Here is a 55,334-nt window from a genome sequence, read left to right as displayed (position 1 = left end):
TGAGGTCACATGGACTGATGAGCTCGATCGAGACCCAGGCCCCTAGACCCCACCACCGCACCCTGGCGGAGCGGGCTTCGGTGGGCCGTGGGGCGCGATCGGAGGTCCCACGGTCGGTCCACGGCGAGTGGCATCCGGCGCCCGACCGGGCCGACCCTGTCGGCCTCCTCGAGGAGCAGGGAAGCAGTCGGATGCAAGAGCTCGTACCGCTCCGCTACGGCCGGATGCTGGTGGACCCGTTCACGTTCTACCGTGGTTCCGCCTACCTGATGGCGGCAGATCTGGCGAGTGCGCCGCGCACGGACCTGACGGTCCAGCTGTGCGGCGACGCGCACCTGTCGAACTTCGGGTCGTTCGCAGCACCGGACCGGCGCCTGGTCTTCGACCTCAACGACTTCGACGAGACCTTGCCCGGCCCCTTCGAGTGGGACGTCAAGCGAATGGTGGCGAGCTTCGCGGTGGCAGGGCGTGATCGAGAGTTCGACGATGCGGAGCGAAGGGCCGTCAACCTGGCCGCCGCATCGTCCTACCGAGAGGCGATGCAGGAACTGGCGCAGATGCGCAAGCTCGACGTGTGGTACGCCCGCTTGGACGTGGACGAGCTGGACGCCCTGCTGAGCTCGCAGTTCACGGCCAAGCAGGTCAAGCGCTTCCGCAAGAACATGGCCAAGGCCCGGTCGACGAACAGCTTGAAGGCCTTCTCCAAGCTCGTGGAGATCGTGGACGGACGTCCGCGCCTGATCAACGATCCTCCGATGATCGCCAGGATCCAGGAGCTGATGCCCGACAAGGAGTTTCATGAGGTCGAGGACATGCTCCATGCCATCCTGCACATCTACCGCCGGACCCTGCAGGGGGACCACCGGCACCTGCTCGAGGGGTTCCGCTTCACCGACGCCGCACGCAAGGTGGTCGGGGTGGGCAGCGTAGGCACCCGCTCCTGGATCGTGCTGCTGGTCGGCAACGACGACCATGATCCGCTGTTCCTCCAGGCCAAGGAGGCCCAGGCATCCGTCTTGGAGCCCTTCCTCGGCAAGAGCGCGTACACCAGCCACGGTCAGCGGGTCGTCGAGGGGCAGCGACTGATGCAGTCCGCGAGCGACGTGATGCTCGGCTGGGTGACGGCGAGCGGGTTCGACGGCGTCGAGCGAGACTTCTTCGTCCGGCAGCTGTGGGACGGCAAGGGTTCGGCGATCGTGGAGGCGATGAATCCCGCTGCCATGACCGGGTACGCCCGGATGTGTGGGTGGACGCTGGCAAGGGCCCACGCACGCTCCGGTGACCCGGTCGCCATCGCGAGCTACCTCGGCGCCGGTGATCGGTTCGATCGGGCCATCTCGACGTTCGCCGAGGCCTACGCCGACCAGAATGAGCGGGACTACGCAGCGCTCCGTCGTGCGGTCGACGAGGGCCGGATCGTGGCTCGGAGTGGCTGAGCCCATCGGGCGAGCTCGGCGGGCAGGACCATCACCCCGCGGCGCGCCCGGATGTCTGGTCCGGTTCGGGCGAGGTATCCGTCGGGCGGCCCGCCGAGGCGAACCGGTTCGCTGCGGGGACCGCGGCGAGGCCGTGGGCCAGGACACTGAGCAGGACCGTGAGGGAGATGACCGCGACGACGTCGGTGCCGACAGCGTGCAGGTCTTCGAGCACGATCAGGGCGAAGATGACCGAGGCCAGGCCGCGAGGACCGAACCAGCCGATGAAGACGACGCTGAAGCGGTCGAACCCGGCGCCGAGCAGCGCTATCGCGACCGGCAGCATGCGGACGACGGTCAGGCTGAGGACCGCGTAGAGCAGCACGGTCCAGCTCCACTGGTCCTGGATGACCGGCACGGCCAGCGCACCGAAGACGAGCCAGCTGATCATCGAGGCGACGTCGCTGGACTGGTCGACGAAGTACACCTCCTTCTCGCCGCTGCTCCCGGCGGTGTTCCCGAAGACCAAGCCGGCCACGAAGGCAGCGACGAACCCGTTCCCATCCACCAAGAGAGACGCGGTGTACGCGAGGAGGGCGAGAGCCAGTACGGCCGGGCCGGCGAGCTCCTCGGAAAGCCAGCCGCGTCTGCTGGCGAGCCTGCTGACGGTGCCGCCCACGCCGCCGATGACGATGCCCGCGACCAGCCCGACCAGCAGCGAGAGAACCGCTCCGCCCGGGCTCTCGACGCCGAGGACTCCCTCCGCCGTCGCGACACCGGCAATGGCCACCAGAACGATCGGCGTCGCGATCCCGTCGTTCAGCCCGCTCTCGACGTTCAGTGCGCGTCGCACCCTCGCCGGCACGTGCGGGTTCGACATGACGGGTGCCCCGAGCGCGGCGTCGGTGGGCGCCAGTGCCGCGCCGACCAGGAGGGCCGCCCACGGGTCGAAGCCGATCACTATCATCGCGGCACCCGCGCCCAGCGCGATCGTCAGCGGCAAGCCGACGCCGAGCAGTCGCACATAGGTGCCCAGATCACGTCGGAACTGGCCGAGCCGGACCCGAGACGCGTCCGCGAAGAGGATCCAGACGAGGGTGACTTCGGCGATGAGCTTGACCAGCTCGGGTTCGACCTCGAGGTCGAACAAGCCGAACACGTCGGCAAATACCCAGCCGCACGCCACGAACACGATGGGGGCGGTGAGCCCGGCGGGCTGAAGCCGGCCGGCGAGAACACACCAGGTGACGATGGCCGCGAGAACGGCGGTGAGTGCCAGGGAATCCATGCGGCGGACCTCCGGGTCGACGCGACGGCTTGGTCAGGCGGTCATTCGTGACGAACGTACGGGCGTGGCCGCCGGGTCTCATCGCACTGTCTGTGTGAACTGGCGGGTGCCCTCGACGACGTGTCGTCAGCCGTCGGCTCTCCCGGGCATACGGCGGTGCTCGCCCCGGATGCGTCGACCGAGCATCCCAGGAGCGGTCGCCAACACCTGGCCCACGAGCGCGGTCGCGAGAAAGCAGAAGGCGGCGACGTAGAGCCAGGTCAGATAGGTGAAGGCGACACCGATGGATCCGTACCGGTCGGCGCTTGCCTCGAGCGCCCCGGGGAGCCATGCCTGGGTGGCGGGGCGGACGGTGATCATCAGGAGAGCGAACAGCAGTGCACCCGGAACCAGCATCCGAGCGCGAACGGCGCCGGCGAGCAGCGCCCAGGGGACGAACGCTGCGACCGCGACGTCCCAGGAGAACGAGACCACCCGTGGCCACAGCTCCCGTGGGGGGATGGAGTCGAGGGGCTCGCCCGCAGCGCGGACGAGGACCAGGGAGAGCGCGAAGACGAGGACGACAGCCAACCACCGCCAGGCTGAGCTCAGCCTGGTCTGCGGTCGCGGCAGTCCCCAGATCGCGGCGAAGGCACGAGCCAGCGCCCGAGACAGGCTGGTGGCCGAGACGAGCACGAAGATGGCCCCGACGATGCCGAACGCTGCACCGCCGCTGTCGACAGCGCCCTCGAGGATCTGCCGGGACTGCTCCGGCAAGTCGATCGCGTCGGCGAACCCGTCGCTGTTCGAGCCCAGGGTGGCGATCAGGATGAGAACCGGGAGTACGGAGGTGAAGAACTGGGCCGCGATGGTCATCGACCGGTCGAACACCTCGACTCGGCCGAGCCCCGCGGCTGCCTGCAGCACGATCCGTCCCGGCCGCCTGTCGAGCAGCCGTCGCAGCCGCCGCTGCAGCCCAGCGGGCAGACGTCCCAAGGAGGCATCGACGCGTGCCCTGGCCAGATCGTCGGCCGGCTTGGCGTCTGGGCCTGGCTGGCTCTCCGCAGACGGAGTCCCGTCGTTCGAGTCCATCTCGGTCTCATTCTGGCGTTCCCTCAGGCTGAAGCTCGGCCGGGACCGCCGGCTCCGGCTCTGTGTCCGGCTTCCCTGAGATCAGTGGCAGAGCCCACCTTCGGCCAGGATCGGCCTCGACCAAGAGGGCTTTGGTGAGCAGGGTGAACGGGACGGCGAGCAGCGCGCCGACCGGTCCGACGACCCAGGTCCAGAACACCAGCGAGAGGAACGTCAACGTGGGCGAGAGACCGACCGAGTCGCCGACCACGCGCGGCTGGATGATGGACTGGATCACGAAGTTGATGACGCTGTAGACGACGATGACGGTGATCATCAGGCCGAGCCCGCTGTCGAGCAGGGCGATGAGGGCCGGCGGGATGACGCCGATGACGAAGCCGACGTTCGGGATGAAGTTGGTGACGAATGCGAGCACCGCCCACACGAAGGCTCCGGGGACGTCCAAGAGGTACAGGGCGACCCCGTCGATGACGGCGACGACCAGCCCGAAGCTGGCCGAGACACCCATGTAGCTGCGGGTGCCACGGGCGAAGTTGTCCAGCGCGGCGACCGGGTCGGGGAAGCGGTCACCCAACGTCTTCAGGCTGCGGCGCGTGGAGTTGGTGTCGAAGGCGATGAAGAGCAGCACCGTGATCAGGAAGAGCAGATCGGTGACCAGGCCGAGCGTGCCGGAGAGCACCGACATGGCGACGTCGATGAGCTGGCCCGGGTCGAACGCCTTCACCACCGCATCGATCTGCTCCTGCTTGACTCCCGCGTCCCGCAAGGTGTTCCCCACGTTCGCGACACCGTCCGCGATCTGGTCGGCGTACTGGGGCACCAGGGCGGCCAACTGGGCGATCGACACCATCAGGGCCATCGCGAAGAGGGAGAGCAACAGGACTGCCGCGACCAGCATGATCAATGAGGTCGCCCACCCGGGAAGCCGTCTCCGTTCCAGCCACAGGCGGATCGGGTGCAACGTGATCGTGATGACCAGCGCCGTGAAGACCGGCCCGACGATGTCGGCGATGGATCTCACCCCGGCCAACGCAATGGTCAGCGCGGCGACACCCAGCAGCAGAGTCCAGGCGAACGATCGGGGCCGAAGCCCGCTCGGGACAGTGGTGGAGGCGGGCTTCATGGGATCTGGTCACCCCTCCCGGGTCGCGCTGAGCCGCACCGGATGCGCCGGCTGGAACGGGTTCATTCCAGTGCTGGTTCCCGGAGTGCGAATCACCTTCATCATGTGAAAAAAATCTGCAGGCCCCGGCGGCTGGAGTCGTGCGACGTGTCACCCGGAGCGGATGAGGCGCCGCGGTCCTCGCTGTTCGTACGCTCGGTCGTGTGACGGAGAGTCGTTCCGCGCGTGCGCGGCCGGCCGCCGGGCTTGATGACGTGCTCCTCGATGTCAAGCTTTCGGCGCCGCAGATGCGTCCCGGCATGGTCAGTCGGGCGCCGATCATCGAGGTGGCCAGGGCCAGTCCGGTGAGAGCGGCTGGGATCACGGCGCCGGCAGGCTACGGAAAGTCGACACTGCTCTGCGAGTGGGCCGCGGCGGAGGACCGTGTCGTCGGGTGGGTCTCGCTCGACCCTCTCGACGACGATCCGGGCATATTGCTCGCGGTCCTGGCCTCGGCGTACGTCAGGATGTTCCCGGCCTGGGCCGGGCTTGTCGCCGATGTCCGCGGTGTGGGTGTCTCTGCTCTGGGCCGTGCCGCGCCGGTCATCGCGTCCGCGTTCCGGAGGAGTCCGGCCCCGTTCGTCCTGATGCTCGACGATCTGCACGATCTGCAGGCCCCCGCGTGTCACGACGTCCTGAGCGTGGTGATCTCCGGCATGCCCGCCGGCTCGCAGCTGGTGACCGCGAGCCGCGCAGAGCAGCCGCATCTGTCCCGCATGCGGGCCTCGGGGGACGCGCTGGAGCTGCTGGCCGCCGACCTCGCCCTGGAACCCGGCGGCGCCGAGCAGATCTTCTCCAGGTCCGAGGTCCCGCTGACCGAGACCCAGGCCGCGCTCGTCATCGAACGGACCGAAGGCTGGCCGGCCGGCGTTCAGCTGGCGGCGATGATCGCCCGCGACGCCCAGCAGGACGACTGGACGGTGTCGGGCAACGACCGGTACGTGGCCGACTACCTGTACCGCGAGTCGTTGAGCCAGCAGGACCAGTCGACCCAGCGCTTCCTGCGCCGGACCGCGGTGCTGGACCGACTGCACGCACCGCTCTGCGACGCGCTGCTCGCGGAGTCGGGCGGCCAGGACCGGTTGCAGGCGCTCGAGGCGTCGAACTCGTTCCTGATCCCGCTGGATCGCAGGCGGGAGTGGTATCGGTACCACTCACTTTTCCGGGAGTTCCTGCTCGGGGAGCTGCGCCGTGTCGAACCCGATGCAGTCATGGGGCTGCACCTGCGCGCCGCCGACTGGTACGAGGCGAACGGGGCGCCGGCGATGGCGCTGGAGCACCTGTTGAACACCAGCGAGCGCGACCGTTGCGTGCAGCTGATCACACAGCTCGTGCAGGTCACCTACAGCGCCGGTCAGCTCTCGACCGTACGAAGATGGCTGGCAGCGCTCGGTGGCGACACCATCTCGGCTCATCCCCCTCTGGCGGTGTTGGCCGGCTGGATCGGGGTGTTGGGCGGTGAGCCCGTGGAAGCCCAGCGCTGGGCCGCTCTGGCGGATGAAGCCGTCTACGATCAGGTGCCTGTGGACGGCACGGCGTCGTTCGAGTCTTTGCGCGCCATGTTGAGAACCTTGATGTGTCCGGCCGGCCCGGAACGGATGATGCGCGACGCCGATGTGGCGATGGCGCAGGAGCCGGCGTGGAGCGCGTGGCGGGACATGGCGCTCACCGGGTCCGCGGAGGCGCATCTCCTTGTTGGAGATGTGGACCGGGCAGCTGCTCTGTTCAGCGAGACGGCCGCCGTCGGGGGCGAGATCGGCAACATCGACACTGTCGTGAACGCGGAGTCGGTGCTGGCACTGTTGGCGATGGAGCGCGGCCAGTGGGGCGAGGCCAGGGATCGCGTCGCCCGGGCAGTCGGCGTCGTCGACGAGTATCGGATGTACGACTACGCGGCCAGCGTGCTGGCGTTCGCGGCGGCTGCACGGCTTGCCCTGCACGACGGCGCGTCGGAGCAGGTGGATCTGCAGCTGACGCGGGGGATGCGGGCACGCCCGTCCTGCACGTACGTCCTGCCCTCCCTCGCCACGCGCAGCCGGCTACAGATGGCCAGGGTCTTCTGGGCTCGTGGCGACCACACGACGGCGCGCCACCTGCTCCGCGAGATCGATGACATCCTCGTTCATGTCCCGGATCTCGGCGTCCTGGTCGACCAGGTCAACGACTTCCGGAAGGTCATCGCTGCGGATGCGAGGGGTGTGACCGGCCGAGGGCCGCCTCTGACACCCGCGGAGCTACGGCTCCTGCCGTACCTGCAGACCCACCTGACCATCGGCGAGATCGGGGAGCGGCTGTACGTCTCACGCAACACCGTGAGCTCGGAGGTCGCCTCGATCTACCGCAAGCTGGGGGTCTCCTCACGCAACGAGGCAGTGAAGCAGGCAACCGTCGTCGGGCTCCTCGGCGGCTAGTGACAACGATCAGCCGGGGTGCTCCTGCTCGAGCGCGTCGGCGTCATATCCGAGCGCCATCGCCAGCCTGGGAGCGGCCGCCACCACGCGCGCCGTACCGATGACCGGAAGGACACCGATCAGCACGTCGACGACCTCAGCAGCGCTCGCGCCGGCATCGACGGCCGCATCCGCGGCGGCCCCGTAGGAGGGGACCTCACCACCGACCGCAACCAGCGCGGCCAGCCGGACCAGGGCCAGGGTCCGGGCATCCAGCATGGGTTCGAGCCACGCGACGTCGGCCGCGTGGGCGGGTGCCTCTGCCCAGTCGGTCTGGTTGATGACCAGGCGGTGGAGTCGATCGACGTAGTGCACTCCGGACCGTCCTTCCGGCTCGATCTGAGTCTGACCGCGACCACCCATGTCCCCACGCCGACGAAGAATGTGAGGCCGCCGGGCCGGGAAAGAGAATCGCGCTGCAGGAGCCCATTCATCCCCACCCGGCCCGGGGCCGCATCACGCAGATCTGGTGAACCCGGCCGGCGGGCTCTGACGTTCACGTCTTCTGTGTGACGACCCCGGTCCGCTCGCCGCGAATGATGGGACCGGTTGCCCGACGCCACGCCGACCCATCGAAGGAGTCACCATGAAGCTCATCCCTGCCATCGTCGCCGCTCTGGCGCTCAGCGCGCCGCTGGCAGCATGTGGTGAAGACGAGCCCGCCGTGTGCAGCTCGGTCAACGAGCTGCAGTCGTCGGTCGACGACGTCAAAGGCATCGACGTCGGCTCCTCCGAGGCTCTCAGTGACCTGCAGAGTGGGCTGAGTGCGGTCGAGGACGACCTGGGCGAGGTCAAGTCGGACGCCTCCGACGAGTTCTCGACGCAGATCGAGGCCGTCGAGGCGAGCTTCGCCGCTCTGACCAGCAGCGTCGAGTCGGCCATGGCGGACGCCTCCGTGGACACGCTGGCCGCGGCTCGCGCTGCACTGTCCACCTTCGGCACCGACATTCAGACCCTCGTGACCGACGTCCAGGAAACCTGCTGACCCGGACCGCGCGGCGTCAACTGGGCGCGGCGCCGGTCACCACTTCAGCTCGATCTCGAGCTCGCGCTCGTCGTCCCCGATCTCGACCTCCAGCTTGAAGTCGACCTCGTCGGGTACGTGCACCTTGAAGCGCAGCCCGCCTCTTTCGAACTCGACCTCGTTGTTGCTGGCGAGCGCGTCGGCCAGGGCATGCAGGCGAGCCGCGGCGTCCTCACGACGGAGCCTCGCCCGTTCGGTGACTTCCATCAGGTCCATCTCGATCTCCTTGCTTCGACGTTGAGGATTGCTGATCTCGGCCGAGCGCGATTCGTGCCAGCCCTACAGATGGCACCATCGCAACCTACCCATCGACGTGGAGACCGGCGTCATACGGAACGCGTGAATCCTGCTCGAGTCCAGCGCGAGCATCAAGCGGAGAAATCACATGGAACGGAGCATGGGAGCCGCGCGCAGGTGCCGACCGTCCTCTACGGCGTCGAGCAGCGCCTCGGCGAGATCGCCGGTCGTCACGTGGCTTCGTGGACCCATCTTGAGGGTTCCGAGCTCGGTGCGACCGGTCCTGTCCCCGGCGCGGACGATCGGGGTTCGCACCATCGTCCAGTCGAGGTCGTCGCATGCCTGCAGCATGAGCCCCAGACGCCGCTGACTTCGCACGTGGCTCGGGCTGCGCAGGCGTACGACCGTGTCGATGAGGATCGCGCCGGCGTTGCGTGGGTCTCCGGGGAAGGGGATGTTGAAGCCTTCCATGAAGACGATCCGGGTGGTTCCCTCGTCGCGCATGGCGGCGAGCACGTTGCGGGCGCCGAGGTCGATCGAATCGCTGTCACCCCACCCGCCGAGGGTCGACACGACGGCTTCACAGCCGGCCACCGTCCGGGCCACGGCTTCCGGGTCCAGTACGTCGCCCACCACGGCATCGACACCTGGAGGAACGTCTCGGTTCGAAGACCTCATCAGGGCCCGGACGTCGTGTCCGCGCTCGGCAGCCAGCGCGAGCGCCGGTGCGCCGACGAATCCGCTGCCACCGAACATCGCGAGCTTCATGACGCCACCCCCGGGGCGAAGGTCGCGAGGAGCTCCTCGAGAGCCCGCTGATCGGGCATGGCGAAGGACGGTGCGTGAGGCGCCTGGCTGATCGTGTCGAACATGGTGTCCGTGTGCGCGAGCACGGGAGGCAGGTGAGTGCTGAAGATGGCCGTCGGCTCAGCTGATCGAAGCGGCTCGATCGTCTCGCGATAGCGAGCCTCGTCGACGTTGGCGACCCACGGACTGTCCATGGTCGCCCAGAGCAGCTGCCCCTCGCGTACGTCCCCGACGTCGCGGGCGTCAGCGCAGGTGGCCAGCTCGGCGGTCGGCACCGGTGAGCCGAAGCAGTCGGAGGTGAAGATCGCGCCTGTGCTCTCGTCGACGAATCCGGTCGTGACCGGGCTGTCGAACAGAGGAGGGCGGAAGGCTCGGATGGTCCGGTCGCCCACCTCGAGCGCCTGGCCCGGGTTGAGCAGGTAGACCCGGTCGAGCGGGACCTCCCACTCGCAGCCGAGGATCCCGACGCCGCCGAAGGTGGTGATCAGGCGCGCGTTCGGAGCCGCGTCGAGCAACGCCCGTACGCCGCCGGTGTGGTCGCGGTCGGGGTGGGTGATCCAGATCCACCGCACATCGGCAGGGTCGATGACCATGGCGAGGTCGTCCAGGAAGTGCTTGTCGGGAGTGCTGAGTCCGGTGTCGACCACGACCGGTTCCTGCGCATGCAGCACGAACGCGTTCACGGGCAGGAATCCCAGCCCTGGAACCATGGCGCAGTCGGCCAGCTGGCTCACGTCGTGTGAGCTCTTGTGAATGTCCATGCTGTTGACGCTAGGCACCGCTCTGACCACGCGATATACCAGCAATCTGGCATTCAGCTGACCCCTCGCGGGGAGTAGTTTCGATCAGGTGAACCAGCGCACCCGTGAGCGGTCGCAGGACAAGATCGAGCGCCTGAGCAGACAGGGGCTCGATCTGGTGGCGCTGTGGCGGGAGTGCCGCGAGCCGATCGCCGACGCGATCCCGCACTACTGGGCGCCGTGCTTCTACACGCTGGATCCCGCTTCGCTGTTGATCACCAGCCACTTCGACGAGCTGCTGCCGGTGCTGCCGGCCGACTTCCTCGACAACGAGTACCGAGCCGACGGCGTCCACAAGCTCAGCGATGTCGCGAAGTCGGACCAAGGCGTCTCGACGCTCTACGAGATCACCGATGGCGACCCGTCGTCGACGGCGCGGTGGAAGGCGAACATGGAGCTCGGCGGCGATCAGGAGATCATCGTCTCGTTGCGGACCCGCGCCGGCGTCGTCTGGGGTTCGCTGGCGCTGTACCGCGAACCTGACCGGCCGATGTTCGGTGCCGACGACAAGGCCTTCCTACGGGCGATAGCTCCCAGCCTCGCGGAGGCGGCGCGCAACGCGCTCCTGCTGGGCGAGGCCTCCGACCCGGACTCGTCCGGCGCTCCGGGCCTGGTCGTGCTGAACTCGTCGCTCGGTATCGACTCGGCCACCGAAGGTGTCGAGCGATGGCTCGCGGATCTTCCTCGCCCCGCCCCGGGGGCCGTGCCGGTTGCGGTCGCCGCGGTCGCGGCGCGAGCGCTGCGCTCGGTCGACTCACCGGGAGAGGCGGGCGAGGTGGCGACCTCGCGCGTCCTCAGCGAGTCGGGCACCTGGATCGTGCTGCACGGCGCTGTGCTCGCGACGCGACCGGATCCACAGGTGGCCGTCATCGTCGAGCCCGCTCATCCCGCGCGCATCGCGACGCTCCTGATGTCGGCGTACGGGATGACGGACCGCGAGAAGGAGCTCACCCAGCTCGTGCTGAAGGGCCTCTCGACGGTCGAGATCGCCCAAGCGCTGTTCATCTCGCCGCACACCGTTCAGCAGCACCTCAAGCACGTGTTCGAGAAGACAGGCGTACGCAGCCGCCGCGACCTGGTCGCCAAGGTGTTCTTCAGCCACTACGAGGGCCGGCTGCGCGACAACGAGCAGCGCGCCGCCACCCAGCTCCCGCTGCGCGGCGGTCCGATGCCGGGACCGAACGCTTGATCCGAGTCGCTCAGCGGGGCAGCGCGGCGAGGTCGCTCAGTTCGCGCTGGTAGGCGCTGTAGGTATCGCGCAGGTCCGCAGCCGGCCAGTCCGTCGGGCGGAGCTCGACGGGGAGGAGCGGGTCTTCGCTGAGGTGGCGCACGATCGCGGCGGCCGTCGCTAGACGGAGCGCGGGCTGGGGTGTGGACGACAGGAGCTCGAGCAGACGCTCACCTTCGCGCGCCCAGCCGGCGAGATCCCACAACGAGGCGGCGAGCTCGCGCGGATCCTGCTCGGGGGTTGCCGTGAAGTCCTGAAGGACCGGATCCGAGAAGCGCGGACGCTGGAGGTTGGCCGGTCGGGTCCAGACCCCTTCGCGAAGCTCGGCGAGTCGGTGCGCCTTCAGTGCATCGCGCAGCACGGCGCGTTCGGGGCCGGGACGGCCGGCGGTCACGACGACGGCCATCTCCCAAGAGCTGTCCCACGGCTTGTCCGCCGTGTGCACCGCTTCGTCCTGATGAGCCTGCCGCTGGACGAGCCGCTCGCCGAGTCGGTAGCCGGCCTCGGTCCTGCGCAGGTCGCCGTCGCTGACGGCGCGGGTGGCCGCGACCCGCACGGTCGCCGGTGCGATGCCGAAGAACTGGCCGGCGCGGGCGAGGTCGGCGGGGGTCAACGGGTTCGGGTGCGCGCCGAGCATCAGGCTCAGGATGGTGGAGCGGGCGGAGAGCGGAGCCAGTTCATCGCGCGCGGTAGCCACACGGACATCCTCTCATGCAACATTTCTCGACACGGTTGTTGCTGATTATGTAACATCATGATTGATGGCCTCCACCAGCAAGGGGTAGACGCATGACCAGCACGCATGAGGTGTTCAACCAGGTCCCGCCGTTGGTGGGTCACAACACGGCTGGTGATCCGGTCCTGCGGGAGGGTCTCGAGCGTGAGGGCGCCGCGTGGGCGCTTCCGGAGATCGACGAGCTGGGCCGCCTCGCCGGCACTGCCGAGGCGCAGGAGTGGGGCCGGCTTGCCGAGCGGGTGCCCCCGCGTCTGCACACCCATGACCGCTACGGTCACCGCGTCGACGAGGTCGAGTACGTCCCGGCGTACCACCAGCTGATGGGCGTGGCGGTGGAGAACGGTCTGCACGCTGCCCCCTGGGCCGATGACCGGCCTGGCGCCCACGTCGCCCGGGCCGCGAAGTTCTACGCCTGGAACGTCGATGCCGGCCACGGCTGCCCGATCTCGATGACCTACGCCGTGGTGCCGGCGCTGCGCGCAAACCCCGAGCTCGCCGCCCGGTTCGAGCCGCTGCTGACGAGCCGGGAGTTCGACTTCGGCCTGCGTGATCCCGAGTCCAAGCGCGGTCTGATCGCCGGGATGTCGATGACGGAGAAGCAGGGTGGCTCCGACGTACGCGCGAACACGACGACCGCGACTCCGCAGACCGACGGCACCTACGTCCTGCGCGGGCACAAGTGGTTCACCAGCGCCCCGATGAGCGACCTGTTCCTCACCCTCGCCCAGACGCCCGCCGGCGTCTCCTGCTTCCTCGTCCCGCGCGTACTGCCCGGCGGCGAGCGCAACGCCATGCGTTTCATGCGGCTCAAGGACAAGCTCGGCAACAGGTCGAACGCCTCCTCCGAGATCGAGCACGACGCAGCGACCGGCTGGCTCGTCGGCGAGGAGGGCCGCGGGGTCCGCACGATCGTCGAGATGGTCAACATGACCCGCCTCGACTGCGTGATCGGCTCCTCGGCCGGCATGCGCACCGCGCTGACCATGGCAGCGCACCACGCCCGGCATCGCTCGGCGTTCGGCAAGCCGCTGATCGAGCAGCCGGCGATGCGCAACGTACTCGCTGATCTGCAGGTCGAGTCCGAGGCCGCGACGACGGCGATGCTGCGGCTGGCGGGTGCCAACGACCGGGCGATCCGCGGGGACGAGGGCGAGGCCGCCTTGCGCCGGATCGCGCTGGCGGTCACGAAGTACTACGTCTGCAAGCGGGCGCCGTTCATGGTCAACGAAGCCCTGGAGTGCCTGGGCGGGAACGGCTACATCGAAGACTTCGACGTCGCCCGCATCTATCGCGAGATGCCGCTCCTCTCGATCTGGGAGGGATCGGGCAACGTGGCGGCGCTCGACGCCCTGCGAGCGCTGGCGAACGAGCCGCACACCCTGGACGCCTTCGTGGCGGAGGCGGAGCTCGCTTCCGGTGCCGACGCCCGCTACGACGCTGCGCTGGACCGCTTGAAGAAGGAGTTCACCTCCTTCGACGACCTCGAGCTCCGGGCCCGGCGGATCGTCGAGCAGATGGCACTGGTCTTCCAGGGGTCGCAGCTTGTCCGGCACGCACCGGCTCCCGTCGCCGACGCGTTCTGCTCCTCGCGCCTCGGCCGCGACTGGGGAGGCGCGTTCGGCACCCTGTCGCCGCGCGGCGACCTGTCCGCGATCATCGAGCGCGCGCTCCCGGCATGACGGTCGAGGTCACCAAGGAAGGTCCGGTCACCACGGTCCGGATCAACCGCCCAGAGGTACGCAACGCCGTCGACCGGGCGACGGCGGAGGCCCTCGTGGCCGCCTTCGAGGAGTTCGACGCCGATCCCGATGCTGCCGTCGCGGTGCTGCACGGTGAAGGCGGCAACTTCTGCGCCGGCGCCGACCTGAAGGCGGTCGCCGGTGGCGATCCCAACCGGTTCGAGCCCGACGGGGACGGCCCGATGGGGCCTACGCGGATGCGGCTGGGCAAGCCCGTCATCGCCGCCGTCGCCGGCCATGCCGTCGCCGGAGGCCTGGAGCTGGCGATCTGGGCCGACCTGCGGGTCATGGAGGAGGACGCGGTCTTCGGCGTCTTCTGCCGGCGCTGGGGCGTACCGCTGATCGACGGCGGCACGGTTCGGCTGCCTCGGCTGATCGGCGCCAGCAACGCCATGGACCTGATCCTCACCGGCCGTCCCGTCGGTGCCGAGGAGGCTCTGCGGATGGGGTTGGCCAACCGTGTCGTCCCGCCCGGTCAGGCCCTCGCGGCGGCGCAGGACCTGGCGCGACAGCTCGCCGCCTTCCCGCAGACCTGCATGCGCCACGACCGGCTCTCCATGCTGGAGCAGGAGGGTCTCAGCGAGCAGGACGCGCTGGCCGTGGAGTACGCCCATGGTGTCGTGTCGGTGACCACGGACACTGTCGCGGGCGCGACCCGGTTCGCTGACGGAGCCGGACGTCACGGCTCCTTCGGGACCGACTGACAGACGTACTGGCCCATCAGCACCTGGATCAGCCTGCGACCGACGGACATGGCGTGGGTGCGGTCGGAGCCGGCGAGGCCGAGGAGCGGGTCCAGGCCGCGTACGTGAGGGCCGAGGGCGATGTGCGGAAGCAGCATGATGATGGCGGCGACGAGGGCATCGCGGTCGGTGTCCTCGCGGAGTGCGCCGATGGCGATGCCGAGATCGATCATGCCGCCGATGACCTCGAGGTAGTCGACATAGACGGCCTCACGGACGGCGGCGAGCGCCTTGGGGTTGTGCTCGAGGTTGGCCGAGACCAGCATCTGCCGGTGGCGTGGGTGGTCGTAGAAGTAGTCGATCCACGCATCCATGAGCATGTTGACCGAGCCGATGTAGTCGGTCATCCACGGGAAGTCGGCGCTGGCCGCCTCCATCGCCGCTCGGATGTCGTGGCTGGCCCGGGCGATCAGGTGGACGAAGAGGTCGGCCTTGTCGGTGAAGTACTGGAACAGGCTGCCCTTGGAGATCCCGGCCTCACGGCAGATGGTGTTGAGGCTGGCGGCGTTGTAGCCCCGGACCCCGAACTCTTCCTCCGCAGCCCGGCGCACGGCATCGCGTTTGGCCTCCGGGAGACGCTCCCAGGTCGGCGTAGGCAATGGCGCCACCAGTCCTCTCTCATGGCTGGACGCTCGCATCGTAGCGTGCCGCCGACATGGTCCTTGACCGTCCGGCGGCGGCGCCCCTAACCTATGACCGGTGGTCACATGACCACTGGTCACGTTCGGGCGGAGGCGCAGTGTCCACCATTGGCAACGACATCCTGAAGCGCCGATCCCAGGCGGTTGCCGAGTCGGTCGCGGCTCGCTTCGTGCCGACCTCCTACTCGCAGGTGGACCGGATGGGCGGCGCCGTGGTCCGGCTGGTCTTGCCGCCCTACCTCGTCGAGTTCGACCTGGACTGGATGGACAACGTGGTCGAGGTCTTCGTCCAGCCCCTGCAGCCGGACCGGCCCGTGTCGAACAGGGCCCGGCGACGGCTGGTGGCGATGCTCCCCGCGTATGACCGGGCGTTGTTCGAGAGCGAGACCAGGCGAGCGGTCGGGCGCGGTGGACTGCGTGGCATGGCGGCCCAGATCGACGCCGCCGCCCGTGCCTTCGACAGATTCTGCGACGACACCCCGGCCCGCCGAGAAGTCGGTTTCTGACGCCGAGGGGTCAGCCGAGGGGGAGCGGGGAGCTCTCTTTCGTGTTGCCGAAGGCGAAGGTGGTCTCGATCGAGGCGAGCGCCGGCATGGTGCGCAGGTTGTCGCGCAGAAACCTCTCGTACGTCTCGAAGGACGAGGTGACGACCTTCAGCAGGTAGTCGTGGTCGCCGGCCAGGACGTACGCCTCGGTGACCTCGGGGATGGCGCGGAGGTGCTCCTCGACGGTCTCGACCGCGTCGGTCGTGTGGGTGGCCATCTTGATGCGTACGAACGCGGTGATGTTCATGCCGACCGCGTGCGGGTCGACGACGGCACGGTAGCCGCTGATCACGCCGGCCTCCTCCAGGGCTCGTACGCGGCGCAGGCACGGCGAGGGGGAGAGGCCGACGCGGTCGGCGAGCTCCTGGTTGGTCAGGCGGCCGTTCTGCTGCAGCTCCCAGAGGATGTGCTTGTCGGTCTCGTCGATCGTACGCATGTTGGCAGATTCTGCCACCGAGCCGTCTGAACGTGGCAGATCAGGCAATCATGTGCGCCTTCATTTTTCCTATCGTGGCGCACCATGGGGACGCAGCAGAGTGGTGGGAATCGGGCGCTGGCGGGATGGTCGGCGCTGGGGATGACGGTGGTGCTGTGGTCGTCGTTCGCGCTGAGCACGCGCGGCATCGGCGGGTCGAGCCTGACCGTCGCCGACGCCGCGTTCCTCCGGTTCGCAACGCCGGTGGTCCTGCTGGCCCCGCTGCTGCCGAGCACGATCAGGGCCGTACGCCGCGAGCGGCCGTACGTCCTCGCGCTGCTGCTCGTGGGTGGGCTCCCGCACTTCCTCGTCTTCGCGTTCGGCGCCCAGCTGACCAGCGCCGCGCTCACCGGGATGCTGGTCCCGGGCACGGTGCCGCTCTTCGTCACGCTGCTCGCGCTGGCGCGTGGCCGGGCCTCGCTGTCACCGCGGCGGGTGGCAGCGCTGGGGCTCATCACGGCCGGCGTCGCGGTGAGCGGGTTCCTGGTCGGCGGCGGCGCGTCCCTGGGCGGGGTCGGGCTTCTGCTCGTCGGAGGCTTCGCCTGGGCGGTGTTCACGTCGGGCCTGCAGCGTACGAGCCTGACGCTCTTGCAGATGGTGCTGACCATCTGCACCGTCTCGAGCCTGGCCGCGCTCGTGCTGGCTTCGTTCGGCGCGATGCCGTCGCACCTGCTCGCGGGCACCGCCGCGCTCGACGACGTGCTGATCCTCATCGCGCTCCAGGGCATCGGGACCGGACTGATGTCGACGCTCTGCTACGCCTTCTCCGTCAAGGCGCTCGGCAGCGGCCCGGCCTCGGTCGGTGGCGCGGTGAGCCCGGTGCTGACCGCTGTCGTCGCCGTCCCGATCTTCGGTGAGCGCATCGGGGTCGGCCTCGCCGTCGCGCTGGCCCTCATCGTGGCCGGCGTGGCCACGTTCAACAGGTTCGGGTCCGCGCCGACCTCAGGCGACGATCCGGCCGGCCTCGAGCCGGATGACGTGGTCGGCGGCGGCGATGCTCTCCTCGTCATGGGTGACGCACGCGATCGTGGCGCCGCGGGCGGCCTCCTCGGTGAGGAGCTCGCGGGTGCGCTGCCGGCTGGCGGCGTCGAGCCCCGCAGCGGGTTCGTCCAGGAGCAGGATCTCCGCACGCTGGACGATGCCCTGAGCCAGTAGCGCGCGCTGGCGCTGTCCGCCGGAGAGCTCGCCGAACGTACGGTGCTCGAGGCCGGTCAGGCCGACTCGGTCGATCGCCTCCGCGACGTCGCCCCGCCGTCGCCCGCCCCGCCGTCCCCAGGTTCCGATCGCGACGACGTCGTGGACGGTCACCGGAAGGGCGTCCGGGGTCGAGGGGCGCTGCACGACCAGGGCGAGCCGTCCATGGCGAGTGACCGAGCCGCGCCGCGGGTTTCGCACCCCGGCGAGCAGCTCGACGAAGGTCGACTTCCCCGACCCGTTCGGCCCCGCGACGGCGGTGACCGTCCCGGCCCGAAATGCGGCGCTGACCTCGTGGATCACGTCGTGGCTGTCGTAGCCGAAGCAGAGGTCGTGGGCGGACAGGTGTGGGGAGTCGGTCTGGTCATGGGGAAGCACGTGCCTCACTATAGCAATTGGTAACCATTCTCATTAAGCGCTAGAGTCCCGCCCCGTGCCATCGATCATCGAGCCCTTCCGGACCGACTTCATACTGCAGGCGCTGGCCGGCGGCGTGCTGGTCGCGGCGATCTGCGGGGTCGTCGGCACCTGGGTCGTGATCCGGGGGATGGCGTTCCTCGGCGAGGCGATCGGGCACGGGATGCTGCCCGGTGTCGCCCTCGCGACGGTCCTCGGCGCACCCGTCATGCTCGGCGGCGCGGTGAGCGCGATCGTCATGAGCGCGACGATCGGAGCGCTCCAGCGCCGCGGCCGGCTGACGTACGACACCAGCATCGGGCTGCTGTTCGTGGCGATGCTCTCGCTCGGCGTCATCATCATCTCCCACTCCCGCAGCTTCGCCACGGACGCGACGGCGATGCTGTTCGGCGACGTACTCGCCATCGGGCCCGACGACATCACCGTCCTCGCGATCGCCCTCGCCGTCACCCTGGCCATCGCGGTCGGCTTCCACCGGGCGTTCGTCGCCTCGGCCTTCGATCCCCGGATCGCCCGTACGTTGGGCCTGCACCCGCAGCTGGCGCAGGTGATGCTCGTCGGTCTGGTGACCCTCGCCGTGGTCGCGTCCTATCAGGCGGTCGGCTCGCTGCTCGTGATCGCGCTGCTTCTCGCGCCCGCCGTGGCCGCGGGGCAGTGGACCACGCGGATCCCCACCACCATGGCCTGCGCTGCCGGGATCGGCGCCGTCGCGGTCTTTCTCGGCCTGACCGCTTCCTGGTACGCGGGAACCGCCGCTGGGGCGTCGATCGCCTGCGCGGCCATCCTCACCGCGGTCACCTCGGGGCTGCTCCGCAGCGCCCTCGGTCTTCTTCGACGTCCGTCCCCCACCTCCGAAAGGACCTCATGCACCGCAGGACACTCGCCGGCATCGTCACAGGGTTGACCCTGGTCGCCGCCACCGGATGCGGCACCTCTTCGGCCGATGACCCGAGCGCCGGGTCCACCTCCGGGAAGGACCATGGCGCCGTCGACGGCGCGCAGGAGGTCGCCGAGCCCCAGCTGCACCTGACCACGATCGACGCCGACGGCGCGGTCGCCCAGCTCGACCTCCTCGAGGGGAGCTCGGCGGAGGTCGGGACCATCGGCGCACCGAGCGCGGTCGACTCCGACGGCCGCTACCTGTTCGCGACCACCGCGGACGGCGTGGAGGTCGTCGACAGCGGGATGTGGACCTGGGACCACGGCGACCACTTCCACTACTACCGGGGCGAGCCGAGGGTGCTCGGCACGGTCGAGGGCGAAGGCAGGGCGACGGTCGCGACCGGTCCGCTGTCGACGGCCGGCTCGACGGGAGTCTTCTTCCACGAGAGCGGCGAGGCGGTCCTGCTGGACAACGAGGCCCTCGCTGACGGCGAGGTGCGCGAGCTGTTCCGGCTCGAGGCTGAGCCGCACGCGGGGATGGTCGCTCCGTTCGGCGACGGAGCCCTGGTGACGGTCGCCGACGGCGGTGAGGTCACCGGGCTGAGCTATCACGACGCTGGCGGCAAGGCCGACGAGACCCAGATCGCCTGCGCCGAGGCGAGCGGCACGATCACCACCAGGGTCGGCGTGGTCGTCGGCTGCGCCGACGGCGCGGTGCTGGCCACCGAGACCGACGGCGAGCCCAGCTTCGAGCGGATCGAATATCCGAAGGGCACCTCGGCGCCACGAGCCACGAGCTTCGACGGCCGCAAGAGCCGACCGACGGTCGCGGCCGTCTCCGGGAAGACCGAGATCTGGCTCCTCGACACCCGCGAGCGGACCTGGAGCCACCTCGACGCGGGCGTACCGCTGCGGCAGGTGGTCGCCGCCGACGACGAGGAGGGCCACGTGCTCGCCCTCGACACCACCGGCCGTGTCCGCGTCTTCGCCGCCGAGGACGGCAGGCAGATCGCCGCGACGGAGCCTCTCGTGGACCCGAGTGACAAGGGGATCGACCTGGTTGTCGACCAGGAGCGCGCCTACCTCAACGTGCCGGCCAAGGGCGTCGTCCACGAGATCGACTACGCCGACAAGGCGCGGATCGCGAGGACGCTCGAGACGCCCACCGCCCCGGTGTTCTTCACGGAGACGGGCCGATGAGGCGCCTGCTCGGGACCACCGTCGCGATCACGATCGCGATGACGCTGACCGCCTGCGCCGGAGGCGACGACGGCGACGATCGCCCCCACATCGTGGTGACCACCAACATCCTCGGCGACGTCGTCGCCAGCACGGTCGGCGACGCCGCTCAGGTCACCACCCTGATGCGGCCCAACGCGGACCCACACTCGTTCGAGATCTCCGCCCGGGAGGCCGCGATGATGCGCGATGCCGACCTGGTCGTCTCCAACGGGCTCGGCCTCGAGGAGGGCCTCCAGCGCCATCTCGACCAGGCGGCCGAGGCCGGCGTCGAGACGTACGTCGCAGGCGAGCAGATCGACGTCCTCGACTATGCCGACGGGGAGTCCGCCGGCACGCCGGACCCGCACTTCTGGACCGACCCGGCACGGATGCGTGACGTCGTCGACGGCCTCGAAGCCGCGACGAAGGACATCGAGGGCATCGACGACCGGACCGTGGAGCAGGCGGCTGCGGCGTACCGGACCGAGCTCGAGAAGCTCGACCAGGAGATGACCGGCTCCTTCGCGAGCATCCCGGAGCAGAACCGCAGCCTGGTCACCAACCACCACGTGTTCGGCTACCTGGCCGAGCGGTTCGGGTTCCGCGTCGTCGGCGCGGTCATCCCGGGTGGGACGACCCTGGCCGCGCCCAGCGCCGCGGACCTGCGCGACCTGACCGAGGCGATCGAGCAGGCCGGCGTACCGACGATCTTCGCCGAGTCCTCCCAGCCGGACCGGCTCATCCAGGTGCTCGCCGACGAGGCGGGCGTCGATGTCGCGGTCAGCGAGCTGTTCACCGAGTCCCTCACCGAGAAGGGCGAGGGCGCCGACACCTATCTCTCCATGATGCGCGCCAACACCGAGCGCATCACCAGCGGGCTCTCACCAGGGCCCACCGAGTGAAAGGCACCCCCATGAAAACCCCACAGAACCGTGCCCTCCGAGCCATCACGGCGGTGGCCGGCGTATCGCTGGCGCTGTCGGCGTGCGGATCCACCGCCGAAGGCGACGAGTCGTCGACCCCGAAGGCGGACAACGGAAGCCGCCTCGCGGTGTCCTACACCAACGGGATCGCCGTCCTCGACGGTGAGTCCCTCGAGGTCGTCGAGGAGTTCGAGACCGAGGAGTTCGTACGTCTCAACTCGATCGGCGACGGCCGCAACCTCACGGTCACCACCAGCAAGGGCTTCCAGGTGCTCGACACTCAAACCCCCGAGCTGACCGACCTCGTCTTCCCGGCCGACACCGGCGGGCACGTCGTCCACCACGGCGACAAGACGGTCCTCTTCGCCGACGGCAGCGGCGAGACCACCATCTTCGAGACCGGTGCGCTCGGTGACGCCGGCAAGCTCCCGGAGACGACGACCTGGACGGCTCCCGAGGCCCACCACGGCGTCTCGATCGTGCTCGAGGACGGCACCCTGCTGACCACGGTCGGCACCGAGGAGAGCCGCTCGGGCGCGATCGCGCTCGAGCCTGACGGTGCCGAGTTCAAGGAGGTCGCCGTCAACGACACGTGCCCCGGCATCCACGGCGAGGGCACGGCCGCCGACGAGGCGGTGGTCTTCGGCTGCGAGGACGGCGCCCTGCTCTACCGCGACGGGAAGTTCGAGAAGCTGCAGGCGCCCGACGAGTTCGGCCGGATGGGCAATGCGTACGTCTCGGAGACCAGCCCGATCATCGTCGGCGACTACAACACCGACCCCGACGCCGAGGGCTACCTGCTCGACACGGTCACCCTCGTCGACACCGAGAAGAGCACCTTCAAGCCGGTCGTGCTCCCCGAGGGTGTCGAGTACACCTTCCGCGACGTGGCGCGCGGCCCGGAGGACCTGGCCTACATCCTCGCCACCGACGGCTCGATCCACGTCCTGGACCCGGCGACCGGCAAGATCACCGACGAGTTCCCGGTCGTGAAGCCCTGGGAGGGGCCGGTGGAGTGGCAGGACCCGCACCCGGCGATCAAGGTGAACGGCGACATCGCGTACGTCACCGAGCCGGCCAGCAACACCGTGCACGCCGTCGACCTCACCTCCGGTGAGGTGACCGCATCGGTCGAGCTCTCCGAGCAGCCGAACGAGATCGCGGTCGGCTGATTCTCGTGGCTCGTCGTGCTCGGCTCAGTCGCCCGCCGGAACCACCATCGGCGTACCGGCGACCGGGTCGGGCACGACGACGCACGGCAGCCCGAACGCCTTCTCGACGGCCTCAGCGGTGACCACCTCGGCCGGCGGCCCCTCGGCGAGGATCCGGCCGTCCGCCATGACCACGAGGTGGTCGCTGTAGCGGCAGGCCAGGTTGAGGTCGTGCAGCACCGTGACGATGGTCCGTCCGGTCTCCCGGTTGAGCGTACGCAGCAGCCGGAGCAGGTCGACCTGATGACTGATGTCGAGGTACGTCGTCGGCTCGTCGAGCAGCAGCAGATCGGTCTGCTGGGCGAGCGCCATCGCGATCCAGACCCGCTGGCGCTGGCCCCCGGAGAGCGCGCGCAGCGGGCGGTCGACGAGCTCGCCGGTGTCGGTGGCGGCCAGCGCCTCGGCGACCGCCTCCTCGTCCCGCGCGCTCCAGTGGCGGAACCAGCCCTGGTGCGGGTGGCGTCCGCGCGAGACCAGATCACCGACGGTGATGCCGTCCGGGGCGACCGGGGTCTGGGGGAGCAACCCGAGGACGCGGGCGACCTCGCGGGAGCCGCGGTCCAGGATCGGTGTCCCGTCGAGCAGCACCTCGCCGGCGGACGGACGCAGCAGCCGGGCGAGGCCCCTCATCAGCGTCGACTTGCCGCAGGCGTTGGCGCCGACGATCGCCGTCACCCGCCCGTCGAGGACGTCGAGATCGAGCCGGTCGACGACGACGCGGTCGTCGTAGCCCAGCGTCAGCTCGCGCGCCGCGAGCCGCGGCGCCAGGGTCGTTTCCGGCTGGGTTGTTTCCGGCTGGGTCATCCGCCCATCCCTCTCCGGTTGGTGGTGGCGATGAGCCACAGCAGGTACGGCGCGCCGACGGCGCCGGTGACGACTCCGGTCGGGACCTCGACCGGCAGCAGGTTCATGGCGACGTAGTCCGCGACCAGGCACACGATCGCCCCGACCGCACCGGCGGCGACGATGCCGCCGCGGGCGCTGCCGAGCATCCGATCGGCGATCGGTCCGGCCACGAGGGCGACGAACGCGATCGGCCCGGCGACCGCCGTGGCCAACGAGGTCAGCAGGACCCCGGTCGCGATCAGGGCGAGCCGGGTCGCCTCGATGCGTACGCCCAGACGGCGGGCGGTGTCGTCGCCCAGCTCGACGGCGCGGAGCAGCCGCTGGAGCAGCGGCACCAGCGGAACGAGCACGACGATGGCGACCAGCAGCGCGTTGTTCTCCGCGTCGCCGGCCTGCCCGATCGATCCGGTCAGCCAGTGCAGCGCGGCCCTGGCCTCGGTGAGCGAGGTGCGGGTGAGGAGGTAGCCGGTGATCCCGGTGCAGAACGCCGCGGTGCCGATGCCGATCAGCACGAAGCGATAGCCGGTGATGCCGTCGCGCCAGGCCAGGACGTACATCACCGCGGCCGTGATCAGGCCGCCGCCGAAGGCCAGCAGTGGGATGCTCATCCCGCCGAGGGCGGGCACCGCGATGCCCGCGACGGCCGCCACGCTCGCGCCCGCGGAGATGCCGACGAAGTCGGGCGAGGCCAACGGGTTGCGCAGCAGCTGTTGGAAGATCGTGCCGGCGGCGCCGAGCGCCAGCCCGACGCACACGGCCGCCTTGACCTGCGGCCCGGTCAGGTCGCGCACGATGAAGTCGACGGCGGCATGGTCGCGCAGATGCAGCAGCGAGGCGAGCACCTGGTCAAGGCTGAGCTGGACCGAGCCGAAGCAGAGCGTGAGCAGGGCCAGGACGGCGGCGACGACGAGCAGGATGACAGGTACGACGCTCGCGCGGACCCGGCGGCTGCGCCGCGTGCGCCGCAGGGCCGTCACGGTCTGGGGCATGACGCTCATAGGTCCGCCAGCCGGGCGTAGCGGACGAGGAGCACGAAGAACGGGGCGCCGATGATGCCGAGGACCACGCCGACCTGGAGCTCCCCGGTGCCGCCCAGGACGCGCCCGAGGATGTCCGCGCCGAGCAGCAGCAGGGCACCCAGCACCATCGAGTAGGGCAGCACCCAGCGATAGTCGGGACCGCACAGGAACCGCGCCACATGCGGCACCACCAGACCGACGAAGACGATGGGACCGCACGCGGCGGTCGCGGCACCGCAGAGCAGCCCGACCACGAGGAACGACAGGATCCGCGTACGCGTCAGGGAGACGCCCAGCCCGCGAGCGGCGTCGTCGCCCAGGGCCAGCGCGTTGAGCCAGCGTCCACACAGCAGCGCCAGGACGATGCCGACCAGCAGGAACGGAGCCACACCGGTCACGATCGGGGCGTAGCGGCCGGCCAGCGAGCCGACCTGCCAGAAGCGGTACTGCTGCTGGGCGTCGAGGTCGGTGAGCAGCAGCCCGGTCGTCACCGCGGTCAGCCCGGCGGTGATCGCGGCCCCGGCGAGGGCCATCTTCACCGGCGTCGCGCCGTCGCGTCCGAGCGAGCCCACCGAGTAGACGAGCACGGTCGCCGCGAGCGCCCCGGCGAACGCCGCGACGACGTGGAACCCGAGCGAGCCGATGCCGAGCAGCGTGATCGAGCTGACCACGGCGAAGGCGGCCCCGGCGTTGACGCCCATGATCCCCGGGTCGGCGATGGCGTTGCGGGTCAAGCCCTGCAGCAGAGTGCCGGCGAGCCCGAGAGCCGCGCCCGCGAGGAGTCCGAGCACGGTGCGGGGGACCCGCAGGCGCACGGTCACGGTGTCCTCGATCGAGGAGGAGCTGGTGAAGGTCCGGAAGGCGTCGAGGACCTGGCTCAGCGCGATGTCGCGCGACCCGAGGGTCACGCTGAGGAAGGCGAGGACGGGCACGAGGGCGACGAGCAGCAGCAGGCCGACGGCGAGCCCGGAGGCTCGCCGTCGTACCGGTGCGGGGGTCGCGGTGGCGACAGAACTGATCACCGGATGGTCTCCGCCGGAGTCAGTCGCCGATGGTGTCGTCGACGTCGGCCAGGTCGGCGGTCAGCTTGGTCAGGGCGTCGGCGTAGTCGGCGTAGGTGTGCAGCCAGAAGGCGGGCCACTCGATGACCTGGCCGGCCTTGGCCGCGCGGATCGACGTCCAGGTCGGCTGGCCCTCGGCCGTCTTCTTGGCGTCGATGAAGGTGCGGCTGTCGATCAGCAGGACGTCGGGCTGGTACTTGTCGGCGTTCTCCCAGCTCAGGTTCTCCCAGTAGGGGAAGTCCGGGTCCGGGGAGTCGGGCGCGACCACCTGCAGGCCCCACTCGGTGAAGTCCAGCAGCTCCGGGGCGTACTCCGGATTGGCGGCGTAGAGCAGGTCGTCGGCGGGGGAGACCGCCAGGGCGGTCAGGTCCTTCTCCTTCATCTCGGCGATGAAGCCGTCGCGAGCCTTCTCGAAGGCCGCCTTGTCCTTGGCGCCCTGGGAGTTCTCGACGTCGGCGCCGAGGCTCTCCGCGAGATCCTCGTAGCCCTCGGCCAGGTTGAGGATCGAGCCACCCTGGGACGGGCCGACGACCGGGGCCAGCTCGGTGAGCTTCTTGCTCTTCGCCTTCGTGCCGTTCTCCAGCCCCGAGTGGGCCTTCTCCGCCGGCCACCAGTCGGCGACGATCAGGTCCGGGCTCAGCGTGGACGCCTTGGCGACGTCGATCGAGCCCCACTCCTCACCGAGCACCTCGATGTCCGTCAGGTCGACGCCGTCCAGGTTCGGGTCGGTGTCGACCGGCTCGTCGGCGTAGATGCCGACCGGGCGGATGCCGTAGGAGATCAGCGCGGCGGCCGCCGGAGCGTGCGCGATGATCCGGGTCGGTGCCTCGTCGAGCTTCACGACCTCACCCGAGCCGTCGGTGAAGCTCCACGGGCCGTCGGGAACCGAGGACGCACCCGACGCCGGTTTCGCACCGTCGTCGTCGGCGATGTCGGAGGAGCAGGCGGACAGCGCCAGGGCCAGGGCGGCGGCCGTGGCGACGGCGAGGTGGGGTCTCATGAGGCGAGGCTAACCTAATTTTGCCTCGGGCGGGACGGTGATCGTTGACTAGGAAAGTGCCCGGCGAGCGGTGTCGAGGAACGTACGGAACGACTCTCGGTCCTCGGGCCCGAGCTCGGCCAGCATCTGCTCCTCGAGCTCTTCGACGCGAGGGTCGTAGGCGTCGAGGAAGGCGCGACCCTCGGTGGTGAGGCTGATCAGCATGCGGCGCCGGTTGTCGGGGTCGATGCTGCGCTCGATGAGGCCGCGGCGCTCGAGGGCGCCGATGAGGTCGGCGGCCGACTGGGCGCGTACGAACGAGGCGCGGGCCAGGTCGGCGGCGCTCATCGTGGGGCGGCGCTCGAGCACCGAGAGGGCGGTGTACTGCAGGGCGGTGACCCCTGATTCCTTCAGGACGGCGTCGAGGCGGGCTCGGGTGGCGAGCTCGAGCTGCTTGACGACGTAGAGCAGCAGGGGTGCGTCGGTCATGCGGTCATTCAAGCATCGCTTCGCTTGCGAGAGGCGCCTACTTCTGCGATTATCAGGATTCCTGTCAATCATGAGGAGTTCATCATGCTCGGAACCCCCCTTCCCGATGCCCTGCGGGCAGAGCGCGTCGACGACATCGCGGTGCTGACCCTCGCCCGCCCCGCGAAGCGGAACGCGCTCAGCGACGAGGCGGTGCTCGGGATCGAGCGGTTCTTCGATGGTCTGGAGCCGGACGTACGCGCCGTCGTCATCGACGCGGACGGCGACCACTTCTGCGCCGGGCTCGACCTGTCCGAGATGACCGAGCGCGACACCCTCGCAGGGGTCAGCCACTCGCGGATGTGGCACCGGGTCTTCGAGAAGATCGAGTTCGGGCCGGTCCCGGTCGTGGCGGCGCTGAAGGGCGCCGTGGTCGGGGGCGGGCTGGAGCTCGCCGCCGCCGCGCACATCCGGGTCGCGGAGGAGTCCACCTTCTATGCCCTGCCCGAGGGGCAGCGCGGGCTCTTCGTCGGCGGCGGTGCCTCGGTGCGCGTACCGCGGCTCATCGGGGTCTCCCGGATGGCCGACATGATGCTGACCGGCCGTCGCTATGACGCGCAGGAGGGCCTGGGGCTGGGCCTGAGCCAGTACGCGGTGGCCGACGGCACCGGCCGCAAGACCGCCCTCGAGCTGGCCGGCCGGATCGCCCGGAACGCTCCGCAGACCAACTTCGCCGTCGTGCAGGCGCTGCCGCGTATCGCCGAGGCCAACCCTCGCGACGGCTACCTGATGGAGTCGCTGATGGCCGCGATCGCGCAGGGGACCAACGACGCCAAGGGGCGGATGCAGGACTTCCTCGACGGCAATGCCAAGAAGGTGACGGACCAGTGAGTGCGACCCAGCAGCAGATCCAGCAGGGCGACATCGTCTGGACGCCGCCGACGGACGTGCTCTCCACCTCCCGCGTCGGTGAGCTCCTGGCCTGGCTCGCCCGTGAGCGCGACCTGACGATGACCACCCACGAGGAGCTGTGGCGCTGGTCGGTGACCGACCTCGACGGCTTCTGGTCGGCGGTGTGGGAGTTCTTCGGGGTCCGGAGCCACGCTGCGTACGAGGCCGTGCTGGCTTCTCGGGAGATGCCCGGGGCGCGCTGGTTCCCAGGGGCGCTGCTCAACTACGCCGAGCACGCGCTCGGCACCGACGAGGATCTCGACCGGGTCGCGGTGCTCGGCCGTTCGCAGACCCGTGACGACGTCGAGCTGACTTTCGGCGACCTGCGCGACCAGGTGGCCCGGGCGCGAGCGGCGCTCGAGAAGCTGGGCGTACGCCGCGGCGACCGCGTCGCCGGCTACCTGCCCAACATCCCCGAGGCCCTGGTCGCCTACCTCGCCACCGTCAGCCTGGGCGCGACCTGGGCGAGCTGCGCCAGCGAGTTCGGGCCGCGCAGCGTGATCGACCGCTTCGCCCAGATCGAGCCGGTCGTGCTCCTGGTCGCCGGTGGCTACCGCTACGGCGCCAAGGACATCGACCGGGGCTCCCAGGTGGCTGAGATCCGCGCCGAACTGCCGTCGGTGCGCCATGTGGTCGATGTCGAGTACGGCCCGCACCGTGTCGGGGACGCGCTCTCCTGGACCTCCCTGCTCAGCGCGGAGGAGGCGGCTGAGCTCGCCTTCGAGCCGGTGCCCTTCGACCACCCGCTGGTGGTGCTCTTCTCCTCCGGCACGACCGGCCGGCCGAAGGCGATCGTCCACGGCCACGGCGGGATCCTGCTCGAGCACCTCAAGAACCACGCGCTCTCGTGGGACATGGGGGCCGAGGACCGGATGCTCTGGTTCTCGACCACCGCCTGGATGATGTGGAACGCGCTGGTCTCCTCGCTCCTGGTCCGCTCCTCGATCGTCATGGTCGACGGCAATCCGATGCACCCCGACCTGACCTGGCAGTGGCGGCTCGCCGCCTCGACCGGGGCGACGGTGATGGGTGCCAGTCCGGGGTTCGTGATGGCCTGCCGCAAGGATGGCGTCGAGCTCAAGGACCTCGGTGACCTGCGGGTTCGCGTCCTCGGCTCGGCCGGAGCGCCGCTCCCGCCGGAGGGCTACGCGTGGCTTCGGGACCAGCTCCCGGGGGCGCAGATCAATGTCGGCAGCGGTGGCACCGACGTCTGCTCCGGCATCGTGCAGAACAACCCGCTGCTCCCGGTCTACGCCGGTGAGATCTCCGGCCGTTGCCTCGGCGTCGACGCTCACGCCTACGACGAGTCCGGCCGCCCTGTCATCGGCGAGCTCGGCGAGCTCGTCATCACCTCGCCGATGCCCTCTATGCCGGTCGGCTTCTGGGGTGACGACGACGGGTCGCGCTACCGGAGCGCGTACTTCGACCACTATCTCGGCGTGTGGCGCCACGGCGACTGGATCCTCTTCCACGACAACGGCAGCTGCCACGTCGCCGGCCGCTCCGACGCGACCCTCAACCGTGGCGGCGTACGCCTCGGCACCGCCGAGTTCTACCGAGTCGCCGAGGAGGTGGACGGTGTCGCCGACTCGCTCGTCGTGCACCTCGAGGACCCCGACGGAGGCAACGGCGAGCTGCTGCTCTTCGTGGTCACCGACGAGGGCGTACGCCTGGACGACCCGCTCCGGGCCCGGCTGGTCCGCGCACTGCGGTCGGCGCTATCTCCGCGACACATTCCCGACCAGGTGATCGAGGTGCCCGCGGTGCCGCGCAACCTCACCGGCAAGAAGCTCGAGCTGCCGGCCAAACGCATCCTGCAGGGCGTACGTCCTGAGGACGTGGCCAGCCGGGACGCGCTCGCCGACCCGGCGTCCCTGGACCCGTTCGTCGCGCTGGCGACCTCGGGCGCGCTGAGCAGGAGGACCGCATGAGGAGCGGTGAGAACGTTCGTACGCTCGGGGTCGTCGGCACCGGCGCGATCGGGGTCAGCTGGGTGCTGCTCGGGCTCGAGCACGGGCTCGACGTGATCGCCTGGGACCCGGCCGAGGGTGCCGAGGAGAGGCTGCGTGCGCAGATCCCTGCCCCGTCGGTCGAGCCGCGAGCGCCAGCGAGCGTGTCGAGACCAACACGGTCCGCTGGCGCGCTGCGGTTCGCGGACAGCCTCGAGGAGGTCGGCGCGGTCGCCGATCTGGTGCTGGAGAGCGGACCCGAGCGGCTGGAGGTCAAGCGCGAGATCTTCGCCGCGCTCGACGCGGCCGCCGCGGGTGACGTACTGCTGACCAGCAGCTCCTCGGGCCTGATGCCGAGCACCTTCCAGGACGCCTGCACGCACCACCCGGAGCGGGTGCTCGTGGCGCACCCGTTCAACCCGCCGCACCTGGTGCCGCTGGTCGAGGTCGTGGGCGGATCGACGACGTCGGCGGAGGCCGTCGAGGCAGCCCTGGAGACCCTGCGCCACCTGGGCAAACGTCCCATCCACATCCGCCGCGAGGTGCCCGGGCACGTGGCCAACCGGCTCCAGGCGGCGCTGTGGCGGGAGGCGTACCACCTCGTCGACCAGGGCATCGTCTCGGTCGCCGACATCGACACCGCGATCGCCGACGGGCCCGGGCTGCGCTGGTCCCTGCTCGGTCCCTTCGCGACCCAGCACCTCTCCGGCGGCCCGGGCGGGCTCGGTCACGTGCTCGAGCATCTCGGCCCGCCGATGGTCGAATGGTGGGACGACCTCGGTCACCCGAAGCTCACCGCAGGGCTGGTCGAGAAGCTGGTCGACGGGGTCGACGAGGAGCTCGACGGCACCTCTGCCGAGGATCTCGTCGCGCGTCGTGACCAGGCGCTGCGGCGACTGCTGGAGATCAAGACCGACCTCGGGCTCGGTTGAGCCCACGAGACGAACGAGGATCGACATGTTGGACAGCGGCATCGGATCGTGGCCCGCCCGCCGGGCCCGGATGACCCCTGGCGCCCGGGCGTTCGTGCAGGACGACGCGGTGGTGACGTACGCCGACGTCGACCGCCTCGTCGAGGCGGTCGCCCACGGGCTGCGCGCCCGCGGCGTCGCGGCCGGCGACCGGGTCGCCTTCCTCGGCCTGAACTCCATCGAGCTCGCGGTCACGCTCTTCGCCACCGCCCGGCTGGGGGCGGTCTTCCTGCCGCTCAACACCCGGCTGGCGCCGCCCGAGCTGGCCTGGATCCTCACCGACGCCGAGCCGGCGCTGCTGATCCACGCCGACGACTTCGACGAGGCGGTCACCTCCGAGGCCGTCGCGGCTCTCGGGCTGCCGAGCCATCGGTTCACCGCGGCCGGCGGTCGCGGCCTCGACGGCCTCGCTGCCCCGGCCGGCGAGCGGATCGACGTCGAGGTAGGGCTGGACGACGTCTTCATGATCCAGTACACCTCCGGCACCAGCGGCCGTCCCAAGGGCGTGATGTTGACGCACGGAAACATCGCCTGGAACGCCTTCAACCTGCTCGTCGACGTCGACGTACGCTCCGACGAGATCGCCCTGGTCACCGCCCCGCTGTTCCACACCGCCGCGCTCAATCAGGTGCTGCTCCCGACTTTCCTCAAGGGCGGTACGTCCCTCATCGCGGCCCGCTTCGACCCGGCCGCCGCGATCGCCACCATCGAGCGGGAGCGGGTCACCCTGCTCTTCGGCGTCACCTCGATGTACCAGGCCCTCGCCCAGGAGCCGACCTGGGCGACCGCCGACCTCGACAGCCTCCGCTCGGCTTTGAGCGGCGGAGCCCCGATCCCACGCACGCTCCTCGACACCTGGCAGAGCCGCGGGCTGCACATCATCCAGGGCTACGGCCTGACCGAGGCCTCTCCGGGGACGACCATGCTGCGCGCCGGCGACGGCCTCGACAAGCTCGGCTCGGCCGGCACCCCCTGCTTCTTCACCGACGTACGTGTCGTCGCGCCCGGCAACGAGGAGGCGGCTCCCGGCCAGGCCGGTGAGGTGCACGTCAGTGGTCCCAACGTGACTCCCGGCTACTGGCACAACGGAGCGGCGACGGAGGCTGCCTTCGACGGGCCCTGGCTGCGTACGGGTGATGTCGCGATGCTCGATGACGACGGCTTCCTCTATGTGGTCGACCGGGTGAAGGACATGTACATCAGTGGCGGCGAGAACGTCTATCCGGCCGAGGTCGAGCAGGCGCTCTACACCCATCCCGGCGTCGCCGAGGCCGCCGTCATCGGCGTCCCCGACGAGCGCTGGGGCGAGGTCGGCCGCGCCGTCGTCGTACGCCGCCCCGACTCCGCCCTCACCGAGTCCGACCTGCTCGAACACCTCGACGGACGGCTCGCCCGCTACAAGATCCCCAAGGCCGTCGTCTTCGTCGACGAGATCCCGCACAACGCCTCCGGGAAGCTGCTGAAGTCCCGGGTCCGCGAGCTGTACGGCACCCCGGAAGGAACCACCCGATGACCCGCTACCAGCCCCGCATCGACACCGCCTCGATCCGAGCCCTCGACATGCACACCCACGTCGAGGCCGACCATCACGGTCACTTCTCGCTCGACCAGGAGCTGATGGACGCCTCGGCGGCCTACTTCCGCGGCGACCACCCGCGCACCCCGACCGTCGACGACCTCGCCGCCTACTACCGCGAGCGCGACATGGCCGCGGTGATCTTCACCGTCGACGCCTCGACCGGCCTCGACCACCCGCCGCTGTCGAGCGAGGAGATCGCCGAGCGCGCGACCGAGCACGCCGACGTGCTGATCCCGTTCGGCTCCGTCGACCCCCGCAAGGGCGAGGCCGCCGTGAAGCAGGCCCGCCGCCTGGTCGAGGACTACGGCGTACGCGGCTTCAAGTTCCATCCCGGCCTGCAGGCCTTCTCGCCCGCCGACCCCGAGCTCCGCCCGCTGTGGGCGACGCTGGAGGAGCTCGGCGTGGTCGCGCTCTTCCACACCGGCCAGACCGGGATCGGTGCCGGCCTCCCAGGTGGGCGCGGGATCAGGCTGCGCTACTCCGACCCGCTGCTCATCGACGACGTCGCCGCCGACTTTCCGGACCTGCAGATCGTGATGGCACACCCAGCCGTCCCCTGGGTCGACGTTCAGATCTCGATCGCGACCCACAAGGCCAACGTCCACATCGACCTCTCCGGCTGGTCGCCGAAGTACTTCCCGCCGCAGCTGGTCAAGCAGCTCAACGGCCCGCTCCGCCGCAAGGTGCTCTTCGGCTCCGACTTCCCGGTGATCACCCCCGACCGCTGGTTCAGCGACCTCGAGAAGCTCGAGATCAAGGACGAGGTCCGGCCGCTGCTGCTGAAGGAGAACGCGATCCGCCTTCTCGGGCTGGCCTGACCAGCGTTTTGACCATCGCACCTATTGACGGGGTGACGGGCACCACCCAGTATTGACAGGAATCCTGATAAACAGGAATCCTGAACGGAGCCCGCAATGACCCTCATCCCCGACGGCAGATGCCCGGCCGGCCCACGGACACACATTGGCCGGATCCTCGCCAGCACGCCCACCGGCCGTCCCAGACCCGTCCACGACCCGCGGCCGACGGTCGGGACGCACGTCCGCAAGGGGCTCTGACATGCCCGCCACGTACGAGGACCAGCAGCTCTTCATCGGCGGCCGGCCGACCGACTCGCTGAGCGGCCGCCGGATGGACGTCACCGATCCCAGCACGGGCAAGGTGCTGACGAGCGTGCCGGCGGGCGACGCCGCCGACGTCGCCGCCGCCGTGACGGCCGCCCGGGAGGCCTTCGACACCGGGCCGTGGCCACGGATGAGCGGCCGCGACCGCGCCCGCATCCTGCACCGTGTCGCGGACCTGATCCGCGAGCGGGCCGACGAGCTGGTCGAGCTCGAGAGCCGAGACGTCGGCAAGCCCGTGACCCTGGCCCGACACGTCGACGTCGAGACCGCCGCCCAGCAGTACGAGTACTGCTCCGCGCTGGCGCAGACCCTCGACGGGTCGGTGCGGGACACGCCCATCGCTGCCCTCGCCTACACCCGCCGCGAGCCCCTGGGCGTGGTCGGGGCGATCACCCCGTTCAACTTCCCGCTGGTCCTGTCCAGCAGCAAGATCGCGGCCGCCCTGGCCGCCGGCAACACCGTCGTGCACAAGCCGGCCGACGACACCCCGCTCAGTGCGCTGTTCATGGCCCGGCTCCTTGCCGATGCCGGGGTGCCCGACGGCGTACTCAACGTCGTGACCGGAACCGGCCCGGAGGCCGGCGACGCACTGCTGCGTCACCCCGGGGTCGACAAGATCGCGTTCACCGGGTCGACGGCCGTGGGCCGCCGAGCCGCGAGTGTCGCGGGCGAGCACCTGAAGCCCGTCACCATGGAGCTCGGCGGCAACGGCGCGCACCTGGTCTTCGCCGACGCCGACATCGAGATCGCCGTGGGCGCCGTCATCAAGGCCTTCGTCTTCAACACCGGCCAGTTCTGCATGGCCGGACCGCGACTGCTCGTCGCCGCGGAGGTCCACGACACGGTGGTGGACATCCTCCGGCACGCGGTCCCGGGCGTACCCCTCGGCGATCCGCGAGACCCGGCGACGATCATCGGTCCGATGGCCGGCGACCAGCACCGAAAGAAGGTCGAGGAGTACGTCGCCCTCGCCCGCCAAGAGGGCGGCGAGATCGTCACCGGCGGGGAGCGTCCGGAGCTCGGGGGTGACCTCGCCGACGGCTTCTACTACGCACCGACGGTGATCACCGGGCTGCCCGCGGACTCACGCGTCGTCAACGAGGAGGTCTTCGGACCCGTCCTCACGGTCCAGTCGTTCGCGGACGAGGACGAGGCCGTGGCGCTCGCCAACTCCACGGCGTACGGGCTGGCGGCCGGGCTGCACACGAGCGACCTCACCCGTGCGCACCGGGTCGCGGGCAGGCTCGAGGCCGGCATCGTCTGGGTCAACGACTGGGCGATGCTCGACCCCGCGGTGCCGTTCGGTGGTGTGAAGCAGTCCGGCTTCGGCCGCGAGTACGGCCCGGAGGCACTCGAGGCGTACACGAAGGTCCGATCCGTCGTCATCTCCCTTCCGCCCACGACCCCGGCCGGGGAGCAGTCATGAGCACCACGACCCAGGCAGCGGTGGTCGAGTCCGCCGGTGCCCCGTTCACCATCGGGGACGTCGAGCTCGACGCGCTCCGTCCCGACGAGATCCTGGTACGGATGGTCGCCGCCGGGCTCTGCCACACCGACCTCGGGGTGGCGAGCGGCGGACTGCCGTTCCCGCTCCCGGGCGTTCTCGGGCACGAGGGCGCCGGTGTGGTCGAGGAGGTCGGATCCGGAGTACGCAGCCTCGTACCCGGCGACCAGGTGCTGCTGTCGTTCAGCTCCTGCGGGACCTGCGCCCAGTGCCGTGACGGCCATCCGGCCTACTGCGACGTCTGGCTTCCCGCCAACCTCATCGGCGGCGCCCGCATGGACGGGACCTCGCCGGTGGGGAGGAAGGGGGAGCCGATCGGGGGCCACTTCTTCGGCCAGTCCTCCTTCTCCCGCCTCGCGGTCGTCGACGAGCGAAGCGCCGTACGCGTCGAACCGGACGCCGACCTGTCCCTGCTCGCGCCGCTCGGCTGTGGCGTGCAGACCGGGGTCGGTGCGGTCTGGAACGTGCTCGCGCCGCGCCCAGGGTCCTCGGTGGTGGTCCTCGGCGCGGGTGCCGTCGGCCTGTCGGCGGTGATGGCCGCACGCCTCACCCCGGCCACCCGGATCATCGCGGTGGACCGGGTGGCCGAGCGGCTCGAGCTGGCGCGCGAGCTGGGGGCGACCGACGTCATCGACGCCGGTCAGGTCGACGACCTGGCCTCGGCGCTGACGGACCTGACCGGCGGCGGCGCGGACGGCGTCGTGGAGACGACCGGCAACACCGGCGTACTCCGCCAGGGTGTCGACGCCCTGCGCGCCCGGGGCACCGCGGTCATCGTCGGAGCGCCGCCCTTCGGCACCGAGGTCGGGATCGATGTGAACGCGATGCTGCCCGGCAAGCGGGTGACGGGTCTGACCCTCGGCGACGCCGAGACCCGCACCCTCATCCCGGCGCTCGCGCGGCTGGTCGCCGACGGGCGGTTGCCGCTCGACCGGTTGGTCCGGCGCTACCCCTTCGAGGACATCCAGACGGCCGTCGCCGACATGGTCTCGGGCGCCACGGTGAAACCCGTGCTCACCTTCTAAGGGCGTCACCGTCCGGTCATGACCAGTCGGGGGAGTACGGCCGGTTGAACGCGTCCGGCCGGAACGGGATGAACCGGGCCGGTCCGAGGTCGAGGGACTCCGCGATCCGGTTCATCCGGGCCGGAGTCTCCCGGCCGTGCCACTCGCCGGTGTCGAGCCGGTGCAGCAGCAGGTTGGCTGCCGCGACGCGCTCGGCGTCGGAGAAGCCGCAGTGCTTCGGCGCCTCGACGTAGGTCTGACGCAGGAGATCCGAGTTGCCCGCCCGGGTTACCTCGTTCTGATACTCGCTCTGCTGGGCGACCGTCGAGATCTGGTCGCCGATGTTGCTCATCGTCACCACCGGCACGCTGATCCGCCCGTCGAACTCGGTCCCGAGAGCGAAGCGCTTCACCGCGGCGGGATCAGCGCTGATCCTGTCGGCGTCGTCGACCCTCGAGACGTCGGCCTCGAGCGACAGCCCTGCCTCCCGGTAGAGCCTGGAGACCACCCGGCGCGTCTCCGGCGAGGCGTTGGCGAGCTGCGCGGCGTAGTCGACACCGGTGTTCCACGACGGGTTGCCGCCGACCAGGGCCTCGAAGGACCGCCGGCTGCTCATCGCCTGGCCGATGTAGGGAAGCGAGTCGGCGGCGAGGGCGCCGTACCAGCCCCGTTGGTACGCATCGGTGTGCCGAGGCTCCGGCCGAGGCTCCGACTCGGACCACGCGGGCAGCTGGCCGATCGTGGCGGCCAGCGCGATCCGGGCGCGCCCGGCGGGTGTCTGCTGAGCCTCGGCGAGACGCTTCTGCCAGGCCGCGATCGAACCCTTGACGTCCTCGGGGATGCCGACGACAGGCAGCGTTCCGGCGGGATCGAGCAGCGTCGAGAGGACGAAGACCGTGTCGAGCTTCTGGTTCCACTGCGAGACGGTGCCGGACAGCCCGCCGCACATCGAGACGACGCCGTCGATCGCGTCCGGGTAGTGCTGGGCGACGCCCGCTGCGACGAAGCCACCCATCGAGCTGCCCATCGTGATCCGCCGGTCCGCCTCGCCGGCGGCGTCCTCGAACCGGTCCAGCGCCTCCACCTGGTTGGCGAGGGCTCCAGGGATGTTCCATCCCGTCACAGTGCGGGTCGTGCCGCCGTACGCCGCACCCTGCTCGACCAGCTGCTCAGCCGTCGGGGAGACGGTGGCCGAGCCGGCGAAGTCGAGATCTACGAAGACGGTGCCGTTCCAGTCGTCCGGGATCAGGAAGCGGTAGGGCGTCGAGTCGGCGAGGTGTCCGCTGATCACGGTGGTCTCCTTCGCCGCCACCGCGGGGGTGCTGACGGCCAGCAGTGCCGGTGCCGCTACTACGGCAGCGGCCGCCGCGGCGATCGTGGTTCTCGGTCTTGCGTTGAGGTGCATCACAACTCACTTTCATGGTCGGGTCTTGCGTCGAGGCGGTTCTCGCCACGTCGAAGGGTGTGGAGGGCGACGACGAACGCGCAGGTCAGAGCCACGGCAGCGCCCGTCATCAGTGACGCCCGCCCCGACGTGCGGTCGATGACCCAGCCGCTGATCAGGCCACCGAACGGGGCCATCCCGACGTTGCCCAGCATCATCAGCGCCATCACGCGGCCGACCGCCCGTGCCGGAGCCGCTGCCTGAGCGACCGCGTTGATGACGGCCGTGTAGAAGCCGAAGCCGAGACCGAGCACCGGGGCGAGCACGAGGAAGACTGCGAGCGTGCCGGGCAGTGCGCTGGTGAACATCGTGGCTCCGAGCAGCGCGCAGCCCGCTGCGAGCGTTCCCGTCGACACCCTGGGCAATGCGGTCGCGACCAGGCCGCCGGCCACGGCGCCGACGGCATTGAGGGCGTGGTTGAGGCCGACGCTCGTTGCCGATCCGCCGAAGGTCAGCGCCACCACGGAGGTGAGGACGATGTTGAGGTTGAGCGCCAGGAGGGCGATGACAGCGTTGACGACCAGAAGGAGCCGCAGCGCCGGGTCCTGAAGGAGCCCACCGAGCCGACCGGGACCCAGGTCGAGGTGCCGCACCAGGCGCTGCTTGCGGGGATGTACGAAGAGCAGCAGCACGAACACGAGCAGGAAGGAGATGGCGTTCGCCAGCAGGCACACCACCGGACCGGCCGCCTGGAACAGCAGCCCGGCCAGGCCGGGGCCGATCGAGCGGCCGGCAGCTACCGCGATCGTGCTCAGTGACACCGCCCGGCCGAGCCGGTCCAGGCTCACCAGCGACCGGATGATCGCCTGGGCGGCGACCCGTTCGAACGCGTTCACCGCCCCGAGGCACGCGACCAGGCCATACACCGCGAGCAGGCTCGGGGTGTCTGCCGAGACCACGATGGCCAGCAGCGACACCACCACGGCCGACAGTGCCGCGCCGATCAGCAGGACGGCTCGCGAGCTGACCCGGTCCACGATCCGGCCCGCGTGGATGCTGAGCAGCAGGATCGGCAGGAACTGCGCGAAGGTCACACCGCCGAGGGCCTGGGCGCTGCCAGTCGCGTCGAGCACCACCAGCGACAGGGCGAGATTCTGAAACCAGGTGCCGATGTTCGTGATCACCTGCCCGACGAAGTACCGGAGGAAGCCGGGTTGGGCGAGCGGAGACAGGATCCCGTCGTACGTCATGAGGTCAGTCCCCGGCCGGCACCCGCTCGCGCAGGAAGTCGGCAATCCGCTCGGGGATACGAGCCGCACCGCTCGAGCGTGAGTCGGCGTTGTTGGCGCGGATCTCCAGGACGGGGATGCCTTCGGACTCGAGGGCCTCGGAGATGAACCGGCCGCCCGGTGTGTCGTCGGCGACCAGATGGACGACGCCGTCGACGCCATGGGCCTGAGCCTCCTTGACGTACCACTCTGCCGACCACGGCGGTACGTAGAGCAGGTCCGTCAGCCCGACGAACCGGGCCGCGAGCGCCCGGAGCGGATCGGGGCCGTAGCGGACGTAGCCGTCCGCCGCGATCGCCAGATACATCGACCACACGAACACCGCACCGAAGTCCTCGTGGAACCGCTGGTAGAGGTCGAGGTCGGACCAGAGGCCACGACCGATCCACATCAGCCGGCGCCGCTCGCCGGGACAGACGGCGACGCCGTCGTCGATGCGCTGAGCCACCTCGTCGTGCAGCCGGCGAGCCGCATCGACCGCCCACTGTGTGCCGCGGTGCCACTGCGGGACCATCACCGCCGGCATCGTGTCGTTGACCAGGACCGGCGCCGGGCGGGCCGCGGCGAGGAGGTCGCGGGTGCGCCGGTTCCACTCGGCCTGCTCGTTGGCCAACCGCATGATCTCCGCGAAGCGGTCCTCGTCGAAGGCGCGTCCGGTGCGTTCCTCCAGCCACCCGATCAGGTCGTCTATCTCGTCCTCGAGAAGATCGAGGCGGTCGGTGCCGAACGCCGTCTCCCACTCGTACGGCACCAGCTCCCACCATCGCGGAGGCACCGGGTCGGCCGCAGTACGCGAGAGGAGGTACGTCTCGGTCCCGGGCCGGCGGCCCCACTGCTCGAATATCTTGTGGGTCACATCGCCATGGCTGTCCGCGATCGCGAACGCCGGGTTCGGCAGGCCGCCCCAGGGCTGCTGGTCGAGCGGCAGAGCCTGGGCACCGAGCGGCATGGCGTCGTACTGCTGGCTGTGGTCGGGCAGCCCCGTCTCGGCCAGCATGCGCATGCTCGCCGGTCCGAGTCGCTTGGCGGAGATGATCGAGGCCCACCACTGGTTGACCACGTACGGCACGTCGAACGCGCGCAGCACCTCGTGCGGCGCATCGGCGTTGACGAGCGCGATCGGGTCGCCGTCGCGTGCACGTCGCGCCATGTCGGCGAACCACTGCTTCTGGTGCTGCGTCGCGGCGCGTGCAGCCTCGAGCCGGCTCATGAGATGACTCCTGCTGTGGATGCGAGCTCGGCCTGGATCTCTGCCACGCACTCCTGTGCCGCGGCCACGGGGTCCTCGGCGGACCGGATGCGGGTGCGAGCCACGAGCGGGACTCCGCGGCGGCGAAGCTCCGACCGCTGATGAGGCAGGTCCCAGGCCGGGGCGTCGTCGTGCTCACGCACCAACGCCAACGCCGCTCTCGCGTGGGTCTGCTCAGCGCACATCGCGGTGTACGCCGCTCGTGCTGCGGCCAGGCCACCGGTGGCCGTGGCGGGGCGGGCGAGGTGTGCGGCCGCCAACCCGTCGATCACCTCACCGACGGTGGGTGCCTCCACGGCGACGCCGAGCCAGGCCAGATCGCCGGCGTCATGGTCCTCGCCGACCACGACGACGTCTCCGGCTCGCTCCAGGGCGTCGTACACACCGGGGTCGGGGTGGTTGCTCCCGGTCACGTAGACGGGCGTCGCCCCCGGTGCGGTCGGAGCCTGGGCCTCGGTCACCGCGGCGACCGCGTTCTCGGGCGGCGTCGCAGCGGCGGCACGGTAGGTCCGGAGGGCCGCCGCACCCGTACAGCCGCCGGTCCGACGACGCTCACGCATCGCCTCGAGCGCACGCCCCAGCGCCAGCTCCCGTTCGGCCGCGTCGTGGAGGGATCTGGCATCGGCGCGGTGGCCCGTGACCTGCTCGCAGAACTCGAGCAGACGGGAGTACTGCCTCCCCACGAATCGCCGGGCTGTCGGGCTGCTCAGGCGCGGAGCATCGACGAGGTGGACCGGGAACGGCAGGCGCCCGCGCTGGGCGAGGATGCGCAGGACGTAGAAGATGCGGAGGTTGGCCTGCGAGTCATGGCAGACCAGCAGTCCGGCGAGATCGTCGTGCCGACCGGACAACAGGCCGTCCAGGATCCGACCCGTGGCGGCGTCGACGGTGCCGAGCAGCTCGCCGGACTCAGCGGAGACGGGCTCGTGCCAGGACCCGAGCAGGCGCTGTGGGACGGCGCCCGTGGCGAGCACGAGCTGGCGCGGGACGTCACCGCCGACGATGCCGATCCGTGGCGCAGCGCCGGTCACAGGACGCCGGCTTCCCGGAGCTTCTCGACGCGGTCGGCGTCGTAGCCGAGCAGGTCGCCGAGCACGCTCTCGGTGTGCTCGCCCAGGCCCGGAGCCGGAGCGGTGATGTCGACCTGGCTGCGGGAGAAGACCATCGGGATTCCGCTGCCGTAGAGGCCGTCATGGTGTCCGAACTTCGGGTGGACCAGCGGCGTGACCTCGCCGCGCCCCGTCACGAGCTCGTCGCGGACCGCCTGAGCCGTGTCGCGCACCGGAGCGACCGGAACTGAGCTGGCCTCGAGCGCGGCGAGAGCCGACTCCAGGGTTCGTCCGGCCGCCCAGTCGCCGATCATGCGATGCAGGGTGTCGGCGTTGGCGACGCGGGCGTCGCGGGTGCCGAAAAGGTCAGAGTCGACCAGGTCGCCCTGACCGATCGCGGCCAGGACGCCGCTCGCGAAGGCATCGGTCGGGGCACAGATGGCGAACCAGCCGTCCTGCGCCCGGAAGGTGCCGAAGGGCGCGAGCCTGGGCACCAGCGAACCCGTACGCAGCGGGAAGCCGACCGACTCCAGGGCATCGAACGGTTCGCAGGCGACCAGCGAGGTGAGGCTGCCCAGCATCGAGACGTCGACGTGCTGTCCTTCGCCCGTCCGCTCGGCGTGGAGGACAGCGGCAAGGGTGCCGATGACCGCGAACAGCGGGGCGACCAGATCGCCGATCGGCAGCCCGAACCGCACCGGCGGGTCACCGGGCTCGCCCGCGGTCATCATCACGCCGCTGAGCGCCTGGATGATCGTGTCCATCGCCTTGCCGTCGCCTGCCACCCCCTGGGCGCCGAAGCCGCTGATCGAGGTGTAGACGACGCGGTCGTTGACCGCCTTGACGGCTGAATAGTCGATGCCGAGCCGTTCGGTGACACCCGCGCTGTAGTTCTCGACGACGATGTCGGCGTTTCGGACGAGATCGAAGAAGACCTGCCTGCTCTCCGGCTGCTTCAGGTTGAGCGTGATGCTCTCCTTGCCGCGGCCGCGCGACAGCATCGACACCGACATGTCGTCCGGCGAGGATCGGCGCAGCCGCAACCCCTCGGCGGTCAGATACGGCGAGTTGTTGCGGGAGGAGTCGCCTCCCCGCGTTGGGTTCTCCACCTTGATCACCCGCGCGCCGAGACCGGCGAGCAGCAGTGTCGCGTAGGGGCCGGCGAGCGCTGTCGTCAGATCGATGACGGTCTTTCCGGCCAAAGGTCCCGAACTCATGTCACACCTCGGCTTCTCAGGGTTCCTGGCATTCAATATCAAGCAAGTTGATATCACGGAGATTCGCAAGTCCACAAGGCTCAGGCCTCTGAGAGTCCTTCCTGCTGCGCAGAAGCGTCTTGCGACAAATTTCCACGAGGGTATTGACAGGATCCCTGACTGATGCTGATATCAAGTCACATGAGAAGTGCCGTACGTCACACGACCTTCGGCACGACTGGATCACGACCGAACTGGAGTGCACCATGCAGGTAAGGACGACTGCCTCACTTGTCTCGATCGCCCTCGCCGGAGTCCTTCTCGCGGCCTGCGCCGACAGCGCCGCCGAGGAGCCGGGCGCGGCGTCGGGGAAGGTGAACACCGACGCCCCGCTCTACGACGCGCTTCCCAAGAACGTCAAGGACGCCGGGGAGCTGGTCGTCGTGGGCGATGCGCACCCGCCCTATCGCACCGTCGAGAAGGACGGCGAGATCACCGGCATCGACCCCGACCTGTGGAAGGTGCTGGGCGAGCAACTCGGCGTACCCGTGCGGATGGAGGTCGCCCAGTCGATGCCCAGCATCCTGACCGGGATGCAGTCCGGTCGGTGGCTGGCCTGGAACGGGCCGGTGCAGGCGAACCCGGAACGCGAGCGCGCCTTCGACGCCATCACCTGGCTGCAGACCCGGACGACGTACGTCTTCCCGAAGGAGAACGCCGATGCGCTCACCGGCGACGACGGGCCGTGCGGCCAGACCATCGCGATCGTGGGTGGCAGTATCACCGAGAGCGAGGTCGACAAGCTCAACACCTGGTGCACGGAGCGGGGTGAGCCGGCCAACGAGCGTGCCGACTACGCCGACACCAACGCCACGCTCCTCGCGGTGAAGAGCGGCCGAGCCGACTTCGCCGGGATGACCGAGACCGCCGCGCTCGACGTAACCGCCGCGGACGAGACGTACGACTACGTCACCCAGACGGACGAGCAGGGTTCGGGCGTGAGTCTGCTTGCCCTGCTGACCCCTAAGGACAGTGGTCTGGGGGAGACGATGCACGAGGCGTTCCAGAACATCTTCGACAACGGTGACTACCAGCAGGTGCTGGAGAAGTGGGGCCTGGAGCCGGTCGCCGTCGAGGAGCCGCTGATCAACCCGACCACGAAGCGTGAGCCCTCATGACGGTGGCTGACACGCTCCTTGCGCGGCCGGACTCGGCGCTGCCCGACGCGGCGACCGCTCGGCCGAGGTTCAGGCCGGGGCGGCTCGCGTCCGTGGTGACCCTCGCTGTTGCCGCCGTACTGGTCCTGATCTGGGCGGCGACCAACCCTCGGTTCGAGTGGGCCGTCGTCGCTGACCTCATGTTCGACCCGTCGGTGATGTCCGGCCTGGTGATGACCCTCTTCCTCACGGTCGTCTGCATGGCACTCGGCACCGCGATCGGCACCGCGGCGGCCGCCGGTCAGCTGAGCGACTTCGGCCCGATCCGATGGACCTGCCAGCTCTATGTCGGTCTGCTGCGAGGCGTACCGCCGCTCGTGCAGCTGATCTTCTGGTTCAACCTCGCCTACCTCGTGCCGCGGCTCTCGGTCGGGTTCGCGTCCTGGTCCGTCAACGACCTCATCACGCCGCTGACCGCCGCAATCATCGGACTCAGCCTGCACGAGAGCGCCTACATGGCGGAGATCATCCGGGCGGGGATCATGTCGGTCGACAGCGGGCAGCGCGACGCGGCCAGAGCCATGGGCTACTCGGGGCGTCAGACGTTCTGGAAGGTCGTCTTCCCGCAGGCCCTGCGGGTGATCGTGCCGCCGTCGGGAAGCCAGTTCATCGCGCTGCTCAAGGGCACCTCCCTGGTCAGCGTGATCACCCTGACCGACCTCCTCTACTCCGTGCAGATCATCTACGGCCGGACCTACCAGGTCGTGCCGCTGCTTCTCGTGGCCGTGATCGGGTACCTCCTGGTCGTGACGGTGCTGACCCTCGTTCAGCGCCGCATCGAGAGGCGGCTCGGCCGCGGCTATGACCGGTCGACATCCGCCAGAGCCCGTTCCCTGGAAGGGGATCCCGCATGACACAGGCATCAACGGAACCCGTCATCCGGGTCCAGAACCTACGCAAGCGCTACGGCGACAAGGTGGCGCTCGACGGTGTCGAGCTCGAGGTGAACGAGCAGGAGGTCGTTGCCGTCCTGGGGCCGTCCGGCTCGGGCAAGTCGACCCTGGTGCGATGCATCCACCAGCTCGAGACCATCGACGGCGGTGCCATGTTCCTCGACGGGGAACTGCTCGGCTACGAGGCTCATCGCGGGGGCTACCGCACGCTGAGCGAGAGCCGGGTGTGCGTGCAGCGCCGGCGGATGGGCATGGTCTTTCAGCAGTTCAACCTGTTCCCGCACTGGACCGTGCTCAAGAACATCACCGAGCCCGCGGTCTCCGTCCACGGCCAGACCCGACGGCAGGCGGAGGAGCGCGCTCGCCATCTCCTCGATCGGGTCGGCCTGTCCGACAAGGCCGACGCGCACCCGCGTCACCTGTCCGGTGGTCAGCAGCAGCGGGTGGCCATTGCGCGAGCGGTCGCCACCCGGCCACGCGTCGTGCTGTTCGACGAGCCGACCAGCGCGCTCGACCCGGAACTGGTCGGGGAGGTGCTCCAGGTCATGAAGGACCTCGCCGAGACCGGGATGACGATGGTCGTCGTCACCCACGAGATGGAGTTCGCCCGGGATGTGGCCGACCGCTGCGTCTTCATGGCCGACGGCAAGGTCGTCGAAGAGGGTCCCTCGGACCGGTTCTTCTCCGATCCCCGCACCGAGCGGCTCCGCGCGTTCCTGTCCCGCTACTCCGGCGAGCGTCGCTCTCCGGTGGACCTCGAGAAGGTGTCGTCATGACCGTACGCATCGCCGCAGTCGGCGACATCGTGCTCCAGCAACCCGAGACGGAGAAGCTCTTCGAGCCCAGCTCGACGATCCTGCGCGCGGCCGACGTCGCAATCGGTCAGATCGAGGTGCCGCACACGACCTCGACCGAGACGACCGGCATCACCGTCCCGTCGCCGCCGGCCGAGCCGGAGGCGCTCCGCGCGATGGCAGAGGCCGGCTTCTCCGTCGGCACGACCGCGGGCAACCATGCGTTCGACCTCGGTACGAAGGGGGTCATCGACACGATCGAGTCGGCCGCTGCCTACGGGATCGCGACGACGGGCACCGGCGCGAACGTCGGCGCCGCGGTCACCCCGGTGGTGACATCTGTCCGGGGTCGCACCGTGGGCGTGCTCAGCTACAACTGCGTGGGTCCGCGGGAGTCGTGGGCGACGAGCCTCAAGGCCGGTGCGGCGTACGTCAAGGTGATCACCCACTACGAGCTCGACGACGCCAACCCGGGCAATCCGCCGACCGTCTACACGTTCTGCGACAAGACCTCCCTGCGCGCGATGACCGACCAGGTCGCCGCGCTGGCCGAGCGGGTCGACGTCGTGGTGGTGGCCCTCCACAAGGGGATCGGGCACACCCCGGCGGTGATCGCCGACTACGAGTTCGAGGTCGCCAGGGCGGCCGTCGACGCCGGCGCGGACATGGTGGTCGGCCACCACGCGCACATCATGCGTGGGATCGAGGTCTACCGCGGCGCCCCGATCTTCCACGGGCTCGGCAACTTCGTCACGGTCACCGACGCGTTGACCCCGGATGCCGACAACGACTCCGAGGAGTTGCGCGCGTGGGCGAAGCGACGGCGGGAGCTGTACGGCTTCGAGCCCGACCCCACCATGCCGGCGTACCCGTTCCATCCGGAGAGCCGCAACACGGCGATCGCGGTGATCGATGTCGACGAGGACAATCGCGTACGTCCCTCCTTCATCCCGTGCTGGATCGATGAGCATGCGCGGCCGACGCCACTGGGGCAGGGTGAGGGCGACTCCGTGGTCGCCTACATCGAGGGCATCTCCCGGACAGCGGGGCTGACGACGAGCTTCCGTTGGGCCGATGGTGGGAAGGCGGTGGTCGTGTCCTGATCGCCGCTGCCCGGAACAGCCTCATGGGAGACTCTGATCCCGCCCTCGCCCTGATGTGAAAGTGGTTCACCCGATGTCTGAAGAGCCAGCGGCCACGCCGCGCCCCGCGGCGCCCGTCGGACCCGAGCGGCTTCCCACGGCGGCGTTCTCGCGGATCGAGTACGTCTCCCAGCGGCTCGCGCGCGCACTCCAGCGGGCGACCGAGCTGATTGCGGCGAGGCAGTCGATCTCGGTCTCGGAATACCGCATGCTCCTGATCCTGAGCGACCACGTGCCGAGGTCGAACGCCGATCTCGCGCGGCTGATGTTCGTCTCCTCCCAGGCCGCCCATCTGGTGCTGTCCGACCTGGTCTCGCGCGGGCTCGTCGAGCGGACCCCCCACCCCGACAACCGGCGGATCAGGCTCGCGCGCCTCACCGACGACGGGCTCGCCAAGCTCAACGCCTGCCTGGCCGAGATGATCGCCGTCGAGGACCGCATCTATGCGGGGATGCCGGCTGCCGAGCGGGGTCTGCTGCTCTCCTCGCTCCACCATGCGGCCGAGGTGTTGGCCGGTGGCTACTTCGGAGACGAGGACACCGAGCGGGAAGCGGTTCGGCTGCGCGCCGGGCAGCGCGCGGGGAGCGCTGAGGGCGCCTAGATCCGGGGATCCGCATCGGGTCTGACTTCGCAGTGGGTTGACGGGCGTGATGCGCGTCACTCACAATTGCCAGGAATCCTGATAAACAGGAATCCTGAATGGAGCCCCCAATGACCCTCACCTCCGGCGGCAGCACGACCGGTCCACGTACGCAGATGGGCCGGATCGTGGCCAGCAGCTTCACGGGCAGCTTGATCGAGTACTACGACTTCCTGCTCTACTCCACCGCCTCGGCCGTGGTCTTCAACCAGGTCTTCTTCTCCAACCTCGACCCGGTGACCGGCACGATCGCGTCCTTCGGCACCTTCGCCGCCGGTTACCTGGCGCGCCCGCTCGGCGGCGTGATCTTCGGCCACTTCGGTGACCGGCTCGGCCGGAAGAAGATGCTGGTCCTGACCATGCTGATCATGGGTGTGGTCAGCTTCTTGATCGGCTGCCTGCCGACGTACGGCCAGATCGGTGCGGCCGCGCCGGTTCTCCTTGTCCTGCTCCGGGTCATCCAGGGCGTCGCGATCGGCGGCGAGTGGGGCGGCGCGGTGCTGATCACGGCCGAGCATGCCACGTCTCGGCGCGGGCTGTGGGCCTCGTTCACCAACGCCGGCGCCCCGGCCGGCATGGTCCTCTCGACCGCGGTGATGGCGGTGATGGCCTCGGTCACCACGCCCGAGCAGTTCACCGCGTGGGGCTGGCGGGTGCCGTTCCTGCTGAGCATCGTCCTGCTGGCGGTCGGCCTATGGATCCGCCTCAGCGTGACCGAGTCGCCCGCCTTCGAGGCGATGAAGGAGAGGAAGGCAGAGGCGCGTACGCCGCTGCTCGACGTCCTTCGCAACCACCCGCGAACGCTCCTGCTGGCCGTCGGTGTCGGGCTCGGTGCCTTCGTCGTGCAGGGGACGCTGACCACCTTCCTGATCAGCTACGCCCTCGGGGCCGGCTTCGAGCGCCCGACGGTGCTCAACGCGCTGACGGTCTCCTCGGCCGGCGCGGTCATCGGCATCCTCGGGTGGTCCGCGCTCACCGACCGGGTCGGCCGCCGGCCGGTGGTCCTCACCGCCGCCGTCGCGACCGCGGTCTTCGCGTACCTGCTCTTCCCGATGCTCGACAGCGGCAGTGTCGCGCTACTGGTGCTCGCGGTCGTCCTGGGTCAGTCGGTCATCCATGCCGCCTTCTACGGCCCGCTCGCCGCGCTGATGAGCGAGGTCTTCAAGACCTCGTCGCGCTACACGGGTGCCTCGCTCGGCTACCAGCTCGCCGGCATGGGCGCGGGCCTCTCGCCGCTCCTCTTCGCCTCGCTGCAGAAGGCCGGCGCCAGCACCGTCATGCTCTCCACGGTCATCGCGGCGTTCTGCCTGCTGAGCGTGTTCTCGCTGGTCCGGCTCGGCGAGACCAGCGACCGAGAGCTCGTCGACGCCTGAGACCCCATGCAGCAGAGCCCGCCGCACGATTCGCGGCGGGCTCTGCTGTGTCAACGGGCGGTCATCGCTCTCGGATCGGTCGCCGGGCCGCCAGGTACTCGGCGGGCATGCCCGGCCCGGGCCGCACCACGACCTGGTCGGGCGGGACGTCTCCGTGCTGCTCGCACCGCGTCTCGACGTGGACGGGCTCTCCGCAGTCGGCGTGCAGGTAGTCGATCGGCCGGCCGTCGGGGGCGAACCACGTGTCGCCCCACTCCGTGAGAGCGATCAGCGCTGGCCGCAGGCCCTGGGCCATCGCGGTGGGCCGGTAGTCACCGGCGTCATCGCGCGTCATCAGGCCGGACTCGACGAGCGTGGCGAGGCGCGTCTTCAGGATGTTCGTGGAGATCCCGAGGTTGTGCTGGAAGTCGCCGTATCGCGTGACGCCGGCGAAGATCGCGTCCCGCAGGATCAGCAGGGTCCAGCGCTCGCCCACGATCTCCAGGGAGCGGGCGATGGAGCAGATCTGGCCGTCGTACGTCTTTCCGAGCACGAGGATGACTCTAGCAAATCACTTGCATGATGAAAGTGCCTGTGTCTACGGTGGGACTTGCATGATGCAAGTCACAGCCGATTCCAAGGGGACAGCCATGAGCGACCTGACCGCAACCTTCACCGTCGACGCCACCCCTCAGGAGGCGTACGAAGCCATCAACGACGTACGTTCCTGGTGGGGGCACCACATCGCCGGGCCCACCGACCAGCTCGGTGCCGAGTGGTTCTATCTGGTGCCGGACATCCACTACTCCAAGCAGCTCGTCAAGGAGCTGGTCCCGGGGGAGCGCGTCGTGTGGGAGTTCACCGACGGCTACCTCGACTTCATCGCCGACAAGAAGGAGTGGATCGGCACGACCGGACGGTTCGACATCGCCCGCGACGGCGAGCAGACCCGCGTGACCTTCACCCACGAGGGCCTCGAACGCGGCGACGAGTGCTTCGACGTCTGCTACGACGCCTGGACCCACTACATCACCGTCAGCCTGAAGGGCCGGATCGAATCCGGTGAGGGCACGATCCGAACGCAGGACGAGGACAAGGCCGCGGTAGGCCGGTAACGCCTCATCTGTGGGTGAGGAGTGGTCGATTTGGGCCCGCCGGAGCCGTGCGGGAGGGCCCAAAGTGACCACTCTTCGAGCGGTCGATGGGCCGTCGGCCGTGCTCTCGTGCCTGGTATTACTTGAACATGCTGAAGACCTGGCCCGGCCGCGGTCGTCTGGCGTTGTACGTCGCCGCGACCGTGCTCGCGATCGTGGAGGCCGCGGTCCTGACCACCGATCCCTACGAGGTCGCGGGCGGGGTCGCTCTGCTGATCGGGGTCACGCACGCCGCCTCGATTCCGTTGGCGCTCCGGCGTCCGGTGGAGGCGGCCGGGCTCTCCCTGGTCGCGGTGACCGTGGCCGCACTGGCGATCGTGAGGGTGAGCGAGGACGGATGGCCATGGATGGTGCCGCCGCCGACGCTGACCCAGCTTCTGGTGCTGGTTGTGCTGACCCTGGCCGCCGGGTGGCGGCTGGCGGCGATCACCCTGGCCATTCAGGTCGCCGCCGGAGTGGTCCTGGCCGTGGTCGGATGGACGTGGAACGACATCGGCGACTCGCTCGTGGAGGTGGCCAACTTCGCCTCGCTCGCGCTGCTGTTCGGCGCCCTCGCCGCCGTCGCCAGACGGCTGGCCGAGAGCCGCAGCGCCTTGCAGGAGGAGCACGAGCGTCGCTCGGTCGTCGAGGAGAAGGCCCGGATCGCCCGCGAGCTGCACGACGTGATCGCCCACAACATGTCGCTGATCACCGTCCAGGCCAGATCGGCGCCGCACCGGGTCGAGGACGTCAGCCCCGCGGCCGAGGCGGAGTTCGCCGAGATCGCCGACCTGGCCGCCTCGGCGCTGCGGCAGATGCGCGGAGTGCTCGATGTGCTGCGTACCGAAGAGGGTCAGTCGGGCCGGGTCCCGGTGCCGGGCATCGACGGGCTGGCCGATCTCTTCGAGTCGGCCCGCGGGACCGGCCAGCGGGTCGAGGTGCGGGGTGAGCTTCCGGAGCTCACCGACGTGGCCCCGGAGGTGGGCACCGCGGCCTACCGGATCGTGCAGGAGGCACTCAGCAACGCCCGCCGTCACGCTCCCAACGAGCCGGTCGGCGTCGATCTGACGATGGGGGAGGAGGGCCTCGGGATCCGGGTCGCCAACCCGCTCGACGGTGCTGCCCCGGTCTCCTCCACCGAGACCAGCGGCGGGGGTCATGGGCTGATCGGGATGCGTGAGCGTGCGAGCGCGGTCGGCGGGAGCCTCACCGCCGGGGCCACCGACGGCAACGAGTTCGTCGTCGAGGCGCTGCTCCCGGCGCAAACCGCGGTGCGCACACCCGCCAAACGCGGTAGGAAGACCCCGTGACGGTGAAGATCGTGGTCGTCGACGACCAGGAGATGGTGCGCTCCGGCTTCGTGGCGCTGCTCAGCACCCAGCCAGACATCGAGGTGGTCGGCACCGCCGCCGACGGCTCCGAGGCATTGCAGGTGGTGCGGCGTACGCATCCCGACGTGGTGCTGATGGACGTCCGGATGCCGGTGATGGACGGGATCGAGGCGCTCCGGCAGCTGTCCGAGAACCCGGCCACCTCACAGACCAAGGTGGTCATGCTGACCACCTTCGACGCCGACGAGTACGTCCACGAGTCGCTGCGCCTCGGCGCCAGCGGGTTCCTGCTCAAGGACGCATCGCCCGACGAGCTCGCCTCCGCGATCCGGGTGGTCCATGCCGGCGAGGCGCTGCTCTCGCCGTCGGTGACGCGGCAAGTGATCGCCCAGTTCGCCCGTGCCCCGCGCCGCCGGCGGGCCGACCCGCGCCTCAAGCAGCTCACCGAGCGCGAGCGCGAGGTGCTCGAGAACATCGCCCGCGGCAGCTCCAACAGCGAGATCGCTGCCGAGCTCTTCCTCGCCGAGCAGACCGTGAAGACCCACGTCAGCCGCATCCTCGGCAAGCTCGGCCTGCGCGACAGGGCCCAGGCCGTGGTGTTCGCCTACGAGAGCGGCCTCGTCGCACCCCACGTCTAAGGGGCATCCCGCACTACCCCGGTAGGGGGTCGAATGGCTCCCGGGAGTGACGCGCGGCGGGAGACCTGATTCCTACCGTCACAGCCATGACAGTTGTGACGCCGCTCAGATACGGCCTCAACGAGGCCGATGCAAGCATCGGACCCAATCTCCTCGCCTGCGACCCTCCCGGGGGCGCACGTGTCGTCGAGGCCTTCGGGGACGTCGTGACCGCCGACCACATCGCGGTCCTGGTGCCCGGCAACGGCCATCACCTCAGCAACTACTTCACCAGCACCGAGGCTCACAGTCCGCGCTCCCGCGGGCAGCTGCTGCTGCGTACGATGCAGGCGATCGCGCCGGAGAGCCGGTCGGCGGTCGTGGTCTGGCTGGGCTACCACTCGCCGCCGGAGTGGTACAACGCGATCACCAACGGCCCGGCCTATGCCGGTGCGCAGGATCTGGCGAACCTCACCCACTACCTGCCGCGCGCCGCCCACCTCACCCTGATCGGGCACAGCTACGGCTCGACGGTCGCCGGCCTCGCCCTCGCCAGCGCCCGCGCCGAGGACTGCGTGGCGCTGGGCAGTCCCGGGATGGGCGTCGTGCACCGCTCCGAGCTCGGGTCACGCACCCGGCTCTGGGCCGCGTACGGCGAGACCGACCGGATCCGGCTGGTCCCGCAGGTCCGGCTCGGCCGCCTCGGTCTGGGCCGCGGCCCGCTCCATCCCGAGCTCGCCGCGACCCGCTTCGGCACCGGCGACATCCCCGGACACTGCGGCTACTACGCCGAGGGCAGCGAGTCGCTGCTCAACATCGCCCGGATCGCGCTGGGCCGCTACGACGAGGTCACCCCGGCCGGCCTCACCAGCGCCCCGCGCACACCCCGACCCGCACGACCCATCGCAGCCATGGAGGCAGCAGCATGATCACCGACGAACCCGCCATCTGGACCCAGGGACTCCGCAAGAGCTACCCCGGCCGCGGCGCCGCCCTGGACGGCATCGACCTCGCCGTCCCGGCCGGCACCGTCCACGGCCTGCTCGGCCCCAACGGCGCCGGCAAGACCACGACCGTACGCATCCTGGCGACCCTTGCCTCGTTCGACTCCGGCCAGGCCTGGGTCGCCGGCCGCAACGTCGCCCGCGACCGGGCCGGCGTCCGAGCGCGCATCGGCATCGCCGGACAGTACGCCGCGGTCGACGGGATCCTGAGCGGCCGCCAGAACCTGGAGATGTTCGCCCGTCTGCACCGGATGCGGGCACGGGCGGCACGACAGAGAGCCGACGAGCTGCTCGAGCGCTTCGACCTCGTCGAGGCCGCCGGCCGCCCGGTGAAGGGCTACTCCGGAGGCATGCGCAGGCGGCTCGACCTGGCGGTCAGCCTCATCCGCAGCCCTCGGGTGCTCTTCCTCGACGAGCCCACCACCGGCCTCGACCCGCGCAGCCGCCTCGAGGTCTGGGACGCGGTCCGCGAGCTGGCCGACTCCGGCACGACCGTGCTGCTGACCACCCAGTACCTGGAGGAGGCCGACCGGTTGTGTTCACGCATCACGATGGTCGACCGCGGTCGTGTCGTCGCCGAGGGGTCGCCCGCCGAGCTGAAGTCCAGCGTCGGCGGCCGTGACCTCGACGAGGCGTTCCTGCTGCTGACCGAGGGGGCCTGAGATGACTGTGCCCATTACTGGGGCCATGACCGACGTCGCCGAGACCAACGGATCACGCATCACGTGGGCGGCGGTCGACACCTGGGTCGTGGCCAAGCGCCACCTCCTCCATCTCGTACGCCGCCCCGACGAGCTCCTCGGCACCCTGATGATCCCGGTGATGGCCGTGGCGATGTTCGGCTTCGTCTTCGGTGAGGCCTTCGGGGTCGCGATGGACGTGCCGGGCGCGGAGTATCGCGAGTTCCTGCTACCCGGCCTCTTCGCGCTCACCATGGCGTTCGGCATCGGCAACACGACGATCTCGGTCGCCGAGGACGTACGCGGCGGGGTGCTGGACCGGATGCGATCCCTCCCCATGTCGCCGGTGGCGGTGCTGGCCGGGCGCGCCCTGGCCGACATGATCCTGGCCGTGGTCGAGCTGACCATCCTGCTGGCGCTCGGGACACTGTTCGGCTGGCAGGCCCATCTCGGCCTCGGCGCGGTGATCGCCGCACTCGGGCTCCTGGTCCTCCTCAGGATGGCCTTCTCCTGGGTCGGCATCCTGCTCGGACTGCTGGTCAGTGGTCCGGAGGCGGCGATGAAGTACTTCGCGCTTGTCTTCCCGCTCGCCATGGTCGCCGACACGATCGTGCCGACCGACCTGATGCCGGGCTGGCTCGCCCTCCCCGCCGAGTGGAACCCGCTCTCCTCCACCGTCATCGCCACCCGCGAGCTCTTCGGCAACATGGCCGCCCCGGCCACCACCTGGGTCGGTGAGCACGCGCTGACCATGGCCGTCCTCTGGCCGGTCGCCATCATCGCGGTCTGCCTGCCGCTGGCCATGGCGCGGCTGCGCCGCCTGGGGCGGTGACCACGATGACCACGCTCCCGGGCCAGGCGCACCGTCAGGTCAACGCCTACACCGAGCTGATGAGTCGCGTCAGGCAGGAGGGTCTGCTCGCGCGCTCGCCCAGGACGTACGCCCGGCGTGCGGCCCTCCTCGGCACCGGCTTCGCGCTCGCGCTGATCGCCCTGCTCGCCCTCGGACAGACCTGGTGGCAGCTGCTGGTCGCGGCTGCCTTCGGGGTCCTGTTCACCCAGACGGCGTTCCTCTCCCACGACGGCGCCCACCGTCAGATCTTCGCCTCGGGCCCGGAGAACGAATGGGCCTCCCGCATCCTCGGCAACCTGGTCGTCGGGCTGAGCTACGGCTGGTGGATGCGTAAGCACACGCGCCACCACGCCAACCCGAACAAGGTCGACGCGGACGAGGACATCCGCCCCTCGGTACTGCTGTTCACGCCCGAGGACGTCGAGCGACGTACGGGCTTCAAGCGGTGGCTCACCGCCCGCCAGGGATGGCTCTTCTTCCCGCTGCTGACCCTCGAGGGCATCAACCTCCACGTCGGCGCCGTCCGCACCGTGATCGGCGACCGAGACCTCAAGCATCGGCGTACGGAGGCAGCGCTCCTGGCGCTGCGGCTGATCGGCTGGCCGGTGCTGGTCTGCTCGGTTCTGGGTCTCGGCCTCGGTGCGGCGTTCCTGGGCGTGCAGCTGGCCGTCTTCGGCGTCTACATGGGTGCCAGCTTCGCCCCCAACCACAAGGGCATGCCGCTGGTCCCGCGCGACACCAGGATCGACTTCCTCTCCCGCCAGGTCCTGACCTCCCGCAACATCCGCGGCGGGCGCTGGGTCGACTGGCTCATGGGCGGCCTGAACCTGCAGATCGAGCACCACCTCTTCCCCAGCATGCCGAGCGGCACCCTTCGCCGCGCCCAGCCGCTGGTCCGCGCCTACTGCGCCGAGCATGGCGTCCCCTACACCGAGGCCGGTCTTCTGGAGTCGTACGCCATCGTCGTCCGCCACCTCAACCGCGTCGGCCTCGGCGACCGCGACCCCTTCGCCTGCCCGTTCGTCGTGGTCAACAGGACGGGCTGACCGGGAGCCCCCTGCCCCTGGACGAGGGGTAGGGGATTCCCTCATCGAACTGCGGCCATTGCCACTGGAGCCGGGTGCTCGGGCTTCCTAGCGTGAGGACATGACCAGCACCCCTGACACCGACACGATCACCGCTCTGCTGCGCCGGGTGGAGGCCCTCGAGTCGGAGGCGGAGATCCGCCGGCTGCAGGCGCGCTACATGTTCCTGTGCGACACGCCCTGCCCCGAGTTCGGCGTCAGCGACGACGCTCGACGGATCGATCTGATCATGGACCTCTACTCCGAGGACGCGGTCTGGGAAGGTGTCGGGGAGTACTACGACGGTCAGTTCGGCAAGGCCGTGGGAAAGGCCGCGATCCGCGCGCACTTCGAGAGGTTCTGGGGAGAGAAGCAGGACCCGGCCCTGCTGCTCAACGCCCACTACCTGACCTCCGAGCAGATCCACGTCGACGGTGACGAGGCCGAGGGCCAGTGGATCCACATGCAGCCATGGCTCTTCTCCGACGGCAAGGCGATGCTCCGCTCCAGCCGGCTGAACAACGCCTTCCGCCGGGTCGACGGAACCTGGCGGATCAGCCGGACCCGCACCGAGAACGTCTTCATCGCACCGCTCTCGCCGGCCTGGGCGGAGTCCTACCCGTCGGCGTCGGTGCTGATGGCGCCCTGAGCAGAGCTCAGACGTTCACCTGGTAGAGGAGTACGTCGCGCACGAGCGTGCCGAGGCTGTCGGAGCAGGTCTTCGCCTTGATCCGGGCTCGGTGGACGTCGACCGTCTTGACGCTCGTGCCGAGCTCCCGGGCG

Annotated in this window: 55 protein-coding genes and 1 pseudogene (1 of these 56 running past the window's edge); 33 read left to right on the top strand and 23 right to left on the bottom strand. The window is 69.9% G+C overall.

Annotated features, from left to right (window positions below; translation table 11 throughout):
- Positions 1–17: 17 nt before the first annotated feature.
- Positions 18–1,436 carry a DUF2252 domain-containing protein gene (locus AB0F44_RS08270; protein ID WP_357354391.1) on the top strand — a complete coding sequence of 473 codons (1,419 nt, stop codon included), beginning with the start codon at positions 18–20 and terminating at the stop codon, positions 1,434–1,436.
- Between the two features lie 31 nt (positions 1,437–1,467).
- Here the strand turns inward: AB0F44_RS08270 and AB0F44_RS08265 are convergent, their stop codons facing one another.
- The 3 genes from AB0F44_RS08265 to AB0F44_RS08255 form a co-directional block, all read right to left on the bottom strand.
- Positions 1,468–2,703, bottom strand: a complete 1,236-nt coding sequence (locus AB0F44_RS08265) for a cation:proton antiporter (protein ID WP_357354389.1) — start codon at positions 2,701–2,703, stop codon at positions 1,468–1,470.
- Positions 2,704–2,829: 126 nt separating this feature from the next.
- Positions 2,830–3,774, bottom strand: coding sequence for a YhjD/YihY/BrkB family envelope integrity protein (locus AB0F44_RS08260; protein ID WP_357354387.1), 945 nt, complete (start codon positions 3,772–3,774; stop codon positions 2,830–2,832).
- Positions 3,775–3,781: 7 nt separating this feature from the next.
- A complete protein-coding gene (locus AB0F44_RS08255) occupies positions 3,782–4,897 on the bottom strand; it encodes an AI-2E family transporter (protein ID WP_357354385.1) in 1,116 nt (371 codons plus the stop codon).
- 203 nt (positions 4,898–5,100) lie between these two features.
- Between AB0F44_RS08255 and AB0F44_RS08250 the strand changes: the two genes are divergently transcribed.
- Positions 5,101–7,347: a LuxR C-terminal-related transcriptional regulator gene (locus AB0F44_RS08250; protein ID WP_357354383.1), complete on the top strand. Its 2,247-nt coding sequence runs from the start codon at positions 5,101–5,103 to the stop codon at positions 7,345–7,347.
- A gap of 9 nt (positions 7,348–7,356) precedes the next feature.
- On the opposite strand, the gene AB0F44_RS08245 is transcribed toward AB0F44_RS08250, so the two are convergent.
- Positions 7,357–7,701: a carboxymuconolactone decarboxylase family protein gene (locus AB0F44_RS08245; protein WP_357354381.1), complete on the bottom strand. Its 345-nt coding sequence runs from the start codon at positions 7,699–7,701 to the stop codon at positions 7,357–7,359.
- A gap of 271 nt (positions 7,702–7,972) precedes the next feature.
- On the opposite strand from AB0F44_RS08245, the gene AB0F44_RS08240 reads away from it, so the two are divergent.
- Complete coding sequence (locus AB0F44_RS08240) at positions 7,973–8,371, top strand: hypothetical protein (protein ID WP_357354380.1); 399 nt, start codon at positions 7,973–7,975, stop codon at positions 8,369–8,371.
- A 36-nt stretch (positions 8,372–8,407) separates the two neighbouring features.
- Here AB0F44_RS08240 and AB0F44_RS08235 read toward each other — a convergent pair whose 3' ends face one another.
- The 3 genes from AB0F44_RS08235 to AB0F44_RS08225 all read right to left on the bottom strand — a co-directional run bounded on the left by AB0F44_RS08235 (position 8,408) and on the right by AB0F44_RS08225 (position 10,215).
- Positions 8,408–8,626 (bottom strand): amphi-Trp domain-containing protein, encoded by a 219-nt coding sequence (locus AB0F44_RS08235; protein ID WP_350660127.1) that lies wholly within the window; start codon positions 8,624–8,626, stop codon positions 8,408–8,410.
- Between the two features lie 165 nt (positions 8,627–8,791).
- Complete coding sequence (locus AB0F44_RS08230) at positions 8,792–9,415, bottom strand: NAD(P)H-binding protein (protein ID WP_357354378.1); 624 nt, start codon at positions 9,413–9,415, stop codon at positions 8,792–8,794.
- Positions 9,412–10,215: an MBL fold metallo-hydrolase gene (locus tag AB0F44_RS08225; RefSeq protein ID WP_357354376.1), complete on the bottom strand. Its 804-nt coding sequence runs from the start codon at positions 10,213–10,215 to the stop codon at positions 9,412–9,414. Before AB0F44_RS08225 ends, AB0F44_RS08230 begins: the two co-directional genes overlap by 4 nt.
- An 88-nt stretch (positions 10,216–10,303) precedes the next feature.
- On the opposite strand from AB0F44_RS08225, the gene AB0F44_RS08220 reads away from it, so the two are divergent.
- Positions 10,304–11,443, top strand: a complete 1,140-nt coding sequence (locus tag AB0F44_RS08220) for a LuxR C-terminal-related transcriptional regulator (protein ID WP_357354374.1) — start codon at positions 10,304–10,306, stop codon at positions 11,441–11,443.
- A 10-nt stretch (positions 11,444–11,453) separates the two neighbouring features.
- On the opposite strand, the gene AB0F44_RS08215 is transcribed toward AB0F44_RS08220, so the two are convergent.
- Positions 11,454–12,179 (bottom strand): PaaX domain-containing protein, C- domain protein, encoded by a 726-nt coding sequence (locus AB0F44_RS08215; RefSeq protein ID WP_357354372.1) that lies wholly within the window; start codon positions 12,177–12,179, stop codon positions 11,454–11,456.
- Positions 12,180–12,271: 92 nt separating this feature from the next.
- On the opposite strand from AB0F44_RS08215, the gene AB0F44_RS08210 reads away from it, so the two are divergent.
- The gene (locus AB0F44_RS08210) at positions 12,272–13,897 is read left to right on the top strand and encodes an acyl-CoA dehydrogenase family protein (RefSeq protein WP_357354370.1); all 1,626 of its coding nucleotides are present in this window, start codon (positions 12,272–12,274) and stop codon (positions 13,895–13,897) included.
- Positions 13,894–14,661, top strand: coding sequence for a crotonase/enoyl-CoA hydratase family protein (locus AB0F44_RS08205; protein WP_357354368.1), 768 nt, complete (start codon positions 13,894–13,896; stop codon positions 14,659–14,661). Before AB0F44_RS08210 ends, AB0F44_RS08205 begins: the two co-directional genes overlap by 4 nt.
- On the opposite strand, the gene AB0F44_RS08200 is transcribed toward AB0F44_RS08205, so the two are convergent.
- Entirely contained in the window at positions 14,637–15,308 is a 672-nt protein-coding gene (locus AB0F44_RS08200) for a TetR/AcrR family transcriptional regulator (protein WP_357354366.1), read from the bottom strand. The two genes, AB0F44_RS08205 and AB0F44_RS08200, sit on opposite strands and share 25 nt — an antisense overlap.
- Before the next feature lie 131 nt (positions 15,309–15,439).
- On the opposite strand from AB0F44_RS08200, the gene AB0F44_RS08195 reads away from it, so the two are divergent.
- A complete protein-coding gene (locus AB0F44_RS08195) occupies positions 15,440–15,847 on the top strand; it encodes a hypothetical protein (RefSeq protein WP_357354364.1) in 408 nt (135 codons plus the stop codon).
- A gap of 10 nt (positions 15,848–15,857) precedes the next feature.
- On the opposite strand, the gene AB0F44_RS08190 is transcribed toward AB0F44_RS08195, so the two are convergent.
- A complete protein-coding gene (locus AB0F44_RS08190) occupies positions 15,858–16,322 on the bottom strand; it encodes an Lrp/AsnC family transcriptional regulator (RefSeq protein WP_357354362.1) in 465 nt (154 codons plus the stop codon).
- Positions 16,323–16,406: 84 nt separating this feature from the next.
- On the opposite strand from AB0F44_RS08190, the pseudogene AB0F44_RS08185 reads away from it, so the two are divergent.
- Positions 16,407–17,267 (top strand): annotated as a pseudogene (locus tag AB0F44_RS08185) (DMT family transporter); the annotation flags it as partial.
- Positions 17,268–17,303: 36 nt separating this feature from the next.
- On the opposite strand, the gene aztA reads toward AB0F44_RS08185, so the two are convergent.
- A complete protein-coding gene (gene aztA, locus AB0F44_RS08180; protein ID WP_357354360.1) occupies positions 17,304–17,933 on the bottom strand; it encodes a zinc ABC transporter ATP-binding protein AztA in 630 nt (209 codons plus the stop codon).
- Positions 17,934–17,988: 55 nt separating this feature from the next.
- Here aztA and aztB point away from each other — a divergent pair, with 55 nt between their 5' ends.
- From aztB to aztD, 4 genes are read left to right on the top strand one after another with little or no spacing between them, the layout of a single operon-like run.
- Positions 17,989–18,876 (top strand): zinc ABC transporter permease AztB, encoded by an 888-nt coding sequence (aztB, locus tag AB0F44_RS08175; RefSeq protein WP_357354358.1) that lies wholly within the window; start codon positions 17,989–17,991, stop codon positions 18,874–18,876.
- Positions 18,837–20,054: an ABC transporter gene (locus AB0F44_RS08170; RefSeq protein ID WP_357354356.1), complete on the top strand. Its 1,218-nt coding sequence runs from the start codon at positions 18,837–18,839 to the stop codon at positions 20,052–20,054. Before aztB ends, AB0F44_RS08170 begins: the two co-directional genes overlap by 40 nt.
- Complete coding sequence (gene aztC / locus AB0F44_RS08165; RefSeq protein WP_357354354.1) at positions 20,051–20,977, top strand: zinc ABC transporter substrate-binding protein AztC; 927 nt, start codon at positions 20,051–20,053, stop codon at positions 20,975–20,977. Before AB0F44_RS08170 ends, aztC begins: the two co-directional genes overlap by 4 nt.
- 11 nt (positions 20,978–20,988) lie before the next feature.
- A complete protein-coding gene (gene aztD, locus AB0F44_RS08160) occupies positions 20,989–22,170 on the top strand; it encodes a zinc metallochaperone AztD (RefSeq protein ID WP_357354352.1) in 1,182 nt (393 codons plus the stop codon).
- A 24-nt stretch (positions 22,171–22,194) separates the two neighbouring features.
- Here the strand turns inward: aztD and AB0F44_RS08155 are convergent, their stop codons facing one another.
- Genes AB0F44_RS08155 through AB0F44_RS08135 form a run of 5 tightly spaced genes read right to left on the bottom strand, consistent with a single transcriptional unit; the run spans position 22,195 to position 26,603 of the window.
- Entirely contained in the window at positions 22,195–23,013 is an 819-nt protein-coding gene (locus AB0F44_RS08155) for an ABC transporter ATP-binding protein (RefSeq protein WP_357354350.1), read from the bottom strand.
- On the bottom strand, positions 23,010–24,053 hold the full coding sequence (locus AB0F44_RS08150) for an iron chelate uptake ABC transporter family permease subunit (RefSeq protein WP_357354348.1): 1,044 nt from the start codon (positions 24,051–24,053) through the stop codon (positions 23,010–23,012). Before AB0F44_RS08150 ends, AB0F44_RS08155 begins: the two co-directional genes overlap by 4 nt.
- Positions 24,050–25,096: an iron ABC transporter permease gene (locus AB0F44_RS08145; RefSeq protein WP_357354346.1), complete on the bottom strand. Its 1,047-nt coding sequence runs from the start codon at positions 25,094–25,096 to the stop codon at positions 24,050–24,052. Before AB0F44_RS08145 ends, AB0F44_RS08150 begins: the two co-directional genes overlap by 4 nt.
- Positions 25,097–25,115: 19 nt before the next feature.
- Positions 25,116–26,135: an ABC transporter substrate-binding protein gene (locus AB0F44_RS08140; protein ID WP_357354344.1), complete on the bottom strand. Its 1,020-nt coding sequence runs from the start codon at positions 26,133–26,135 to the stop codon at positions 25,116–25,118.
- A 48-nt stretch (positions 26,136–26,183) separates the two neighbouring features.
- On the bottom strand, positions 26,184–26,603 hold the full coding sequence (locus AB0F44_RS08135) for a MarR family transcriptional regulator (RefSeq protein WP_350660113.1): 420 nt from the start codon (positions 26,601–26,603) through the stop codon (positions 26,184–26,186).
- Positions 26,604–26,687: 84 nt separating this feature from the next.
- Between AB0F44_RS08135 and AB0F44_RS08130 the strand changes: the two genes are divergently transcribed.
- The 7 genes from AB0F44_RS08130 to AB0F44_RS08100 all read left to right on the top strand — a co-directional run bounded on the left by AB0F44_RS08130 (position 26,688) and on the right by AB0F44_RS08100 (position 35,685).
- Complete coding sequence (locus AB0F44_RS08130; RefSeq protein ID WP_357354342.1) at positions 26,688–27,473, top strand: crotonase/enoyl-CoA hydratase family protein; 786 nt, start codon at positions 26,688–26,690, stop codon at positions 27,471–27,473.
- Positions 27,470–29,464 carry an acetoacetate--CoA ligase gene (locus tag AB0F44_RS08125; protein WP_357354340.1) on the top strand — a complete coding sequence of 665 codons (1,995 nt, stop codon included), beginning with the start codon at positions 27,470–27,472 and terminating at the stop codon, positions 29,462–29,464. Before AB0F44_RS08130 ends, AB0F44_RS08125 begins: the two co-directional genes overlap by 4 nt.
- Positions 29,461–30,414 (top strand): 3-hydroxyacyl-CoA dehydrogenase NAD-binding domain-containing protein, encoded by a 954-nt coding sequence (locus AB0F44_RS08120; RefSeq protein ID WP_357354338.1) that lies wholly within the window; start codon positions 29,461–29,463, stop codon positions 30,412–30,414. The genes AB0F44_RS08125 and AB0F44_RS08120 overlap by 4 nt, the downstream gene beginning before the upstream one ends.
- 25 nt (positions 30,415–30,439) lie before the next feature.
- Positions 30,440–31,966: a long-chain fatty acid--CoA ligase gene (locus AB0F44_RS08115; RefSeq protein ID WP_357354336.1), complete on the top strand. Its 1,527-nt coding sequence runs from the start codon at positions 30,440–30,442 to the stop codon at positions 31,964–31,966.
- Positions 31,963–32,850, top strand: coding sequence for a 4-hydroxyphenyl-beta-ketoacyl-CoA hydrolase (gene couO / locus AB0F44_RS08110; protein WP_357354334.1), 888 nt, complete (start codon positions 31,963–31,965; stop codon positions 32,848–32,850). Before AB0F44_RS08115 ends, couO begins: the two co-directional genes overlap by 4 nt.
- Before the next feature lie 241 nt (positions 32,851–33,091).
- Complete coding sequence (locus AB0F44_RS08105; RefSeq protein ID WP_357354332.1) at positions 33,092–34,582, top strand: aldehyde dehydrogenase family protein; 1,491 nt, start codon at positions 33,092–33,094, stop codon at positions 34,580–34,582.
- The gene (locus AB0F44_RS08100; protein WP_357354330.1) at positions 34,579–35,685 is read left to right on the top strand and encodes an NAD(P)-dependent alcohol dehydrogenase; all 1,107 of its coding nucleotides are present in this window, start codon (positions 34,579–34,581) and stop codon (positions 35,683–35,685) included. The genes AB0F44_RS08105 and AB0F44_RS08100 overlap by 4 nt, the downstream gene beginning before the upstream one ends.
- A gap of 16 nt (positions 35,686–35,701) precedes the next feature.
- Here the strand turns inward: AB0F44_RS08100 and AB0F44_RS08095 are convergent, their stop codons facing one another.
- Genes AB0F44_RS08095 through AB0F44_RS08075 form a run of 5 tightly spaced genes read right to left on the bottom strand, consistent with a single transcriptional unit; the run spans position 35,702 to position 41,852 of the window.
- Positions 35,702–37,069: an alpha/beta fold hydrolase gene (locus AB0F44_RS08095; RefSeq protein WP_357354328.1), complete on the bottom strand. Its 1,368-nt coding sequence runs from the start codon at positions 37,067–37,069 to the stop codon at positions 35,702–35,704.
- Complete coding sequence (locus AB0F44_RS08090; RefSeq protein WP_357354326.1) at positions 37,069–38,298, bottom strand: MFS transporter; 1,230 nt, start codon at positions 38,296–38,298, stop codon at positions 37,069–37,071. The genes AB0F44_RS08095 and AB0F44_RS08090 overlap by 1 nt, the downstream gene beginning before the upstream one ends.
- 4 nt (positions 38,299–38,302) lie before the next feature.
- Entirely contained in the window at positions 38,303–39,547 is a 1,245-nt protein-coding gene (locus AB0F44_RS08085; protein ID WP_357354323.1) for a 2-hydroxyacyl-CoA dehydratase family protein, read from the bottom strand.
- Positions 39,544–40,617, bottom strand: a complete 1,074-nt coding sequence (locus AB0F44_RS08080) for a 2-hydroxyacyl-CoA dehydratase family protein (protein WP_357354321.1) — start codon at positions 40,615–40,617, stop codon at positions 39,544–39,546. Before AB0F44_RS08080 ends, AB0F44_RS08085 begins: the two co-directional genes overlap by 4 nt.
- Positions 40,614–41,852 (bottom strand): CoA transferase, encoded by a 1,239-nt coding sequence (locus AB0F44_RS08075; protein WP_357354319.1) that lies wholly within the window; start codon positions 41,850–41,852, stop codon positions 40,614–40,616. Before AB0F44_RS08075 ends, AB0F44_RS08080 begins: the two co-directional genes overlap by 4 nt.
- A gap of 245 nt (positions 41,853–42,097) precedes the next feature.
- Here AB0F44_RS08075 and AB0F44_RS08070 point away from each other — a divergent pair, with 245 nt between their 5' ends.
- The 6 genes from AB0F44_RS08070 (at position 42,098) to AB0F44_RS08045 (ending at position 47,890) form a co-directional block, all read left to right on the top strand.
- Positions 42,098–43,009 carry a transporter substrate-binding domain-containing protein gene (locus AB0F44_RS08070; RefSeq protein WP_357354317.1) on the top strand — a complete coding sequence of 304 codons (912 nt, stop codon included), beginning with the start codon at positions 42,098–42,100 and terminating at the stop codon, positions 43,007–43,009.
- Complete coding sequence (locus AB0F44_RS08065) at positions 43,006–43,902, top strand: amino acid ABC transporter permease (RefSeq protein ID WP_357354315.1); 897 nt, start codon at positions 43,006–43,008, stop codon at positions 43,900–43,902. The genes AB0F44_RS08070 and AB0F44_RS08065 overlap by 4 nt, the downstream gene beginning before the upstream one ends.
- Positions 43,899–44,717 (top strand): amino acid ABC transporter ATP-binding protein, encoded by an 819-nt coding sequence (locus AB0F44_RS08060; RefSeq protein ID WP_357354313.1) that lies wholly within the window; start codon positions 43,899–43,901, stop codon positions 44,715–44,717. The genes AB0F44_RS08065 and AB0F44_RS08060 overlap by 4 nt, the downstream gene beginning before the upstream one ends.
- A complete protein-coding gene (locus AB0F44_RS08055) occupies positions 44,714–45,838 on the top strand; it encodes a CapA family protein (protein ID WP_357354311.1) in 1,125 nt (374 codons plus the stop codon). The genes AB0F44_RS08060 and AB0F44_RS08055 overlap by 4 nt, the downstream gene beginning before the upstream one ends.
- 73 nt (positions 45,839–45,911) lie before the next feature.
- Entirely contained in the window at positions 45,912–46,478 is a 567-nt protein-coding gene (locus AB0F44_RS08050; RefSeq protein ID WP_350660093.1) for a MarR family transcriptional regulator, read from the top strand.
- Positions 46,479–46,588: 110 nt separating this feature from the next.
- Positions 46,589–47,890, top strand: coding sequence for an MFS transporter (locus AB0F44_RS08045; RefSeq protein WP_357354309.1), 1,302 nt, complete (start codon positions 46,589–46,591; stop codon positions 47,888–47,890).
- 61 nt (positions 47,891–47,951) lie between these two features.
- Here the strand turns inward: AB0F44_RS08045 and AB0F44_RS08040 are convergent, their stop codons facing one another.
- Entirely contained in the window at positions 47,952–48,422 is a 471-nt protein-coding gene (locus tag AB0F44_RS08040; protein ID WP_357354307.1) for a helix-turn-helix domain-containing protein, read from the bottom strand.
- Between the two features lie 97 nt (positions 48,423–48,519).
- On the opposite strand from AB0F44_RS08040, the gene AB0F44_RS08035 reads away from it, so the two are divergent.
- The 8 genes from AB0F44_RS08035 to AB0F44_RS08000 all read left to right on the top strand — a co-directional run bounded on the left by AB0F44_RS08035 (position 48,520) and on the right by AB0F44_RS08000 (position 55,200).
- Complete coding sequence (locus AB0F44_RS08035) at positions 48,520–48,984, top strand: SRPBCC domain-containing protein (RefSeq protein WP_357354305.1); 465 nt, start codon at positions 48,520–48,522, stop codon at positions 48,982–48,984.
- A 128-nt stretch (positions 48,985–49,112) separates the two neighbouring features.
- Positions 49,113–50,312 (top strand): histidine kinase, encoded by a 1,200-nt coding sequence (locus AB0F44_RS08030; protein ID WP_357354303.1) that lies wholly within the window; start codon positions 49,113–49,115, stop codon positions 50,310–50,312.
- The gene (locus tag AB0F44_RS08025) at positions 50,309–50,971 is read left to right on the top strand and encodes a response regulator transcription factor (RefSeq protein ID WP_357354301.1); all 663 of its coding nucleotides are present in this window, start codon (positions 50,309–50,311) and stop codon (positions 50,969–50,971) included. Before AB0F44_RS08030 ends, AB0F44_RS08025 begins: the two co-directional genes overlap by 4 nt.
- 86 nt (positions 50,972–51,057) lie before the next feature.
- On the top strand, positions 51,058–51,879 hold the full coding sequence (locus tag AB0F44_RS08020; RefSeq protein WP_357354299.1) for an alpha/beta hydrolase: 822 nt from the start codon (positions 51,058–51,060) through the stop codon (positions 51,877–51,879).
- Positions 51,876–52,616, top strand: coding sequence for an ATP-binding cassette domain-containing protein (locus tag AB0F44_RS08015; protein ID WP_357354298.1), 741 nt, complete (start codon positions 51,876–51,878; stop codon positions 52,614–52,616). The genes AB0F44_RS08020 and AB0F44_RS08015 overlap by 4 nt, the downstream gene beginning before the upstream one ends.
- A gap of 1 nt (position 52,617) precedes the next feature.
- Positions 52,618–53,466, top strand: a complete 849-nt coding sequence (locus AB0F44_RS08010) for an ABC transporter permease (protein ID WP_357354296.1) — start codon at positions 52,618–52,620, stop codon at positions 53,464–53,466.
- A 5-nt stretch (positions 53,467–53,471) separates the two neighbouring features.
- Entirely contained in the window at positions 53,472–54,533 is a 1,062-nt protein-coding gene (locus tag AB0F44_RS08005) for an acyl-CoA desaturase (RefSeq protein WP_357354294.1), read from the top strand.
- Positions 54,534–54,633: 100 nt separating this feature from the next.
- The gene (locus AB0F44_RS08000; protein ID WP_357354292.1) at positions 54,634–55,200 is read left to right on the top strand and encodes a nuclear transport factor 2 family protein; all 567 of its coding nucleotides are present in this window, start codon (positions 54,634–54,636) and stop codon (positions 55,198–55,200) included.
- 7 nt (positions 55,201–55,207) lie between these two features.
- Here the strand turns inward: AB0F44_RS08000 and AB0F44_RS07995 are convergent, their stop codons facing one another.
- Positions 55,208–55,334: the 3' end of a response regulator gene (locus tag AB0F44_RS07995; RefSeq protein WP_357354290.1), read on the bottom strand. Its footprint extends 527 nt past the window's final position; the window shows 127 of its 654 coding nt (coding positions 528–654); its start codon lies off the right edge, out of view; its stop codon occupies positions 55,208–55,210.

This window comes from Nocardioides sp. NPDC023903 (genome assembly GCF_040639295.1).
Taxonomy (GTDB): Bacteria; Actinomycetota; Actinomycetes; order Propionibacteriales; family Nocardioidaceae; genus Nocardioides.
Note: the sequence above shows the minus strand (reverse complement) of the source record. Positions and strands in the feature narration are given on the sequence as shown.

Excerpts from the sequence above, each read along its gene's own strand:
- couO (WP_357354334.1), top strand. The coding sequence starts at position 31,963 with ATGACCCGCTACCAGCCCCGCATCGACACCGCCTCGATCCGAGCCCTC.
- AB0F44_RS08115 (WP_357354336.1), top strand. The coding sequence starts at position 30,440 with ATGTTGGACAGCGGCATCGGATCGTGGCCCGCCCGCCGGGCCCGGATG.
- AB0F44_RS08155 (WP_357354350.1), bottom strand. The coding sequence starts at position 23,013 with ATGACCCAGCCGGAAACAACCCAGCCGGAAACGACCCTGGCGCCGCGG.
- AB0F44_RS08210 (WP_357354370.1), top strand. The coding sequence starts at position 12,272 with ATGACCAGCACGCATGAGGTGTTCAACCAGGTCCCGCCGTTGGTGGGT.
- AB0F44_RS08100 (WP_357354330.1), top strand. The coding sequence starts at position 34,579 with ATGAGCACCACGACCCAGGCAGCGGTGGTCGAGTCCGCCGGTGCCCCG.
- AB0F44_RS08170 (WP_357354356.1), top strand. The coding sequence starts at position 18,837 with ATGCACCGCAGGACACTCGCCGGCATCGTCACAGGGTTGACCCTGGTC.
- AB0F44_RS08030 (WP_357354303.1), top strand. The coding sequence starts at position 49,113 with ATGCTGAAGACCTGGCCCGGCCGCGGTCGTCTGGCGTTGTACGTCGCC.
- AB0F44_RS08230 (WP_357354378.1), bottom strand. The coding sequence starts at position 9,415 with ATGAAGCTCGCGATGTTCGGTGGCAGCGGATTCGTCGGCGCACCGGCG.
- AB0F44_RS08120 (WP_357354338.1), top strand. The coding sequence starts at position 29,461 with ATGAGGAGCGGTGAGAACGTTCGTACGCTCGGGGTCGTCGGCACCGGC.
- AB0F44_RS08135 (WP_350660113.1), bottom strand. The coding sequence starts at position 26,603 with ATGACCGACGCACCCCTGCTGCTCTACGTCGTCAAGCAGCTCGAGCTC.
- AB0F44_RS08260 (WP_357354387.1), bottom strand. The coding sequence starts at position 3,774 with ATGGACTCGAACGACGGGACTCCGTCTGCGGAGAGCCAGCCAGGCCCA.
- AB0F44_RS08000 (WP_357354292.1), top strand. The coding sequence starts at position 54,634 with ATGACCAGCACCCCTGACACCGACACGATCACCGCTCTGCTGCGCCGG.
- AB0F44_RS08090 (WP_357354326.1), bottom strand. The coding sequence starts at position 38,298 with ATGACGTACGACGGGATCCTGTCTCCGCTCGCCCAACCCGGCTTCCTC.
- AB0F44_RS08020 (WP_357354299.1), top strand. The coding sequence starts at position 51,058 with ATGACAGTTGTGACGCCGCTCAGATACGGCCTCAACGAGGCCGATGCA.
- AB0F44_RS08270 (WP_357354391.1), top strand. The coding sequence starts at position 18 with ATGAGCTCGATCGAGACCCAGGCCCCTAGACCCCACCACCGCACCCTG.
- AB0F44_RS08205 (WP_357354368.1), top strand. The coding sequence starts at position 13,894 with ATGACGGTCGAGGTCACCAAGGAAGGTCCGGTCACCACGGTCCGGATC.
- AB0F44_RS08055 (WP_357354311.1), top strand. The coding sequence starts at position 44,714 with ATGACCGTACGCATCGCCGCAGTCGGCGACATCGTGCTCCAGCAACCC.
- AB0F44_RS08070 (WP_357354317.1), top strand. The coding sequence starts at position 42,098 with ATGCAGGTAAGGACGACTGCCTCACTTGTCTCGATCGCCCTCGCCGGA.
- AB0F44_RS08265 (WP_357354389.1), bottom strand. The coding sequence starts at position 2,703 with ATGGATTCCCTGGCACTCACCGCCGTTCTCGCGGCCATCGTCACCTGG.
- aztC (WP_357354354.1), top strand. The coding sequence starts at position 20,051 with ATGAGGCGCCTGCTCGGGACCACCGTCGCGATCACGATCGCGATGACG.
- AB0F44_RS08140 (WP_357354344.1), bottom strand. The coding sequence starts at position 26,135 with ATGAGACCCCACCTCGCCGTCGCCACGGCCGCCGCCCTGGCCCTGGCG.
- AB0F44_RS08240 (WP_357354380.1), top strand. The coding sequence starts at position 7,973 with ATGAAGCTCATCCCTGCCATCGTCGCCGCTCTGGCGCTCAGCGCGCCG.
- AB0F44_RS08105 (WP_357354332.1), top strand. The coding sequence starts at position 33,092 with ATGCCCGCCACGTACGAGGACCAGCAGCTCTTCATCGGCGGCCGGCCG.
- aztD (WP_357354352.1), top strand. The coding sequence starts at position 20,989 with ATGAAAACCCCACAGAACCGTGCCCTCCGAGCCATCACGGCGGTGGCC.
- AB0F44_RS08050 (WP_350660093.1), top strand. The coding sequence starts at position 45,912 with ATGTCTGAAGAGCCAGCGGCCACGCCGCGCCCCGCGGCGCCCGTCGGA.
- AB0F44_RS08190 (WP_357354362.1), bottom strand. The coding sequence starts at position 16,322 with ATGCGTACGATCGACGAGACCGACAAGCACATCCTCTGGGAGCTGCAG.
- AB0F44_RS08010 (WP_357354296.1), top strand. The coding sequence starts at position 52,618 with ATGACTGTGCCCATTACTGGGGCCATGACCGACGTCGCCGAGACCAAC.
- AB0F44_RS08225 (WP_357354376.1), bottom strand. The coding sequence starts at position 10,215 with ATGGACATTCACAAGAGCTCACACGACGTGAGCCAGCTGGCCGACTGC.
- AB0F44_RS08060 (WP_357354313.1), top strand. The coding sequence starts at position 43,899 with ATGACACAGGCATCAACGGAACCCGTCATCCGGGTCCAGAACCTACGC.
- AB0F44_RS08150 (WP_357354348.1), bottom strand. The coding sequence starts at position 24,053 with ATGAGCGTCATGCCCCAGACCGTGACGGCCCTGCGGCGCACGCGGCGC.
- AB0F44_RS08235 (WP_350660127.1), bottom strand. The coding sequence starts at position 8,626 with ATGGACCTGATGGAAGTCACCGAACGGGCGAGGCTCCGTCGTGAGGAC.
- AB0F44_RS08045 (WP_357354309.1), top strand. The coding sequence starts at position 46,589 with ATGACCCTCACCTCCGGCGGCAGCACGACCGGTCCACGTACGCAGATG.
- AB0F44_RS08035 (WP_357354305.1), top strand. The coding sequence starts at position 48,520 with ATGAGCGACCTGACCGCAACCTTCACCGTCGACGCCACCCCTCAGGAG.
- AB0F44_RS08130 (WP_357354342.1), top strand. The coding sequence starts at position 26,688 with ATGCTCGGAACCCCCCTTCCCGATGCCCTGCGGGCAGAGCGCGTCGAC.
- AB0F44_RS08085 (WP_357354323.1), bottom strand. The coding sequence starts at position 39,547 with ATGAGCCGGCTCGAGGCTGCACGCGCCGCGACGCAGCACCAGAAGCAG.
- AB0F44_RS08255 (WP_357354385.1), bottom strand. The coding sequence starts at position 4,897 with ATGAAGCCCGCCTCCACCACTGTCCCGAGCGGGCTTCGGCCCCGATCG.
- AB0F44_RS08015 (WP_357354298.1), top strand. The coding sequence starts at position 51,876 with ATGATCACCGACGAACCCGCCATCTGGACCCAGGGACTCCGCAAGAGC.
- AB0F44_RS08065 (WP_357354315.1), top strand. The coding sequence starts at position 43,006 with ATGACGGTGGCTGACACGCTCCTTGCGCGGCCGGACTCGGCGCTGCCC.
- AB0F44_RS08095 (WP_357354328.1), bottom strand. The coding sequence starts at position 37,069 with ATGCACCTCAACGCAAGACCGAGAACCACGATCGCCGCGGCGGCCGCT.
- AB0F44_RS08005 (WP_357354294.1), top strand. The coding sequence starts at position 53,472 with ATGACCACGCTCCCGGGCCAGGCGCACCGTCAGGTCAACGCCTACACC.
- AB0F44_RS08075 (WP_357354319.1), bottom strand. The coding sequence starts at position 41,852 with ATGAGTTCGGGACCTTTGGCCGGAAAGACCGTCATCGATCTGACGACA.